The organism is Leisingera sp. S2M4 (assembly GCF_055398055.1).
The window spans coordinates 1727054-1783221 of the sequence record NZ_AP040861.1; the positions used below are offsets into that span (position 1 = coordinate 1727054).

A 56168-nucleotide genomic window follows, 5' to 3' on the forward strand; every position below is an offset into this window, starting at 1 on the left:
CTCTATATAGGATTTCGCCAGAAGATCAAAAGGGAATCCTGAAGCGATCTTGGTCGCTGCGCTGTCTTCAGCCCTGCACCCGGATGAAAAGCAAAACCCCGGCACGGGCCGGGGTTTCCTGTCAAAGCCGCAAATGGCTTATTTCGTGCAACGTTTTTCCGCTTCATCCATCGCCGCAGTGAAACCCAGCAGCGAGAACGTGTCCTTGGTCTGGGTGCCGCGGGCGGAGCGGGCGGTCAGCACTGCCGTGGCGCCTCGCTTCATCGCGGTGATGACCTTGGCGTCCTCACCCTCTACGGGCCAGGCCCATTCGCCATCGGTAATCATTTCGAATTCGGAATCGCCGATTTCCACGTTCACGGTGGACCCGGGCGCAAAGGGGTAGCCGCCGGTAAAGCTGACCGCGCCCTTGGGGTTTGCTTCGCCACGGAAGGTGACGAAAAGCTGAATCGCGCTGCGCCGTACCGCCACGACACGGCCGTCACGGGTGTTCACCGTCTCTTTGGGAGCAGACACGCCCCAGCATTCGCTCGGATTCTCGCCTTCAAAGACGCTCCAATCCACGTTCGCCGCCACCCGATTGGTCGAGGTCGCTTGCGCTGATGCGGTTGTTGCGAATGCTGCCAGACACAGGCCCGCAGCTACGCGGGCGAGTTTCGATGCCATTTGTCCCGACTCCAAGACTGTTCGTTTCACCTCAAGTTCAATCAAAGGGTCCGCAGCGTTTCAGTCGCTGTCTGTGCCGATCCCCTCGCTTGCGCTACACAATCACACTAACGTAACTAGCACCACGGGTGAAAGTGCGTTTTGGCAGGATTTCGCCCACAGAACACAAGGGGAGAGATCATGCCGAATCCTGTGCCGATGGCCGAAGTCTGGCGCGGTCCGCTGCTGGAAAGCCTGCATCTGGGGCACGCGGTTATTTGCGATGCCAGCGGCCAGATCCTGCGCAGTTGGGGCGATGCGGATGCGGTGATCTATCCACGCAGCTCGGCCAAGATGATCCAGGCGCTGCCGTTGATCACATCGGGCGCCGCGGCCCGGTACGGCCTCACGTCCGAACAGCTGGCGCTGGCCTGTGCTTCGCACAACGGCGCCCATATCCACACCGATCGGGTCAACAGCTGGCTGACGCAGCTCGGGCTTGGAGATGAGGATTTTCGCTGCGGGCCGCAGCTGCCCAACGACATCCCGGCCCGCACCGAGCTGATCAAGAGCGACAGCAGCCCCTGCCAGGTGCATAACAACTGTTCCGGCAAACACGCGGGTTTTCTGACCCTGAACCAGTACCTGGGCGGCAATGCGGAATACATCGAGGTCGACCACCCGGTGCAGCAGGCCTGCCTGGCCGCCTTCGAGGAGACCACTGGCCAGGACAGCCCCGGCTACGGCATCGATGGCTGCTCGGCGCCGAATTTTGCCACGACGGTTTCCGGTCTGGCGCGCGCGATGGCGTGGTTCGCCAGTGCCGCAGACCGGTCCGACCGCGCCTCGCAGGCGGCGCAGCAGCTGGTGGCGGCGATGACGGCTCATCCCGAGCTGGTGGCGGGAGAGACGCGCGCCTGCACCAACCTGATGCGCGCCATGGGCGGCAAGGTGGCGGTCAAGACGGGCGCTGAGGCGGTGTTCATCGCCATCCTGCCGGAGCAGAAACTGGGGGTGGCGCTGAAGATCACCGACGGGGCCACGCGCGCCAGCGAATGCGCCATTGCCGCGCTGCTGGTCAGCCTCGGCGTACTGGAGGCGGATCATCCCGAGACCCGCAAATACATGAACAAGACGCTGTACAGCCGCCGCGGTCTGGAATGCGGGGCCATTCGCCCTGCGGCCGAGCTGCTGTTCTGAGACAGAGTGCCCCGGCGCAAGACCGGGGCATTCGGGGGCTCACATCTCCATCTCGATCACTTCCGCGACTTCCACGGAGCCGCTGCCATCGGCCACCATCGGGCACCCTTTGGCGACCTCGCAGGCGGCTTCGATGCTGTCGGCGTTGATGACCGTGAAGCCGGACAGGGGGTTGGCACCACCATTGTCGGCCACGCCCTGCGCGCTGACCGTTTTGGACATGCCGACGGGGTTGCCGGGGATGTCCACGGCGTCTCCCATCTTCTCGAACCAGGCCATCCAGGCAGCCATGTCCTTTGCCCCTTCTTCTTCGGTCTCCGGCTTCTTGCCGCCGTGGTAGGCGAAAATGTACTGAGGCATTGGTGTTCTCCTTTGGTTGCTGCGGTTGGTCGTTCAGGAAAGATTTGCCAGCACCGCCTCCAGCTTGCGCAGGGTGGAGCTCCAGCCTTCCTCGTGGCGGCTGGCAATATCCTCTGTGCCCAGATCGCGGTGATCGATCATCAGCATCGACCCTTCCGTGGTGGCCGCAATGGTGAAGGTGACATGGCTCTCGTCGCCGCGCTGACCGTCTTCGCCGTGCCAGGCCCAGGTGAAACCGATGGATCTGGGTGCGTCCACATGCGTGACCTCGCCGGAGACGTGGAAGCGTTCACCTTGCTGGTTTTCCATGACCGAATGCCAAGGGCCGGTGTGGCGGAAGTCCAGCGCATGGTCCGGGATGTGCAGCCCCTCAGGCCCCCACCATTTCAGCAGATGCTCTGGGAGCGTGATCCAGGCAAACAGTTGCTCGGGGCTGATCGGAAAGATGCGCCGCAGGTGGAGATCGCTCATGCTGTCTTCTCCTTTTCTCGATGTCCGGCCGTCAGTCTTCCGCGGCCATCAGGGCAGTTTGCAACCGATCCAGGCTGCCCTGCCAGAAATCGCGTCGTGCATTGGTCCAGTCGGCAATAATGCGCAATCCCTCCGGTCGTGCAGAGTACAGGCGGCGCGTCCCCAAGGCGCGCTGTTGCACCAGCCCGGCTTCGCGCAGCACTTTCAGGTGACGCGAGATCGCGGGCGGGGAAATCCCCGCGCCCGGTGCCAGGTCACCCGCAGGCAATTCGCCTTCGGCAATCAGCTGTTCGACAATCGCCAGCCGGGTGTCGTCCGCCAGGGCGGCAAAGGACTTTTGCAGCGTGGTCATGCGCCATTATTAACATTTTTGTTAAATAATGGAAGGGAAAGATTGGGCCGGGAATTGGCGACCGCCAAAGGGGGGGCTCCCGCCCGTCATCGGCCTGTTTGGAAAACAGGTCTCTTTCCCGTTAAGCCCGGCGCAGCACCATGCGTGCTGCGCCGGTCACGCGTGCTGGTCACACGGGGGCGCTCAGGTCATGTCCCACAGCAGCTTTGCCGCTAGGGTGACCGAGGTCAGCACCAAAAGCGGCTTGATCAGCCGCGCGCCCTTGTTTTGCGCCAGTTTCGCCCCGGCCTGCGCCCCGGCGATCTGTGCCAGCCCCATCAGCAACCCGGTGATCCACCAGGGCGTCGCAACAAAGGCAAAGGCCAGCAGCGCGCCGGCGTTGGAGGCGAAGTTCAGCAGCTTGGTATGCGCGGTGGCTTTCAATATGCCGTAGCCCGCAAGGCTGACGAAGGCGAGCATGTAGAAACTGCCCGCGCCCGGCCCCAGCAGCCCGTCGTAGGCAGCACACAGCGGCACCATCGTGGCGGTGAACAGCGCGGGCGACAGCCGCCGCGCCCGGTCCAGATCGCCCAAGCCCTTCTTGGTGGCAAAGAAGATGGCGATACCCACCAGCAGAACCGGCAGCACCATGCGAATCCACTCGGTCGGCAGCACCGAGACCAGCAGCGCACCCGCGATTGAGGCGGCAAAGGCCAGCAGCGCCGGCCCCGCCTGCGCGCGCAGATCCACATGGCCGCCGCGGGCATAGCTGAGCGCCGCGGTACCCGCGCCGAACAGACCCTGAACCTTGTTGGTCGACAAGGCTTGCAAAGGCGAAGCGCCCGCCAGCAGCAGCACCGGCACGGTGATCAGCCCGCCGCCGCCCGCAACCGCGTCAATGAACCCCGCGACGAACCCGGCTGCCAACAGCAGCAGAAGGGTTTCGAAACCCACTTCCAGCATGTGATGTCAGCCTTTGGATGCGTCTTTGAACTCATCCCGGGCGTAACCCTGGATATAGAGCAGCGCGGTGAGGTCGCCGTGGTTGATGCGGATGTCGCATTCCGCGGCGACCGAAGGCTTGGCGTGCAGCGCCACCCCGGCGCCCGCCCGCTTCAGCATGCCCAGGTCATTGGCGCCGTCGCCCACGGCCATCACATCAGCTTCGCTGATGCCCAGCCGGGCGGTGATCTGCTCCAGCGCCTCCACCTTGGCCTCGCGACCAAGGATCGGCCGCGCGGCTTCGCCCGTCAGCTTGCCGTCCTGCACCAGAAGGGTGTTGGCGCGGTTCTCGTCAAAACCCAGCTCCGCCGCCACCTGCGCGGTGAAGGCGGTGAAGCCGCCCGAGACCAGCGCCGCGTAGGCGCCTGCGGATTTCATCGTTGCCAGCAGCTGCGCGCCGCCTGGCATCAGGGTGATGCGCTCTTTCAGGACCTTGGCGATCACGGTTTCCGGCAGATCCTTCAGCAGGCCGACCCGTTCGATCAGCGCGCCTTCGAAATCCAGCTCTCCGTTCATGGCGCGGGCGGTGATTTCCTTGACGCGACTGCCGACGTCGGCCTCCTCGGCCAGTTCGTCGATGCATTCCTGCTGGATCATCGTCGAATCCATATCGGCCAGCAGCATCTTCTTGCGCCGCCCTTCCTGCGGCTGGACCACCAGGTCGACACCGCTGTCCTGCAAGTCGGCCCAGACGTCCCAGCGGTTGCCGGGCATCTCCGCGAGCGGAAACTCGGCGGCGATGCCGGGAGCCAGCCAGGTGATCGCACCGCCGCCCCAGGCGTTGCGCAGCGAGTCGGGCAGGGCAGGGTCCAGCACCGGATTGGCAGGGTTGCAAAGCAGGGTGGCGATAAACATCGGCGGCTCCGTGGCATCGGTTGTTCCCCAGTGTCATAGCGGCCCGTCCGGCAAACAGCCAGAGCGCGAGACGCGGTAGAATGGCCGCAAGACCGCGGTCGGGCCCGGGGTGGCCCGCGGTGGCGTCGGATCGGTGCGGCTGTTTCCGATGGTGGAATTTCATGTCGCAAAAATTCGATGATTGGCCGCTTTGAGGGAATTTTCCGTATTGCGAGTCGCGATGCAGCGCTCTAGCTCTGACGGCGGGACACCCCTCCCCAACGAGGGGCGCTTATCTGGAAGGGTAGCATTGATGGCTATTGCACAACCGGCCGCGCGGCCGGCCAATCCGCGTTTTTCTTCTGGCCCCTGCGCCAAACCCCCCGTCTTTGATCTGGCCAAACTGTCCGGCGCGCCCCTGGGGCGTTCGCACCGCGCTGCGGTGGGCAAGGACAAGCTGCTGGCTGCGATCGAAGGCACCCGCGAGCTTCTGAACATCCCTGCAGACTACAAGATCGGCATCGTGCCCGCCTCCGACACCGGTGCGGTCGAGATGGCGATGTGGAACCTGCTGGGCGAGCGCAAGGTCGAGATGCTGGCCTGGGAAAGCTTTGGCGCGGGCTGGGTCACCGATGTGGTCAAGCAGCTGAAGATCGACGCCGAGGTGAAAACCGCCGACTACGGTCAGATCGTGGATCTTGCCAGCGTCGATTTCGCCAATGACGTGGTCTTCACCTGGAACGGCACCACCTCGGGTGTGCGTGTGCCCAATGGTGACTGGATCGCGGCTGACCGCGCCGGTCTGACCATCTGCGATGCCACCTCTGCCGCCTTCGCGCAGGACCTGCCCTGGGATAAGCTGGATGTGACCACCTTCTCCTGGCAGAAGGTGCTGGGCGGCGAAGCGGCGCACGGCATGATCATCCTGAGCCCCCGCGCTGTGGCCCGGCTGGAAAGCTACACCCCGGCGTGGCCGCTGCCCAAGATCTTCCGTCTGACCAAGGGCGGCAAGCTGATCGACGGCATCTTCAAGGGCGCCACCATCAACACGCCTTCGATGCTGGCGGTCGAGGATTACCTGCTGGCGCTGGACTGGGCGCGCTCGGTCGGCGGTCTGGAAGGGCTGATCGCCCGTGCCGACGCCAATGCCAAGGCGGTGTTCGACTTCTGCGACGCCAAGCCCTGGATTGCCAATCTGGCCGAAGATCCGGCGACCCGCTCGAACACCTCGGTGTGCCTCAAGTTCACCGATGCACGCATCCAGGACGGCGCCGCCTTTGCCAAGGCCGTGGCCAAGCGTCTGGAGGCCGAAGAGGTGGCGCTGGACGTCGGAGCCTATCGTGACGCGCCTGCGGGCCTGCGCATCTGGTGCGGTGGCACGGTTGAGACCGCCGACATCGAGGCAATGCTGCCCTGGCTCGAATGGGCCTTCGAGGCCGAGATCGCCGCACAAGGCTGATCCCTGATCCCCGCTGCCCGGCTCAGCTGCCGGGCGGCGCCAGACCCTCTCCATTTTCAGGCCGTACCCCCGGCCTCTGCACATGAAGGACCACACCCATGGCTCCCAAAGTTCTGATTTCCGACAAACTCTCCGAAGCTGCCGTCCAGATCTTCCGCGACCGCGGCATCGAGGTCGACTTTCAGCCCGACGTGGGCAAGGACAAGGAAAAGCTGGCAGAAATCATCGGCCAGTATGACGGTCTCGCGATCCGCTCCGCCACCAAGGTGACCGAGAAGATCCTCGAGAATGCCACCAACCTGAAGGTGATCGGCCGGGCCGGCATCGGCACCGACAACATCGACAAGGAAGCGGCGTCCAAGCGCGGTGTCATCGTGATGAACACGCCCTTCGGCAACATGATCACGACCGCCGAACACGCCATCGCGATGATGTTCGCTGTCGCGCGCCAATTGCCGGAGGCCTCCGCGTCGACCCACGCGGGCAAGTGGGAGAAGTCCAAGTTCATGGGTGTCGAGCTGACCGGCAAGACGCTGGGCGTGATCGGTGCCGGCAACATCGGCGGCATCGTCTGCGACCGCGCCCGCGGCCTGAAGATGAAAGTTGCCGCCTATGACCCCTATCTGAGCCAGGAAAAGGCCGACAAGATGGGTGTCGAGAAGGTCGAGCTGGAGGAGCTGCTGGCGCGGGCTGATTTCATCACCCTGCACGTGCCGCTGACCGAGCAGACCCGCAACATCCTGTCCAAGGAAAACCTGGAGAAGACCAAGAAGGGCGTGCGCATCATCAACTGCGCCCGTGGCGGCCTGGTGGACGAAGCCGCGCTGGCCGAACTGCTGACCTCCGGCCACGTGGCAGGCGCCGCCTTCGACGTCTTCTCGGAGGAGCCCGCGAAGGAAAACCCGCTGTTCGGCCTGCCCAACGTGGTCTGCACGCCGCACCTCGGCGCTGCCACCACCGAGGCGCAGGAGAACGTCGCCCTGCAGGTGGCCGAGCAGATGTCGAACTACCTGCTGACCGGCGCCGTCGAGAACGCGCTGAACATGCCCAGCGTTACCGCCGAGGAAGCCAAGGTCATGGGGCCGTGGATCAAGCTGGCCGATCACCTCGGCAGCTTTGTCGGCCAGATGAGCGATGAGCCGATCCAGGCGATCAACATCCTGTATGACGGGGTCGCCTCCGGCATGAACCTCGACGCGCTGAACTGCGCGGTGATCGCGGGGATCATGAAACGCTCCAACCCCGAGGTGAACCTGGTCTCTGCCCCGGTTGTCGCCAAGGAGCGCGGCATCCAGATCTCGACCACCAACCAGGACAAGTCGGGTGCCTTTGATGGCTACATCAAGGTGACCGCCGTCACCTCCAAGCGCGAGCGCTCGGTTGCGGGTACGGTGTTCTCGGATGGCAAGCCGCGCTTCATCCAGATCAAGGGCATCAACATCGAGGCGGATGTGGGCGCGCATATGCTCTACACCACCAACGAGGACGTGCCCGGCATCATCGGCACCCTGGGCAACACCCTGGGCGACAATGGTGTGAACATCGCCAACTTCACGCTGGGTCGGGCTGCTGCCGGTGGCGAGGCGATCGCGCTGTTGTACGTGGACGAACCTGTCCCCGCAGAAGCACGCGCCAAGCTGGCCGAGACAGGCATGTTCAACCAGATCAAACCGCTGCAGTTCGACGTCGCCTGACCTCGACCCGGCAACGATGCGAGCGCCCCCGCAGTCCGCTGCGGGGGCGTTTGCCGTCTTTAGCCCCCTTGCGGCACCGTTTCGCGTGATTGGGCCGGGGTGCCGCGCAACACGACAGCGGCGAAAATCGCCATCGACGCCAGTGCAACCAGCGATCCGATCTGCGCCAGCACTTCCGTGCGCTCAAGGATTGCCAGCGGAATGCCGGGCACCAGAAGCAGCAATGTCAGCACCGACCCTGCCAGATGCAGCCGGGGCAGCAGGCCGACGGACGCGCCGGGCAGCACGTGGTAGTAGAACGCGAAGATCGAGCAGCTGACCCAGCCGAGCAGGTTGAGGTGCCCATGGGCCGGCGACAACAGGTGATCCTTGCTTGCAGACATCTGTATTCCCCAAACCATGCCGGCCAGAACCGAAATCAGCGCAAGCAGCATGAACCAGCGTGCAATTCCCTTCATCACTCTTCCCTCCGGGTTTTGTGGATGCAAAATAAGCATTGTCTTGAAATGGGCCGATTTCCTGCGTCGGCCAGTCCGGTTGTGAACCAGCAAGGGTTGAGCCTTCTCCGTCAATCCGGCATCTACGCTGCAAACCCACGCCATAGGAGGTTTTGATGACCGCCCCAATCTACGCCATCGGTGACATTCATGGGCAGCGCGCCATGCTGGACGACGCGTTGCAGCGGATCGAAGCCGACGGCGGACCTGACGCGCGGGTTGTCTTCCTCGGTGACTATTGTGATCGTGGGCCGGACAGCCGCGGAGTAGTCGATTGCTTGGCGCAGGGAATGGCTGCCGGCCGCAATTGGGTCTGCATCAAGGGCAATCACGACCGGATGTTTTCCATGTTCATGGAGGATCATCCGCGCAACGATGACCGGCTGCTGGTCGGATACCACTGGCTGCATCCGCGTATTGGCGGGGTGGAAACCCTGCAATCCTACGGCGTCGACGTGGCTGAGCGGGAACGTATCCACGAGGTTCACGAACGCGCCCGCGCTGCGGTTCCATCGGATCACCGCATGTTTCTGGATGGTCTGAAGACGTTCCACCAGGAGGGCGAGCTGCTGTTCGTGCACGCTGGTATCCGCCCCGGGGTATCGCTCGATCAGCAGGTGGAAAACGATCTGGTCTGGATCCGGCAGGAGTTCCTGACGGACACCCGCGCCCACCCCTGGCTGGTGGTGCATGGCCATACCCATGTGAAGCGGGCCGAGCATCATGGCAACCGGGTCAACCTCGACACCGGGGCCGGCTACGGCCATCCGCTGACCGTGGCCGTTTTCGAAGGCCGCGATTGCTGGCTGCTGACGGAGGAGGGGCGCCAGCCGCTCACCCCGTAAGCCGGTTCCCTACTGGAAAGAGGGGCCCGTTGCAGACGGCGCGAGGGGGCAGCGCCCCCTCAACGCAGGTCAGGTCCAGTCCAGCACCACCTTGCCGCTGGCACCGGATTTCATCGCGGCGAATCCTTCGGCAAAATCATCAACGCCGAAGCGATGGGTGATGACCCGGCTGACATCCAGTCCGTTCTGCAGCATCGCGATCATCTTGTACCAGGTCTCGAACATCTCGCGACCATAGACGCCCTTGATGGTGATCGCCTTGAAAACGATGCGCGACCAGTCGACCGGCGATTTGCCCGGCGGAATGCCCAGGAGGGCAATCCGGCCGCCCATCACCAGCGCCTCGACCATCTGATCCAGCGCCGCCTGACTGCCGGACATTTCCAGCCCGACGTCGAACCCCTGTTTCATGCCCAACTCATGAATCACATCCGGCAGTTCTTCCTTGGATACATCCACCGTGCGCACGGCGGGCACCACATGGGCTGCGAGCTTCAGCCGGTCCGGGTTGATGTCGGTGATCACCACATGGCGCGCGCCGGCGTGTTTTACCACCGCGGCCGCCATGATGCCGATCGGACCCGCGCCGGTGATCAGCACATCCTCGCCCAACAGATCAAAGCTCAGCGCCGTATGCACCGCGTTGCCCAAGGGGTCGAGGATGGCGCCGATCTCGTCCGGCACGTCATCGGGCAGCGGCACCACGTTGAAGGCGGGCAGCTTCAGATACTCGGCAAAGGCGCCCTGCTCATTCACCCCGATACCGCGGGTGCCGGGGTCGAGGTGGAACTTGCCGGCCCGGCTTTGGCGCGAGTCGGTCCTGATCAGATGCCCCTCGCCGGAGCAGCGCTGGCCCACGACCAGATCGGTGACGTTGCGACCGATCTCGACGATCTCGCCTGCGAACTCATGGCCGGTGATCATCGGCACCGGCACGGTGTGTGACGCCCAATCGTCCCAGTTCCAGATGTGAATATCGGTGCCGCAGATGCCGGTCTTCTTCACCTTGATTAGCACCTCGTCGGGGCCGATTTCCGGCACCGGCGCCTGCACCATCCACAGGCCCTCCTGCGGATGGCTTTTCTCCAGCGCCTTCATCGTGTTCGGACGGCTCATCAGATCACCCCCAAATCCTTGCCGACCTTGCCAAAGGCGGCCAAGGCCCGGTCCAGCTCTTCGCGGGTCAGCGCCGCGTTCATCTGCGTGCGGATCCGCGCCTGTCCGCGCGGCACCACCGGGAAGAAGAAGCCGGAGACATAGACGCCCTCGTCGAACAGCCGCGCCGCCATGTCCTGCGCCAGCTGTGCCTCGCCCAGCATCACCGGGATGATCGGATGCTCACCCGGCAGCAGGTCAAAGCCCAGCTTTTCCAGACCCGCGCGCCAGTAGCGCGCATTCTCGAACAGCTGGGCGCGCAGCCCGTCGCCTTCCTCGACCAGTCGGATCGCCTCCAGCCCGGCTGCAACAATAGATGGCGGCAGCGAATTGGAGAACAGATAGGGCCGCGCCCGCTGCCGCAGCAGGTCGATCACTGGCTGCGGCCCGGCGATATAACCGCCGATGGCCCCCCCAAGTGCTTTGCCCAAAGTTCCGGTGACGATATCCACGTCCACCCCGAAATGTTCCGGCGTGCCCGCACCCGTGGCCCCCATGAAGCCGGTTGCGTGGCAGTCGTCCACCATCACCACGGCGTCATATTTATCGGCCAGAGCCCGGATCTCCGGCAGCTTGGCCAGGTAGCCGTCCATGGAGAACACGCCGTCGGTCGCGATCATGATATGGCGCGCGCCATCCTCGCGGGCCTGCTTCAGCCAGGCCTCCAGATCGTGCATGTCGCTGTTCATGTAGCGGTAGCGCTTGGCCTTGCACAGGCGGATGCCGTCGATGATCGAGGCGTGGTTCAGGCTGTCAGAGATGATCGCGTCTTCCGGCCCCAACAGCGGCTCGAACAGCCCGCCGTTGGCGTCGAAACAGGCGGCGAACAGGATCGAGTCATCCTTGCACAGGAATTTCGCCAGCCGCTGCTCCAGCTCGCGGTGAATGTCCTGGGTGCCGCAGATGAAGCGGACGGAGGCCATGCCGAATCCCTTCGGCTCCATCGCGTCGCGGGCTGCGCGGATCAGATCCGGGTGGTCGGCAAGGCCAAGGTAGTTGTTGGCGCACAGGTTGATCACCGACCGGCCCCCAACGGTGATCTCGCCCCCCTGCGGGGAGGTGATCATTCGCTCGCGCTTGTACAGCCCCTCGCCCTCGATCTGGGCCAGCGTGTTGGAGATGTCGGTCAGAAATGCAGTGGACATGCGCAAGCTCCCTCATGTGTTCCGAGTCGGGCTTCTAGCATAACGGATTGAGTTCCGAAATACGGGATTTCACTATCCCGGAAAAAATTCCGCAAAACTGGAGGTGGCGGTGACATCCGGCCCAGACGGGCTAAGTTCCGGCGCAGCAGCGGGGAGGGTGCAGCCATGGCGCGGGTCACGGGAATTGGCGGGGTGTTCATCAAGGCGCGCGGCGACAAACAGGCGCTGGCGGAGTGGTATCGCGATCATCTGGGGATGCGGCTGAGCGACTTCGGCGGCGCTGTGCTGAGTTGGCAGGAGGACCGGGCCGAGGACGGCGGCCTGACGGTCTGGGCCACGGCAGCGCCAGATGGCGACTGGTTCAGCCCCAGCACGGCGGGATTCATGATCAACTACCGGATTGATGACATGGCGGCGATGGTCGCGCAGCTGCAGGAAGCGGGTGTGCCAATCCTGCAGGGGCCGGAAAGCCATGAAAATGGCCAGTTCGCCTGGATCATGGATCCGGAGGGCAACAAGGTGGAGTTGTGGCAGCCGCAGCCCTGGACCGATCTGGCTGGCAGTTGAGGGTTTTGAGGCTGTCGCAACGAAAAACGCGGCCCCCTTTCGGGGACCGCGCCGCAATACTGCGAAAGGCGGCCTGGCTTATGCCAGTTCCAGGTTCACTGCCGACTCGCGGCCGTCACGGCCGGGCTCGATGTCGAAGTTTACTTTCTGGTTGTCTGCCAGGCCGGTCAGGCCCGAACGTTCCACAGCAGAGATGTGCACGAACACGTCTTTGCTGCCGCCTTCGGGTGCGATGAAGCCGTAGCCTTTGGTGGTGTTGAACCATTTTACGGTGCCAGTGGCCATATCCGTAGTCTCCTAGTTTGTGCTGCCCGCGTTGGTGCGGCAGCCTGGCGTAGTCGGTCTGGATCGAGAGACTGATAACGCCGTAGAAACGGGAGACAGTGGATCGACAAGAATAACGTAAGCCCCCCACATATGGAGCTTGGTCCCGAGTCGTTCAAGAGGAAATCTAAAACTGCCTGTCTGGGCGTCAGGCGTTCTTGACGATCAGGAACACCCGCGCGGGCCCGTCCGGTGCGGTGATTGCATGGGCAACATCGGCGGCATAGCGCGCCGTGTCGCCTGCTTGCAGCCGGTCCTGGGCCTTGCCGGAAACCACCGTGACCGTCCCTTCGAGCGCGGTCAGCTGCTCTACGGTGCCACGCGTGTGGGGCTGGCTGTTCAGCGCGCCCCCCTGGTCAAAACGGATGTCGTAAACCTCGTGCCCGCCGGCATCCTCGGGTGGAGACAAGATGCGGATGCGACAGCCCTGGCCCATGTTCTCGATCTTCGGCACATCGGCGGCGCGCAGCACCTCGATCCGGTCCTGCATGTCGCCGGCTTCCAGCAGGCCGGCGAAATCCACCTGCAACGCCCGCGTGAGGTTCCAGAGGGTCGCGATGGTCGGCGAGCTTTCGCCGCGTTCGATCTGGCTCACCATGGAGCGGCTGACGCCGGAGAGATTGGCCACGGCCTCAAGGCTCAGGCCTTGGGCACGCCGGGCCTCTTTCAGGCGCGCGGGCAGCAGGGTCAGGATATCGTCTGTGTTTTCCGTCATGACGGATTCTCTGCGCTGCCGGGCCGGGTTTGTCAATTGCCGCGACACACGGCGGGGCCACGGCGCGGGCGCGCGTGACGGTACGTCCCGGCAGACAGGTTGATGCTGCGGGTGCATAGTGTCGCCAAACCGGATGAGGAGAAAGACAATGCGTGACATCGTGATCCTGGATGGCGCCCGCACGGCCATTGGCACCTTTGGCGGCGCGCTGGCCAGCACTGCGCCGATTGACCTTGCCACCACCGTGTCCCGCGCGGCGCTGGAGCGATCCGGCGTCGAGGGCGGCCAGATCGGTCATGTGGTGTTCGGTCATATCATCAACACCGAACCGCGTGACATGTACCTGAGCCGCGTGGCGGCGATGCAGGCCGGGGTCCCGGATGCGGTGCCCGCGATGAATGTGAACCGGCTGTGCGGCTCTGGCGTGCAGGCCATAATCTCGGCCTATCAGTCGCTGGCAATGGGCGATGCGGAGTTCGCCCTGGCGGGCGGGGCAGAGAACATGTCGCGCAGCCCCTACATCCTTCAGCAGAGCCGTTGGGGCGCCAAGATGGGCGATGTGAAGGCGCTCGACATGATGTTGGGGGCGCTGAATTGCCCCTTTGGCACCGGCCACATGGGGGTGACTGCCGAAAACGTCGCTGATGAGCATGGTATCAGCCGCGAACAGATGGATGCCTTTGCCATCACCAGTCAGAACCGTGCCGCTGCGGCGATCGAGGCGGGGCATTTCAAAACCCAGATCACTCCGGTGGAGGTCAAGGTCAAGCGCGATCTCGTGCCCTTCGAGGTGGACGAGCATCCAAAGGCGACAAGCGCCGAAGCTCTCGCCGGGTTGCGCCCGGTGTTTCAGAAGGATGGGCGGGTCACGGCCGGAAACGCCAGCGGCATCAACGATGGTGCGGCGGCACTGGTCCTGGCGACGGCGCAAGCGGCGGAACAGGCCGGGTTGAAACCCAAGGCACGGGTTCTCGGCTATGCGCATGCTGGCGTGCGCCCGGAGGTTATGGGGATCGGTCCGGTTCCGGCGGTCCGCAACCTGTTGGACCGCACCGGTCTGGCCGTTTCGGATTTCGACGTCATCGAATCGAACGAGGCCTTTGCCGCGCAGGCGCTGGCGGTGAACCAGGAACTCGGGCTGGATCCTGCGCGGGTGAATCCGAACGGCGGGGCCATCGCCCTGGGGCATCCGGTCGGGGCAACCGGTGCCATCATAACCCTGAAAGCGCTGTATGAACTGGAGCGCATTGGCGGCCGCCGCGGGCTGATCACGATGTGCATCGGCGGCGGGCAGGGTATCGCGCTGGCTATCGAGCGCCTCTAACGCAGGCGGCATGCCTCGCGTACATCGACTGAGGGGGGGCGTTGGCAAAGGCCACGACCTCCCCGCGTCGCCCGCCGGGGGCGGCGAGCACAGCAACGACCTGTCGGCTGATCGTCGGCAGGCGGGTTTTCCGGCGCCATGACGCGGTTGCGAATCTTTATGAGGTTTTTATGTGCTGAAAGGACAATTTAAGGTAGAATACAATATCACAGTGGAAAACTAGCGATTCCCGCTCGTCGCTCCGTTGCGGCTGTTTTCGCCTATCTGTGTTGTGGCTGATGGGGTCACCGTAAAAAGTGCGATTGTCGCAGTAGAAGCACAGGGCAGCTGTGTGATTGGAGGGCAGTTTGGCATCCACAGTCCTGCTTTTGGAAGATGACGTCGGCGCACGCTTCACCTTTGAGATTGCGTTGCGAGACGCTGGGTACGAGGTCACGGCGGTTGCCAACTGTACTGAGGCGATTTCCGCGCTGTCGAAGATGTCGCCGACTGTTCTGGTACTGGATCTGAAAATCGGCGAGGAAACCTCGCTGCCCGTCGCCGACTACGCCGCGCTGAGCTGTCCCGACGCGCCGGTGGTCTACATCACTGGCAGCCGTCTTTTCACGGGGGGCGAATTGTTCGGCCTGAGCCAGAACATCCGATGGGTGCTGCGCAAGCCCGTGGCCCTGCCGGATTTGCTGAGCATGGTCGACCACGTTACCGGCCGATTGGGTGCGAGTGATGCCGCTCAGTCCACCACGACACCGCCAATTGCCGCGATCAGGTAGCCGGGCTGCCTTCAGTAGGCAGTGAAAATCTCCGGATCTGAGGGCTGACGGATCGCGCCCGCCGAAATCGTGAAGACGGCGCCGCGGCCAAGCTCGCCGTGCGCCTCAAAAGCCCATTTGTGACGGCGGCAGATCTCGGCACAGGTGGACAGGCCGATGCCGCTGCCCTCGATATCCGGGTTCACCCGATGAAACGGCTGGAATATCTTGTACCGGTCGGCCTCGGATAACCCGATGCCATTGTCGGAAATCGACAGCGACCATTGCTCCCTGCCGCGGCCCTGCATCGCGATCTCGATCTCCAGCGGCCGGGCCGGATCCCGATACTTGATGGCATTGGACAAGATGTTGGTCAGCACCAGGTGCAGCAGCGTCGGCTCGGCATAGACAAGGCAGCTTTTGCCCGTCACCGCCAGCTGCGCCCCGCATGTCTGCAACTGCTGTTCTAGACTGTCGCAGGCTTCCCTGATGGCGTCTTCAAGCCGCACATCCTGCAACTTCATCTCGGCGGCCGTCGACACGGAGTGGTCCAGAAGTTCCGTCGTCAATCGATCCATCTGCCGGGCGGCACGGCTCATGTGTTGCAGAAAGTCCAGGGCCTTGTCCGGAAGATTGTCGGCGTAGTTGTCGGAAAAGAATTGCAGCGATCCGATCAGCGTGCCGATCGGGGTGCGCAGATCGTGGGAGGCTGCCCGGGCAAAAGCCTGCATTGTCAGCAGGGTTTCCTGAAGGCTCAGAATATCTTCGCGGGCCTGCCGCAATTCACCGCGCAGTTTGCTGCGCAATTCGTTCATCTGGCGGAGCGATTCTGCATTCGCTCTTAGCTGATCCTGCGTCAGCAACATCAACCGTTCACCCTTGGCCGCCGCACGGAGCAGGGAGACCCGGAATTCGGTCTCCGGGGCGAGTATGGTCGCAGAATTGCCGATCATCGGAAAACCGGTGTTGCCCGAGGCAGCGCCCTTGCGCAGGCGCGACAGGACGGTGTCTGCGTCGCATCGGGTCAATTCGCTCAGGTGCAAGCCTGCCAGCTCCCGATCCGTGGCGGAAGCAGAGGGGTGGAAGCTGCGCTGCGCGCGCCTGTTGGCGACAAGGATCCGGCCACCCCAGTCGAGGATCATGGATGCGTAGGGCGACGCGAAAAAGGCGCTGCCCAACACATCGGAGGCGAGCTGTTCGTTCTCAATCGCCATTGACGGATACGGTTGCCATCGGGCCCGGCTGCGGCCCTGGATGACGTGCATCGCGAGGCGATGTGCAGAGGGCTGTTTTCATGCGGCGACTCCCGCTGTTGGCTGGCCCGGACGATTCATCCGGCTGCTGCCGGGAAAAGTTGCAGGCCGCCGAACACATGGGTCACCTTGCCGTGGTCGTCCTGGTTCGCTTCCACCACAAGGGTTGCCGCCCGTATCGATCCTTCGCCATTCAGCAGCCTGACTTGTGACTGAAACGGAGTTCCCTGCACCAGTGTCCCCTGCAACTGGTCTTTGATCCGGGCCTGGTCCTCGGGATAAATGCGCTGCAGCAGCAATTCGATCGACGAGATCTCGATGCTGCGGTCATAATCCAGGATGTCGTACATCCCGGGGTTCCAGATCGGAACATTGTTGATCACGTCATAGGAGAACACACCGATTCCCAGATGCTCCTGAACGGTTGCGCTGCAATCCAGCATCAACTTGTGCTCATCCTGCTTGGCCTGGTCCCAGCACACACCGATGAGCTGCACAGTGTCCCCGTATGAGTCGCGGAAGACCATCATGCTGCCATTGAGCTTGCGGGTACTGCCTGCGTCGTCAAAGAAGCGGGTCTCGAATTCGAAAGAGCCGCCTTGCTCGATCAGCTGTTGGATCGCCGCGCGCAAGGCTGGCTGGTCCTCGGGGTGCGCACGGGCGAGGATGTCTTCGAAGGTCATGTCCTTCGGCGCATTCTCGATGCCGAGTACCGAGTGTGTCTCCGGCGACAGGTAGCTTTCCTGGGTATCCAGATTGTGGGTCCAGAAGCCGACTCGGGCCACCTTGCTGACAAGTCGCAGGACGTTGTTGAAGGGCTCGTTGTCGTACCGGGTGATGGTGATCGATATGCCGATCAGCTTCTGGTGCTGATCCAGCACCGGTGACATGACGAGGGTGAAGTAGTCGCCATTGGACAGCACCGGTATGCGGCGGGTTTCCTGCAACCGCAGAACGGCATTGGCAATCGGGGCCAGCGCCGGGAAACCACGCGGCAGGTTGCATTGGCTGAGATGCAGGCCTGTCGGTGGCAGTTCCGAGATGCCAAAGACATCCAGCGCCACCCGCGACAGTCGCCTGATAATAAGTGCCTGGTCGGCCAGTGCCACCGCGTAGGGCGACGACGCGAGCGTCGCTTCCAGCTCGGAGGCCAGCGCCTGGCGTTCGGCTGAACTGATCTGCAACTCTTCGTTGACAGTCAGCAGCTCTTCATTGGTGGATTGCAATTCCTCGTTGGAGGTTTCCAACTCCTCATTGGTAGCCTGGAATTCCTCGTTCGTGGACTGCAGCTCCTCGTTTGCGGATTGCAGCTCCTCGTTGGCGGTCTGCAACTCCTCGATCGTCTGTTGCAATGCTTCCTGGGTGGAGCGGATTTCCAGCTCCATGCGCTGGACGTACTCCCGCTGGTCGCTATCGGAAATCTGATCGAGGCTGAGCGCCTTCTCCTCTTCGAACTTGGCGTTGATTGCCAACAGGCAGTGAACCTCGCCGCCGCGGTGGTGGTAGAAGGGAAACGCCTGCAATTGCACCCGGTTGCCGGTGGGCAGCGATACCTGGTGCCACCGACCGTCGCGGCGGGTCTCGCTGCGAATGGCGATGGCGATCAGGCTTGCCGCCTCACTGCGCAGGGGTTCGATCAGCATTTTCACACTCAAGGAGGTGGAAATGCCGGCCCTGATTTCACTGTAGGCGCTGATGTCGCCCAGCACCTCGATGATGTCACCGTGGCGGGTGCAGATCATCCCGTTGGGGGCGACGGCGCGTGCGAGCGAAAGATCCGCCTGGGTTGCCTGGTCATTCGCCGTTTGCTGCGGGGATTTACGCTGGTGCAGCGTCCGCAGATACCCGGTACCGGCATTGCTGGGAGTGACCGTAAGTTCCCCGGAGATGCCGCGCCGCTTTGCAAAGATCTTGTCCGCGCCTTGCCGGGCATCGAAGTAGAGGCCCATTTCCCCGACGGATTCGGAGGTTCCGAGAAACAGGAGCCCCCCCGCCGCCATCGAGTAGTGCAGCCGGGTCAGGACCCGTTCTTGCAGGGCCAGGTTGAAATAGATCAGGACGTTCCGGATGGTGACGAGGTTCACGTTGATGAACGGAGGATCCTGGAACACGTTGTGCCGCGAAAACAGGGTTACATTGCGCAGCTCCTGTCGCACGGTAATGTCGTTTTCGCCGACGATGAAATATTCCTTGAGGTAATTCGCCGGAATATCTTCTGCCGCGGCAAGCGGGTAGGTTCCCTTGCGGCCGACTTCGATGGCGTTCTGATCGATGTCGGTGGCAAAAATCTGCACATTGTTCTTGGTCAACTCCTGGATGCCGCCGAGGATTTCGGCAATCAGGATGCCAATGGAGTAGGCCTCTTCACCGGTGGCGCAGCCCGCCACCCAGACCCGGATCGGCCCAGGCGCGCGAATTGCCAGCTGCTTTTCCAATTGTTCGTACAGTTTGCGAAACTGGTCGGGGTCACGAAAGAAACGGGTGACCGAAATCAGCAGGTCCCGGTGCAGGGCGTCGACCTCTTCGACATTCGAGCGGCAGTAGTCGACGTAGCTTTCGTAGTCCTCGATGCCTAGGGCCGCCATCCGCCGCATGATGCGACGGTTCAGGGTGTTTTCCTTGTAGTTCGCGAAATCCACCTGTGTCCGCGCCAGCAGGATCCCGAAGAGTTCGCCCAGTTTCGTTGGCTCATGCGGTACCGTGCGCAGCCGCTCCAGATTGCGCGGCTGGGCCAGGATTTTCTCGAAGTGCTTGCCGATTTTCTCGGGCGTCAGGGTGAGGTCGACACAGCCGGTCTCGATAGCCGAGGTCGGCATGCCGTCGTATTTGGCCGAAGCGGGTTCCTGCGCGATGGTTATGCCGCCGCTTTCGCGGATGGCCTGGACACCGTAGCTGCCATCGCTGCCAGTGCCGGAAAGCACGATGCCCACGCAATCTTCGCCGCACGCTTCGGCCATGCTCTTGAACAGGCGGTCCGCCGAGGGCTTGGGCGTGGCGGGATGCCCCGCGGGATTGCGCAGGCGCAGCTTGCCATTGTCGAAGATGACATCGGTGTTGGGCGGGGTGACATAAATCGTGCCGACCTGCGGCGTGACCTCACCGGAGAGTTCGATCACCGGCAGCGTGGTCTCGCTCACGATGAGCGAGGTCAGAATGCTCTTGTGGGTCGGTGACATGTGCTGGGCGATGACGTAGATGGCCGCCGCAGAGCGGGGCAGGTTCTGCACCAGCGACGACACGGCCTCCAGCCCGCCTGCGGAAGCGGCGATGCCGACAACATGATACCCCAGCGTGTTGCGCGAACCACCCTCGGGACGCTCTGCCTGCTCGCCCGCGGCAGGATCTGCGCCTTCGTTCCGGTTATGGTCTTCCATGCTTAACCTGTCCTTACTCGTTCCCCGCTACTGCCCGAATGCAGTCAGCTGTCTGTCAAAGCCGAGGCCGGTTCCCGAAAATGCCGTTCCTGTCAGGCCGCCGGGCAGAACTTGTCGATCAAGTTCAACAATTGCCCCGGTGTAACGGGTTTGGAGGCGAACCCATTCATCCCCAGTTCCCGGACGATCGAATCGTCGTGGTAGGCGACATCTGCGGTCACGGCGATGATCGGGACGTTGCGGGGGGGATCCGAGCGGGTGCCCCGGATCTGTCGGGTGGCATCGATGCCGGAGACCCGCGGCATATGCAGATCCATCAACACCAGGCCAAACGCATCGGGAGCCTTGGTCAGAATATCAAGGCTTTCCTGGCCATCCACGGCGATCTCGACGTCGACGCCAAGGGCTAGGATGATTTCGCGCATCATGTAGCGCGTGAATTCGTCATTCTCGACGAGCAGGACTTTCCGCGGATTATTCATCGGCCGGTTCCGTTATTGCTTCGGTTGGAATCAGAAACAGGAATTCGGTCGCGAAACCGTCTCTGGGGACTTCGGTCAGCTCCAGGGACCCACCCATAAGTTCTGCGATTTCGGAGGAAATTGCCAACCCAAGCCCCGCTCCATCATGCTGGCGTTTCAACCCTTGGTCAACTTGCCTGAAGCGATCAAATATCATCTTCTGCGCGTTTTTTTCTATTCCGCCACCCGTGTCGCGAACCTTTACCTGCAGTTGCAGGGGGGAGGGGCCGTCGGGGGCTTCCACCAGCTCCACGGAGATGCGTATTTCGCCCTCGTTGGTGAACTTGGCGGCATTGTCGGTCAGGTTGCCCACCACCTGAGACAGGCGCGCGCCATCCAGCAGGTAATATTGTGCCAGATCATCCGCGACGTGCAACGTTGCCTCGACCTTGTCGCTCTTGCCGCGTCGATGCACCGCGGCGCGGGTTGTTTCCAACCAGTAGGCGGCGAGATCGCGGATGTTCGTTTTCACGGGATTGACCTTGACCTCCTTGGCCTCCAGCCGCGCGGCCTCCAGCGTGTTGTTCAGCATTTCCAGCAGGTTTTGCCCCGCGGCCAGGGCCGTGCGCGCGTGTTGTCGTGTCTTGGGCGGATTGTCGGGTGCCAGTTCAATCAGATGCATCAGGCCGAGAATGGCATTCAGCGGGGTGCGGATTTCATGACTCACCGTGGTCAGAAAGGCCGAGTGAATTGAAAGCGCATCGCGTTCTTTTTCCGCGCGGCGCCGATCGCGAATCTCGTTGTTCAGCGCATCCATCTGACGCGCGATGCGGGCTTCGTAGTCGTTGAAGGCGGCAACCAGAGTGTCCAGTTCGTCCGGCGTGGCAGGTGGCGTGCGGTCCAGCGTGAGTTTGCGGGACGTTTCGTCCGACTCGCTTGCATCAATATGCGCGGCAACCCGAACCAGATGACGGGACACCAGCGTGTAAAAGACCAGCAGCAGAGCCAGCGCAGCGAAATAGGCCTTGGCGATATTCGAGGCCAATGTGGTCCACAACTGGCTCCAGATTCGTTGTTGGATTCGGGAATAATCCAGGGACACCTTCAGCGTGCCGACCGGGAAGCTCTCGGCGGTGGAAAGCGTATAGGTCAGCGGAATGTCCTCGTCATATTGGTCCGGCTGCTTCCGGCCCAGTTCCCAAGAGTTTCCCGTCGGTGTGCTGAGAGCGACGCCGTCAATGAAATCGCTGGTCAGGACACCTTCCAGAATGGTTTGCACGATGTCCTGGTTGAATTCCCAAAGCCCGCGCGCCAGGGAGGTCGAGACGGTTTCCCGGATCAGCTGCAGCCCGGCAGCGGCGTCACGTTTCTGACTTTCGTAGCTCAGGTACAGCTGCACCCCGGTCGAAAAGACCGAGAGGATGGAGCTGATGATCAGCGACGCCACAATGAGCCGCAAACTCAGCTGACTTTGAAAAACCGCCTTGAGCATAACCATGCATAGCGCGATGGATGCGTTCGTGGCAAACCTCCAAGTGGCCAGCCTGAACATCTTTTGGTTGTGGCGATGATCGTCTCAGCGTTGCGACATTCATCGCCCCGTACGAGATCTGCGCGCCACCGGCGCTGCTGCCTGGAACAGGAAGGCCTTTGAGAGTCCTACAATATCTGTGCCAGTATGCTGATTGTCGCGGCTCCGCCGACGGCACCGAAGAGGGCGGGCAACACCCAGTGGCTGCTGCGTTTTGGCGGCTGCGGCTGTTGCGCCTGTGCAATCAGAGCCTGTTCCACAAGTGCAGGTAGCCGAGGGCCGAACCGGGCCATCACTTGGGCGGTTTCCAGCAGATCTTTGGCCACCGCACGGGGGCCGATGGATTTCTTGATGTAATCCTCGACCACGGGGCGGGCGGCTTCCCAGATGTTGATATGGGGATCCAGAGAGCGGGCGACGCCTTCGACCACGACCATGGTGCGTTGCAGCAGGATCAACTCGGTGCGGGTTTCCATGCCAAACCGTTCGGTGACCTCGAACAGGTAGTTCAGCAACCGCCCCATCGAGATCTGGCTGGCGTCCATGCCGAAGATCGGCTCGCCCACGGCGCGCAGGGCACGCGCGAATTCATCGACGTCCTGGTTCGCGGGCACATATCCGGCTTCGAAATGTACCTCGGCCACGCGCTTGTAGTCGCGTTTGATGAAACCGTAGAGGATCTCGGCATAGACCCGGCGGGTGTATTCGTCGATATGGCCCATGATCCCGAAGTCATAGGCGATGATGTCGCCATTGGCGGCCACCTTCAGGTTGCCCTGGTGCATGTCGGCATGGAAGTAGCCGTCGCGCAGAGCGTGGCGCAAGAACAGCGACAGCACCCTGTTGGCCAGCAGCTTGCGGTCATGGCCGGCGGCATCCAGCGCATCATTGTCGCCCAGGGGAATGCCATCGGCCCACCCCATCGTCATCACCCGACGGGCAGAGTAGGCCCAGCGGATCTCGGGCAGCTGAAAGCCTTCGTCCTGAGCGGTATTGGCCGCGAATTCCGAGGCGGCGGCGCTTTCCAGACGCAGGTCAAGCTCGCCCTGGACCACGCCGTCGAAATGTTCGATCACGTCCATCGGTTTCAGCCGCCGTGCGCCGGGGGCAAACAGATCGACAATGCGCGCGGCGAAATAGAAGGCGTCCACATCGCGGTTGAAAGCGCGCTCGACGCCCGGGCGCAGCACCTTGACGGCCACGTCCTCGCCGGTTTCGGCTAGGGTGGCGCGATGGACCTGCGCGATCGAGGCGGCGGCGATCGGATCGCTGAAATCCGAAAAAATCTCGGAGGCGGGGCGGCCAAGCTCGCGCTCCACCTCGGCGAGGGCTTGGGCGCGCGAGAACGGTGGCAGCTTGTCCTGCAACACGCGCAGCTGGTTGGCCAGATCCTTGCCCACCACGTCAGGGCGGGTGGAGAGCACCTGGCCGAACTTGATATAGGCCGGTCCCAATGCGTTCAGCGCGCGGGTTTCCGGAGGCATCGCAGGATCGCCCTTGTAGCCCAGCCATTTGAAGGGCCAGCCGAGCAACCGGGCCAGCACCCGGATCGGCTTTGGGGCCTCGAATGCTTCCAGCACCGATTGCATGGCGCCCGTCCGCTCGAAGGTCGCGCCGGTTCGGATCAGGCGCAGGATGTTGTGGGGGCCGCGCATGGATCAGATCTTCCAGCCGGAATGCAGGCAGGCGATGCCCATGGACAGGTTGCGGTACTTGGCGTTCTCGAACCCGGCCTGCTTCACCATGCCGAGGAAGGTTTCCTGGTCCGGGAAGTTGCGGATCGATTCCACCAGATATTGGTAGCTGTCGTAGTCGCCCGCGATCAGCTGGCCCATGCGTGGAATCACGTTGAAGGAATACAGGTCATACAGTTTCTGCAGCCCGTCGTTCGGCAGCTGCGAGAATTCGAGCACCATCAGGCGACCGCCGGGCTTCAACACCCGGTAGGCCTCGTTCAGCGCTTCTTGCGGACGGGTGACGTTCCGGATGCCAAAGGAGATCGTGTAGACATCAAAGGTGTTGTCCTTGAACGGCAGCTTCATCGCGTCGCCGGTCACCCAGTCGAGGCTGCCTGCCATCTGTTCCGCTTCGGCCCGCTTGCGGCCCTCTTCCAGCATCGGGCGGGTGAGGTCGAGTACGGTGGAATGCCCGTGGCCCGCGCGTTTGAGGAAGCGGAAGGAAATGTCGCCGGTGCCACCTGCCACATCCAGCAGCCGCTGGCCGGGGCGCGGCGCCAGCCAGTCCATCATCGCGTCTTTCCAGACCCGGTGGATGCCGACACTCATCACGTCGTTCATGATGTCGTATTTCGAGGCGACGGAGTTGAAGACCCCCTGCACCCGGCCGGCCTTTTCGCCCTCCGGCACTGTTTCAAAGCCGAAATGGGTGGTGTTTTCGCTGCTGTTGCTCATGCCACTTGCCGTTTGCTGAGTTTCGCCCTTGTTATAAGGCGCTGGAGGGCAGGCACAATGCGGCCCGTTGGTTCAGGAGGGGTGTAATGCCAGAATTGCCCGAGGTCGAGACTGTGAAACGCGGTTTGGCGCCCGCCATGGAGGGCGCGGTGATCGCCCGTGCTGCGGTGAACCGGCCGGACCTGCGCTGGCCGTTTCCCGAGCGCATGGCAGAGCGGCTGACCGGTGCGCGGGTCAACCAGTTGCGGCGGCGGTCGAAATACATCCTGGCGGACCTGGACAGCGGCGAGACGCTGCTGATCCATCTGGGCATGTCCGGTCGGATGACGGTGTCGGGTGACCCGCTGGGCCAGTTCGCGCATGATCACCCGCAGGCGGAAAAACACGATCACGTGGTGCTCGACATGGACAATGGCGCGCGCATCACCTTCAACGATCCGCGCCGTTTCGGGGCGATGGACCTGCTGGACACGGCAACCGCCGAGCAGCACAAGCTGCTGGCGGTGCTGGGGCCGGAGCCGCTTGGCAATGACTTCCATGAGGACCACCTGATCGCCGCCTTCAAGGGGCGCAACACGCCGGTGAAATCGGCATTACTGGATCAGGGAATCATCGCCGGCCTTGGTAACATTTACGTCTGCGAGGCGCTGTTTCGGGCCGGGATCTCGCCGCGGCGCAAGGCCGGGCAGATTTCGGCGACGCGGGTGGCGGCACTGGTGCCGATCATCCGTGCCGTGCTTGAGGACGCGATCCGCGCAGGCGGTTCCTCGCTCAAGGATTTCCGGCAAGCCTCTGGAGAGCTTGGCTATTTCCAGCATTCCTTTGATGTCTATGGCCGCGAAAATGCCCCCTGTCGGCGCGACGGATGTACCGGCACAGTGACGAGAATCACCCAATCCGGACGCTCCAGCTTCTACTGTGTAAAGTGCCAAAGATAGCTTGATCCACGGAACCCTTTTGGTAAGGACTCGGATCTGAACGGAACAACCGAAAGAGAAACCATGGCCTACGAGACGATCAACGTCGATGTGCAGGACCACGTTTGCCTTATTAAACTGAACCGCCCGGAAGCGTTGAACGCGCTCAATCAGGCTCTTCTCGGAGAGCTTTGCGAAGCCCTGGAAGAGGCCGACGCAAGCGACAAGGTGCGCTGCATCGTGATCACCGGCTCGGAAAAGGCCTTTGCCGCCGGTGCCGACATCAAGGAGATGTCGGAGATGACCTTTACCGAGGTCTACTCCACCAACCTCTTTGCCGAGGCCAACGACCGCATCAGCGCCATCCGCAAGCCGATCATCGCGGCGGTGGCAGGCTATGCGCTGGGCGGCGGCTGCGAGCTGGCGATGCTGTGCGATTTCATCATCGCTGCCGAGACCGCCAAGTTCGGCCAGCCGGAGATCAACCTGGGCGTTGTGGCCGGCATCGGTGGCACCCAGCGCCTGACCCGGTTCGTGGGCAAGTCCAAGTCGATGGACATGAACCTGACCGGCCGCTTCATGAACGCAGAGGAAGCCGAGCGCGCAGGCCTGGTGTCGCGCGTGGTACCGGCCAAGAAGCTGATCGAGGAAGCCACCGCGGCGGCCCAGAAGATCGCCGAAAAATCGCTGCTGACGGCGATGGCGGTGAAGGAATCGGTCAACCGCGCTTACGAAGTGCCGCTGAGCGAAGGCATGCTGTTCGAGCGCCGCGTGTTCCACTCGATGTTTGCCACTGAGGACCAGAAGGAAGGCATGGCTGCGTTCCTCGAAAAGCGCGAAGCGCAGTTCCGCGACAAGTAACGCCGGATCATTTGAAGTCGGGATAGCGGCGGGCCGCCTGGCCCGCCGTTTTCCTTTCCGGGGACGGCGCTCTTGCATTCAGGCCCCAAGTTGGATAAATGCCGCCGTCATACATGCGCGTGCAGCCCGCCAAGGCTAGAATCACACCGGTGGTCCGATCCGGGTTCGGCTGGCATTGCGTCCGATAGAAACAGAACTCGAAGATAAGGTCAGACACCATGGCAAATTCGCCCCAGGCCAAGAAGCGCGCACGTCAGAACGAAAAGCGCTTTGCCGTCAACAAAGCCCGTCGTTCGCGCATCCGCACCTTCCTGCGTAAAGTAGAAGAAGCCATCGCGTCCGGTGACAAGGAAGCTGCAACCGCAGCCCTGCGCGCAGCTCAGCCGGAACTGATGCGCGGTGTCACCAAGGGCGTGTACCACAAAAACACCGCTTCGCGGAAAATCTCCCGCCTGTCCGCTCGCGTCAAAGCGCTGGGCTGAGGATCGACCCTTCGGGAGCGACTCGAACAACCGAAAAACCTGTCAGGGCGTTGCAGTTTGCAGCGCCCTGATTTTTTGGGAAAAGCCTGTCAGGGCGCGCTATCGGCGGAGGGATTCTTTATCCCCAAAGGCAGAGTCAACATCATAGTTTCGTTGCTGCCCCCCCCTGCAAATTGCTACCACTGTATCAGCGATTCACTCGCTGGGGGGACAGGCTGCTAGGGCAACCTTGACGGGCATCAAGGTTGCCGAGTTGACTGGACAGACCGCATTTCGATGCAGGTTCTGGCCAGCTCCGACTGCTGTTAAGCGTTAACAGCAGCCATGTCCTGATTGTGTACGATAGGGTTCGTGACGGCAGGTGCGCCGCTTTGAGCGGTGTTTTTTCTGTTTCCAACCGAACGATCTGCCTTCGGGCAATGCGGCTGCCATGCGGTCCGCACACAATCTCCTGTTGAGTGGTCGTCCCCGCGGCGGCGGGGAAACGAGAGAATTGGCCTTGCAAATGGGCTGCTGCTTTTTTGGGGATGCGAGAGGCACTGCATGACGGAAGAAAAATGGGGACAGGTCAGAAACCGGCTGCTGAAAACGGTTGGCCAAAACAACTATACGACCTGGATCGAGCCACTGGAGTTTGATGCCGTGGACGGCGGTGTTGCCGTCTTCAAGGTGCCGACGAATTTCATGGGCAATTATGTCAGCCAGAACTTTGCAGATCTGATCCTGCATGAGCTGACGATGTCCGGCGAGGCGGTACAGCGCCTGGCGTTCCGGGTGGTTGCGAACGCTCCCGCGCGCCCGGCCGAGGCGACGGCGGCACACCCTGCCCATGCCGTGGCGGAGACGGCTGACTCGGCCGCTTCCGGCTCCGCGCCGGGCAAGGAAACGCTGGAGGCCTTTCAGGCGGCGCCTCTGGATCCGCGTTTCACCTTTGACAGCTTCGTGGTCGGCAAGCCGAACGAGCTGGCGCACGCCGCTGCACGTCGCGTCGGCGAGGGTGGCCCGGTCACCTTCAACCCGCTGGTCCTGTATGGCGGCGTGGGTCTGGGTAAAACCCACCTGATGCACGCCATCGCCTGGGAGCTGAAAGAGAAGAACCCGTCTCTGAATGTTCTGTACCTGTCGGCGGAACAGTTCATGTACCGTTTCGTCCAGGCCCTGCGTGAGCGTCGCATGATGGACTTCAAACACCTGTTCCGCTCGGTCGACGTGCTGATGGTGGATGACGTTCAGTTCATCGCCGGCAAGGATTCCACCCAAGAGGAATTCTTCCACACCTTCAACGCGCTGGTCGATCAGAACAAGCAGATCATCATCTCCGCCGACCGCGCGCCGGGCGAGATCAAGGATCTCGAGGATCGGGTGAAATCCCGCCTGCAGTGCGGCCTGGTCGTGGACCTGCATCCGACCGACTACGAACTGCGTCTGGGCATCCTACAGACCAAGGTTCAGCAGCAGCGCGAGACCTATCCGGACCTGCAGATCGCCGACGGCGTGCTGGAGTTCCTGGCACATCGGATCTCGACCAACGTGCGCGTGCTCGAAGGCGCGCTGACCCGGCTGTTTGCCTTTGCGTCCCTCGTGGGCCGCGAGATCGACATGGATCTGACCCAGGACTGCCTTGCCGACGTGCTGCGCGCTTCTGAGCGCAAGATCACGGTCGAGGAGATCCAGCGCAAGGTGTCGGAGTACTACAATATCCGCATGTCCGACATCATCGGCCCCAAGCGCCTGCGCTCCTATGCGCGTCCGCGGCAGGTGGCGATGTATCTCTGCAAGCAGCTCACCAGCCGCTCGCTGCCCGAGATTGGCCGCCGCTTTGGCGGGCGTGACCACACCACCGTCATGCACGGCGTCAAGCGCATCGAAGAGTTGAAGCTCACCGATGGGCAGATCGCCGAAGACGTTGAAATGCTGCGCCGCTCATTGGAAGCCTGAGGCGCAACCGCACCCCAATGCACTGCGGCCCCGGATTTCCGGGGCCGTTTTTTGTTGGGGGTTTTGGAAATGCTGCTGCCGCGCGGGGAAGTAACGGCTCAGTCGGAGGTTTCGGTCTTTTCGACCACGCCGACGATCGGTCCCATCATGAAACCGGCATCGCTGCGGTCCAGCTGAGGCGCATGCAGGCGCGAGATGTTTCCGTCGAAATAGAGTGCGTTGGGCAATTGCAGATGGTCGAGAAACAGGCTGCCGAACTGATGAAAGCTCACCGCGTTACGGGAAATCGCGAACACCACGCGGCGTCCGTCCGCCGAGGTGCCGACGCCGTTGCGGATGTAGCGACTGTCAGAATCCGGCAGGAAGCGCGGATGCAGCTCGCCGTCGATCACCAGCATCGGCCCGGACTGGCTCGCATGCCGACAGTCAGGCGCGGCCTTCTGAAACGCGAGGGTTTCCATCACGTCGGCACGATCTTCACGGATGCAGAAGACGCCGTTGGGCAGCAGGCCGAAATTGCCGGGGCCTGCATTCGTTACCAGCCGCATTTCTTCCGCGCCATCCTCGACATAGAGGCCGACCGGCGCGCGGCTGCTGTGGTACATGCCTGCATTGGTCGCAAAAGGCAGCGTCTTGCCTTGTTGCGCCAGCAGTTTCTCCAGGGTCGAGAAATGACCGATGACTTGCCCGTCGTCGTTGCGCAGGAACAGTTGCAGCTGTTCCTCGGAGGCGTCCACCTCGCAGATCGCGTAACGGTTGCCGTCATAGGAAACGTTATTGCATTCCACCGCCCCGGCGGACGAGGCCGCCAGCCAGGCGGCCATTGCAAGCGCCGCCCTTCGGATCACTCTTCCACGTCGCGGCGGACCGCGTCCTGGCTCAGCATCCGGCGGGTGTCGTCCATCTGGTCGAAGGTTTCGTCCAGGCGGAACCGCAGGTCGGGTGTGAATTTCAGTCCCAGCTTCTTGCCCACCGCCCGGCGCAGCTCACCCTTGTTGCGGGCCAGCAGCTTCAGCACGTCCTCCTGCCCCTTGCCGCCGAGCGGCAGCACAAAGGCGGTGGCGATCTTCAGGTCGGGCGAGGTGCGCACTTCGCCGACGGTGATCGACATGCGATTGAGGTCGGGGTCATGCACGTCGCCACGCGCCAGCACTTCGGAGAGGGTACGGCGGATCAGTTCGCCGACGCGAAGCTGCCGCTGCGAGGGGCCGGGGCCATCGTGGAATTTGTTCTTTGCCATGCTTCCGATCTAAGCCGGATCGCCGCCTTTGCCAAGCGCTGCCCGGCATTGTAGGACAAAACCAGCTTGAACAAGGGAATGGGTCAATGACTGACAAACCAGGGATCGTGATTACCGGCGCCTCGGGCCGCATGGGACAGATGCTGATCAAGACGGTGCTGGACAGCGACAGGGCGTCTCTGGTCGCCGCGGTGGAACGGGAGGGCCACGCCTGGGTCGGTCGCGACGTGGGCGAGGCGATGGGCGGCACTCCGGTGGGTGTGAAGGTCACGGCGGACGCCAAAGCTGCCTTTTCCGGCGCCCAGGCGGTGATCGATTTCACGGCACCTGCGGCGACACTGGCCTTTGCCAAGCTGGCCGCCGAGGCAGGCGTGGTACATGTGATCGGCACCACCGGCATGAGTGACGAGGAAATCGCGGACCTGGAGCCTGCGGCGCGCCAGACCGCCATTATCCGGGCCGGCAACATGAGCCTGGGGGTCAACCTGCTGGTTCAGCTGACCAAGAAGGTTGCGGCGGCATTGGATGAAGATTTCGACATCGAGGTGATCGAGGCGCATCACCATCACAAGGTCGATGCGCCCTCCGGGACTGCGCTGATGCTCGGTGAGGCCGCAGCCGAGGGGCGCGGGGTCAAGCTGGCGGATGTGCGCGACTCTGGACGTGACGGTATCACCGGCGCGCGCAAGCGCGGTGACATCGGCTTCACCGCAATTCGCGGTGGAGACATCGTCGGCGAGCATGACGTGTTGTTTGCGGCCGCGGGCGAGCGGATCGTTTTGCGCCACGTCGCCACGGACCGTGCAATCTTTGCCCGCGGCGCGCTGAAGGCGGCGCTGTGGGGGCAAGGCAAGGCCCCGGGGCAATACGACATGGTGGATGTTCTGGGGCTGTAAACCCGTCCATCGAGGGTTTGGCCGCGGCCGGGCTCGCTAGGCGCGCCCGGCCGCCCTTCACCTGGTCTTTGATACGCTGACGGCGCAAGGCGGGGGCGGCCCCCTCTGTCGGAGCGCTCAGAAGTCGATCGCGATGCCCTTTTTCTCCCAGTCGCCATAGCGCGCGGGGTCGGGTCCGTCGCGGCCACCCAATTCCTTGGGAGCGGGCGTTTCCTGGGCGGCGGCCTTCCGGCGTTCTTCGGCCTCTGCCAGGGCGCGTCGGGCGGCGGCGGGCAGGGCGGTATTGACTTTGGTGTCTTCGCTCATCGCGGGTTCCTTTATGCTGCCCGCATGATATACGCCCCTGTCCCGCGCAAACAACCTGTGCCGTGCAAACACCCCGCGCCCTGAGGAGCTGCCTGATGTCGAACGCCAACACCCCCCGTCGTACCGCGGTCTACCTGCTTGACCAGGTATTGGGAGAGGGGCGCCTGCTGGCTGAATGTTATGCCGCCGGCGCGCTGGAGAAGCTGGCGCCGGAGGAGCGCGCGCGGGCGCAGCGGCTGGCGGTCGAGACCCTGCGCAGCCTGGAGCGGGCGGACCGGGTTCTGAAGAAGTACCTCAAGAAGGCTCCGCCGCTGACGGTGATGAATGTCCTGCGACTGGGCACGGTGGAGCTTTGTGCCGGCGGTGCGGCGCATGGCGTGGTCAACGATCTGGTTGCACTGGTGTCCGGGCATCGCCGCCACGGGCAGCTGAAGGGCATGGTCAACGCCGTGCTGCGCAAAGTGGCGGCTGAGGGGGCGGCGGAATGGGCCAAGCTGCGGGTGCCGCGGCTGCCCAACTGGTTGCGAAAACCCCTGGCCCAAGCCTGGGGGGCGGAGACCATGCTGGCGATCGAGGCCGCGCATCTGGCCGGAGCGCCGCTGGACATTACGGGCAAGCCGCAAGCGGATCTGACTGCGCTGGGAGGCGAACATCTGCCCACCGGCTCGATCCGGCTGGCCACTGCCGGGCAGGTCTCGGCGTTGCCGGGCTATTCTGCGGGGGATTGGTGGGTCCAAGATGCCGCCGCGGCGCTGCCTGCGCGGATTCTTGACGCACAGCCGGGAGAGCGCGTGCTGGACCTCTGCGCCGCGCCGGGCGGCAAGACCATGCAGATGGCCGCGGCTGGCGCCAATGTCACGGCAGTGGACGCCTCGGCGTCCCGAGCGGCACGCTTGCAGGAGAACCTCGCGCGGACAGGATTGTCGGCAGACCTGATTGTCGGCGATGCGCTGCAGCAGACCGGCGAATATGATGCGGTGCTGCTGGACGCGCCGTGTTCCGCCACGGGGACCATTCGCCGACACCCGGATCTGCCGCACGCCAAGGATGGCAGCGAGTTCGGCGCGTTGATCGAACTGCAGGCGCAGATGTTGGCCCATGCCTGGAGCCTGGTGAAACCCGGCGGACGGCTGATGTTCTGCACCTGCTCGCTGCTGCCGGACGAGGGGGAGTGCCAGGTGGAAGACGCGTTGGAGATGTTCCCGGACATGACCGCCGACCGCGCCGCGCTGGTCGTGCCGGGGGTCGAGGCGGACTGGATCACCGAAGAGGGCGGCCTGCGGCTGCGCCCGGACTACTGGTCTGATCGCGGCGGCATGGACGGCTTCTACATGGCGCTTCTGCGCAAATCCGGCTGAGCCACCGGACAGCCTGACCATTCGCCGGTGACTTGCCGTTCGCTGCGCGCTATGCTTTCGCCAAAACGCCCCCGAAAGGCTTTGGCGTGAGGCAGATAGAGCATGTCCACATATGACAGATTGGCGGGGCGCGGCACCCGGCTGTTGAACCGGTATTATGCCTGGCGTGCGCGTAAGGAACCGGCGGCGACAGGCTTTGTGTCGCAACCCGAACCGCGCACGATCGGCAGTTTTGCGCGCGGTCGTCAGCTCGTGGCGGGCAACCTGCTCTTTGCCGGTTACCTGGTGGAATCGGCGGATACCGGCTTGTGGGAAGTCGCCGCCCCGGACGCCGCCTTCGACTGTGAACGACATGGGTTTGCCTGGTTGGACGACCTGGCGGCGGTCGGGGATTTCAAAGCCCGCGCCAAGGCGCAGAAATGGGTCTGGGGCTGGATAGAGCAGCATGGAACCGGCGGCGGTGTTGCTTGGCTGCCGGACCTCACCGGTCGGCGGGTGATCCGCTGGATCAACCACGCGCTCTTTCTGCTGAGCGGCAAGGACAGGGCGGAAACCGAAGCCTTCTATCGGTCCCTGTCACGGCAAACCTGGTACCTGGCCCAACGCTGGAAGGGGGCCGCGCCTGGGTTGCCCCGGTTCGAGGCGCTTTGCGGGTTGATCTATGCGGGCCTCGCTTTGCAGGGCCGCGAGGAGCTGGCGGACCCGGCGGTGCGGGCGCTGGCATCGGAATGCGATGCGCAGATTGATCTGCAGGGCGGGGTGCCGACCCGCAACCCCGAGGAATTGCTTGAGGTCTTTACCTTGCTGATCTGGGCGGCCGCCGCGTTGCGAGAAGCGGGCCGTACAGTCCCGGCCGCCCATCTTGCCGCGATCGAACGGATTGCGCCGACCCTGCGCACGCTGCGACACAGCGATGGTGGTCTGGCGCGTTTCCACGGTGGTGGGCGCGGTCTGGAAGGCCGACTGGATCACGCGCTGGCCGCCAGCCAGATCCCCGCCCGCAAGGCTGACGGTCTCGCGATGGGCTATGCCCGTCTGGCGGCGCGGCGTACCTCCGTCATTGTTGATGCCTCGGCGCCACCAAGCGGGCGGGCGTCCAATTCCGGTCATGCGTCGACGCTGGCGTTCGAACTGACCTCCGGACGGCGCCCGTTGATCGTCAACTGCGGCTCGGGGGAAACTTTCGGTGTCGAATGGCGTCGGGCCGGACGCGCGACGCCATCGCATACCACCCTGTGCATCGAGGGGCACTCCAGTGCCCGCCTGGCGCCCCCGCACAAGACCACCGGCCACGAGCAGCTGATCGAGGCCCCGGATGAAGTGCCGCTGGAGTTGAGCGACTTGGCGGACGGCAGCCGCTTTCAGGGCGGGCACAACGGCTATGTGCATCAGTTTGGCCTCACCCATGCGCGGACACTGGACCTGTCCTTCGATGGGCGGACCCTGAGCGGTGAAGACATGCTGGTGGCGCTGGAAGACGCCGCCAAGCGTCGTTTCGACAAGATCTGCAAAACCAGCCCAGAGGGCGGTGTTGCCTTTGATATTCGGTTGCATCTGCACCCGGATGTGGATGCAACCCTTGACTTGGGCGGCGCGGCGGTATCCATGGCGCTCAAGAGCGGGGAAATCTGGGTGTTCCGCCATGATGGTGCCTGTCAGCTGCGGCTGGAGCCAAGCGTTTACCTGGAAAAGACCCGCTTGAAGCCGCGTGCGGCAATGCAGATCGTTTTATCCGGGCGGGCGATGCAGTATGCCACCCGCGTCCGGTGGACGCTCAGCAAGGCGCAGGAGACTGCGATTGCCGTGCGAGACCTGAACCGGGACGAACCCGAGACGTTTGACTGAGCCTTTGAAAAGGACCGCCCTGCCATGACCGACCTTCACCCCGTACGCCGTGCGCTGCTTTCCGTATCCGACAAGACCGGCCTGATCGAGCTGGGCAAGGCGCTGGCCGCGCGCGGTGTCGAGCTGCTGTCCACCGGCGGTTCCGCCAAGGCGCTGCGCGATGCCGGGCTGACCGTGAAAGACGTCGCCGAGGTCACCGGTTTTCCCGAAATGATGGACGGCCGGGTGAAAACCCTGCATCCGATGGTGCATGGCGGCCTGCTGGCGTTGCGCGACAATGACACCCACGTTGCGGCCATGAACGAGCACGGCATCGGCGCCATCGACCTGCTGGTGGTGAACCTCTACCCGTTCGAGGCGGCGCTGGCCCGCGGGGCCGACTATGACGAGATGATCGAGAACATCGACATCGGCGGTCCGGCGATGATCCGCGCCGCAGCCAAGAACCACGCCTTCGTGAACGTGGTGACCGACGTGCAGGACTACGAGGCGCTGCTGGGTGAACTGGACGCCAACGACGGTCAGACCAGCTACCGCTTCCGCCAGCGGCTGGCGCAGAACGCCTATGCCCGCACCGCGGCTTACGACTCCGCGGTCTCGAACTGGATGGCCTCGGCGCTGGAGGAGAAGACCCCGCGCCGCCGCGCCTTTGCCGGTGAGCTGAAGCAGACGCTGCGATATGGCGAGAACAGCCACCAGGAAGCGGCGTTCTACACCGATGGCTCGGGCCGCCCCGGCGTCGCCACTGCCCAGCAGTTGCAGGGCAAGGAGCTGTCCTACAACAACATCAACGACACGGATGCGGCCTATGAGCTCGTCGCCGAGTTCGACCCGGCGGAAAGCGCTGCGGTGGCAATCATCAAGCACGCCAACCCTTGCGGCGTCGCCAAGGGGGCCACTCTGGCGGAAGCCTACCAGAAGGCCTTCGACTGCGATCGCACCTCGGCCTTTGGCGGCATCGTGGCGCTGAACCAGCCACTCGACGCGGACACCGCCAGGAAGATCACCGAGATCTTCACCGAAGTGGTGATCGCCCCCGGCGCATCTGAGGAAGCCAAGGAAATCTTCGCCGCCAAGAAGAATCTGCGCCTGCTGCTGACGGACGGTCTGCCGGATCCGCGTCAGCCCATCGTCGCCTACAAACAGGTGGCCGGCGGCATGCTGGTTCAGGACAAGGACGTGGGCTACGTCAGCATGGATGACCTGAAAGTGGTCACCGACAAGGCGCCGACCGACGCGCAGATGCAGGATCTTCTGTTTGCCTGGAAAGTTGCCAAGCACGTGAAATCCAACGCCATCGTCTATGTGAAGGACAACGCCACCGTGGGCGTCGGGGCGGGGCAGATGAGCCGTCTTGACAGCGCCAATGTTGCCGCTGCGAAGGCAGGCCGCATGGCTGCAGAGCTGGGTCTGAAGGAAAGCCTTGCCAAGGGCTGTGCGGTTGCGTCCGACGCCTTCTTCCCCTTTGCGGACGGCCTGCTCGAGGCTGCGGCGGCAGGTGGGGCCTGCGTGATCCAGCCGGGTGGTTCGATGCGCGACGATGAGGTCATCAAGGCGGCGAATGACGCTGGCCTTGCGATGGTCTTCACCGGCATGCGTCACTTCCGCCACTGAGCAGGGCATCACAAGACATGGCAGCACGTTTGATGATCTGGGGCGCGGTCCTGTCCCTGCTGGCCGATCAGGTCAGCAAGTATCTGGTCGTACATTGGATGGCGCTGGACCAGCGCCTGCGGATCGACGTGCTGCCACCCATTCTGAATTTTCGCTACGGCGAAAATACCGGAATCAATTTCGGCCTGTTCGGCGGCGGTGATGATGCCGCGCGCTGGATGCTGATCGGGCTGTCGCTGGTGATCTGCGTGGCATTGGTGGTCTGGATCCGCCGCGGCAAGCACGGTCACTGGATGATGCCGCTGTCCGCCGGTCTTGTGATCGGCGGAGCGCTTGGCAACGTGGTTGACCGTTTGCTTTATGGCTATGTGCTGGATTTCCTGAACATGTCCTGTTGCGGCATTCGTAATCCCTTCGTCTTCAATGTCGCCGACATCTTCATTTTTGCTGGGGCCGCCGGCCTGATCCTGTTCGAGGGTCGATCGAAAAACCCTGCGTAGACCTTGGATTGCAAATACGTTAAAAGCGCCGGGAAACAGGCAGGAGTTTGGGGCATGAAGATCCCGTTTGGTGTGATCGTTCTGGCAGGTATCGTGGCGCTGGCCGGCTGCTCCAAGGGTGGTCTGCGCGAGCTTCAGAAGCCCGGCACCGGGCCGGATGAATTCCTGGTGCTGCCCGCCAAACCGCTGAGCCAGCCCGAAAGCTATGCGCAGTTGCCGGTACCGACGCCGGGTGGCGCCAATATCACCGACCCCAATCCCAATGCCGATGCCGTGGCAGCGCTGGGCGGCTCGCCAGCATTGCTGGCCGCCGGAGATGCCGTGCCGGAACGTGATCTGGCGCTGGTGCGCAGTTCTGGCCGCTATGGCGTGCAGCCGGACATCCGCGAGTCGCTGGCGGCCGAGGATGCCGCGTTCCGCAAGCGGGAGAACCGGACCGCGCGCTTCAAGCTGTTCAACGTGGACCGCTACAGCGACGCCTACAAGCGTCAGACGCTGGATCCGCACGCGGTCAACCAGCAGTTCCGCCGCGCCGGGGTTCCTACGCCCTCCGCGCCGCCCGCTGATGGTTCCTGAGTCTCACATTTCTGCCAGCCGGTCTTGCAAGACGCCAGCAGCAGCGTAGTTTTACGTCATTCATCGCGCCCGCGGCCTCAAAAGCCACGCCGTGGCCGCGATGGGCATGAGCAGAAGAAAAGCGCACCGCGCTGGGCAGGCGGAAGGTGCAGAGATTGGAGGATGCCGGATGATCCAAAGGATCACTTTGGCCATGGCGGCGCTTGTCGCCGTCCTGACCGGCCCGTTGCGGGCCGAGGATGAGGCTGTAACGGCGTTTACGCTGGACAATGGCATGGAGGTAGTGGTGATCGAGGATCACCGCGCGCCGGTGGTGCAGCAGATGGTCTGGTACCGGGCTGGCTCGGCGGATGAACCTCCGGGACAGTCGGGGGTGGCTCATTTCCTGGAACATCTTCTGTTCAAGGGCACGGACAAGCTGGCCCCTGGGGAACTCTCGGCGACCGTGCGCGCCAATGGCGGTCAGGACAACGCCTTCACCAGCTATGATTACACCGCCTACTACCAGCGCGTCGCGGCTGACCGGCTGGAGTTGATGATGCAGATGGAAAGCGATCGCATGACCAATCTGCGCCTCAATCCCGAGGACATCGAGACAGAGCGCGAAGTTATCCTTGAGGAACGCAGCCAGCGCACGGACAATGACCCGGTGGCCCTATTTCGCGAGCAGCTGCAGGCTGTGCAATATCTCAACCATCGCTATGGTCAGCCGGTGATCGGCTGGCGCCATGAGATGGAAAGCCTGGACATGGAGGACGCCCTGTCCTTCTACCGGACCTATTACGCGCCCAACAACGCCATTTTGATCGTCTCGGGGGATGTCGACCCCGAAGAGGTGCGGCAGCTGGCAGAGAAATACTATAGCGTCATTCCCCCAAACCCGGACCTGCCGCCACGGTTCCGCAGTCAGGAGCCGCCCCAGACCGCGGCACGGCGATTGAATTTTACCGATCCCAGGGTTGCTCAGCCCTATGTGCAGCGTTCGTATCTGGCCCCGGAACGCGACAGTGGCGCACAGGAAAAGGCGGCCGCTCTCTATTTGCTGGCCGAGCTGCTAGGGGGAGGCAACACGTCCTATCTGGCTGATGCCCTGCAATTCGATCAGCAGGTCGCGGTTTACACTGGTGCGTTCTACTCCGGCAGCACGCTGGATGACACGACCTTTACCTTCCTGATCGTTCCCGCCGAGGGGGTCAGCATGCAGGAGGCCGAGGCGGCGCTGGATGCCAGCATTGCCCGTTTCCTGAGCGAAGGCGTGGACCCGCAACAATTGGAGCGGATCAAGTTGCAGCTGCGCGCGGCCGAGATTTATGACCGGGACAACGTCAATGGCATCGCCAACCGCTACGGGCGGGCGCTGAGCATTGGTCTCACGGTGCAGGATGTGCAGGTGTGGCCCAAGATCCTGCAATCGATTACCGCAGATGAAATCATCGCAGCGGCGCAAGAAGTGCTGCGCCCGGAAACCTCGGTTACCGGCTGGATGTCCCGCGATGTGGAGGTCACGCAATGAAGGCGTTGAAACAGGTCGCTGCCGCGCTGATTGCTATTTGGATCGCATTGCCCGCCTTGGCCGGGGTGAAGATCAAGGAGGTGACCTCTCCGGGCGGCTTCACCGCCTGGCTGGTCGAAGATCACACGATTCCCTTCACCGCCCTCGAATTGCGGTTCCGCGGTGGCACGTCGCTTGATGCGCCGGGCAAGCGAGGGTCCGTCTATCTGATGACCGGCCTGCTGGAGGAAGGGGCAGGCGATTTGCGGGCACAGGAATATGCGCGCGCGCTGGAGTCCCTGGCGGCTGACATCGGGTATGACGCGGACAAGGATGCCGTGTCGATTTCCGCGCGCTTCCTGACGGAGAACCGCGATGCGGCCATGGCCCTGTTGCGCCAGACCCTGTTCGAGCCGCGCTTTGATCAGGATGCGCTGGACCGGGTGCGGGCGCAGATCCTGGCCGGGCTGCGCGCCGATGCGAAGAACCCCAATCAGATCGCCAACCGTGCCTTTGCCCGCATGGCGTTTGGCGATCATCCATACGGCAGCGATGGCAAGGGGACGATCGAAAGCGTCTCTGCGCTCAGCCGGCAGGACATATTCGACGCCCACGAGGCTGTCTTTGCCCGGGATCGCGTGTTCATCAGCGCAGTCGGTGACATCTCCGCCGCGGAGTTGGAGGTCTTGCTGGATGAGCTGCTGGGACAGCTGCCCGAGACTGGCGCGCCGATCCCCGGTCCGGCAGAGGTTCAGATCAAGGGCGGCGTGACCGTGGTGGATTTCGACACGCCGCAGTCGGTTGCCATTTTCGGCCAGAAAGGCATCGAGCGGCATGATCCAGATTTCTTCACCGCCTATGTCATGAACCAGATTCTCGGCGGCGGCTCCTTTGAATCGCGCTTGATGACCGAGGTGCGGGAAAAACGCGGGCTGACGTATGGAATTTACTCGTACCTCGTGCCGCGCGATCTGGCTGCGGTCTACATGGGGTCGGTTGCGTCTGATAATGCCAAGATGGCAGAGGCCGTGCAGGTGGTCCGTGACGAATGGCGACGGATGGCCGAGGAGGGGGTGAGCGAACAGGAATTGCGCGATGCGCAGACCTACCTGACCGGAGCCTACCCGCTGCGCTTTGATGGCAATGGTCGCATAGCCTCGATTCTGACGGGGATGCAGATGGATGATCTTCCGATCAGCTATGTTGAAACCCGGAACGATCGCATCAACGCGGTGACGCTGGAGCAGCTGAACAGCTTTGCGGCGCGTTTCATGGATCCCGATGGGCTGCATTTCACCATTGTCGGTCGGCCTGCTGGGCTGGAAACCACCAATTGAATGATACGGGGCCGTTGGCCCCGTATCGCTCGGCGCAGGGCTGCTGAAAGCGGTCAGCCCCTGCGCGCACCCTTTCATTTTTCCCCAAACTCATGTAAGGGCGGCCTATCTGAGACGATGTGCCCGGGCCCTGGCACGCGAAAGCAAGATAGATGGGGCCGGCGGCAATGGGGCCGCCACGCAAACGGGAGACCCGGAGGGCCGGGAGCGCTCCCATACAGGATACGCTAGATGTTTAACGTTTCGAAAAAATCGATGCAGTGGGGCGAGGAAACGCTCACACTGGAAACCGGCAAGGTTGCCCGCCAGGCGGATGGCTCCGTGATTGCCACCCTGGGTGAAACCAGCGTCATGGCCAACGTGACCTTTGCCCGTCAGCAGAAGCCCGGCCAGGACTTCTTCCCGCTGACCGTCCACTACCAGGAAAAATACTACGCTGCGGGCAAGGTGCCCGGCGGCTTCTTCAAGCGCGAAGCGCGCCCGACCGAAAAAGAAACCCTGACCGCGCGTCTGATCGACCGTCCGATCCGCCCGCTGTTCGCACCCGGCTTCAAGAACGAAGTGCTGGTGATGTGCACCGTGCTGAGCCACGACCTGGTCAATGACCCCGATATCGTGGCGATGATCGCAGCCTCCGCTGCACTGACCCTGTCCGGCGCTCCCTTCATGGGGCCGATTGCTGGCGCACGTGTCGGCTTCGAGGACGGTGAATACGTTCTGAACCCGACCGTCGATGACATGCAGGACCTGCGCCTGAACCCCGAGCAGCGCCTGGACCTGGTTGTTGCCGGTACCAAGGACGCGGTGATGATGGTGGAATCGGAAGCCTACGAGCTGTCCGAAGCCGAGATGCTGGGTGCGGTGAAATTCGCCCACGAGCAGATCCAGCCGGTGATCGACCTGATCATCTCGCTGGCCGAAGAAGCCGCGAACGAGCCCTTCGACTTCACCCCGCCGGACTACTCCGAACTCTACGAGGCCGTGAAGGCCGCGGGCGAAGCCGAGATGCGCGCCGCCTTTGCGATCACCGACAAGCAGGAGCGCACCGCCGCTGTTGCCGCCGCACGTGAGAGCATCAAGGAAAAGCTGACCGAAGAGCAGCTGGAAGACGCGAACCTCGGCTCCGCGCTGAAGAAGCTCGAAGCGGGCATCCTGCGCGGTGACGTGGTCAAGACCGGCAAGCGTATCGACGGCCGCAAGACCGACGAGATTCGCGATATCGTGGCTGAAACCGGTATTTTGCCGCGGACCCATGGCTCGGCCCTGTTCACCCGCGGTGAAACCCAGGCGCTGGCGGTGACCACGCTGGGCACCGGCGATGACGAGCAGTTCATCGACGCGCTGCACGGCAACTTCAAATCCAACTTCCTGCTGCACTACAACTTCCCGCCCTACTCGGTTGGTGAAGTGGGCCGCGTTGGCTCGCCCGGTCGCCGTGAAATCGGCCACGGCAAGCTGGCCTGGCGCGCGCTGCAGGCGGTTTTGCCGGCCCCGACCGACTTCCCCTACACCATCCGCGTGGTGTCCGAGATCACCGAATCCAACGGCTCCTCCTCGATGGCTTCCGTCTGCGGCGGTTCGCTGTCGATGATGGATGCAGGCGTGCCGCTGAAGGCGCCGGTTGCCGGTGTGGCCATGGGTCTGATCCTGGAAGATGACGGCTCCTACGCGATCCTGTCGGACATCCTGGGCGACGAAGATCACCTGGGCGACATGGACTTCAAGGTGGCAGGTACCGAGAACGGCATCACCTCGCTGCAGATGGACATCAAGGTTGCGGGCATTACGCCCGAGATCATGGAGAAAGCCCTGGCCCAGGCCAAGGACGGCCGTCTGCACATCCTGAACGAGATGGGCAAGGCGCTGTCCGAGACCAACGAGTTCTCGGTCCACGCTCCGCGCATCGAAACCATGCAGATCCCGACCGACAAGATCCGTGAAGTGATCGGCTCGGGCGGCAAGGTGATCCGCGAGATCGTGGAAACCTCCGGTGCCAAGGTCGATATCAACGACGACGGCATCATCAAGATCGCCAGCCCGAACGGTGACGCCATCCAGAAGGCCTATGACATGATCCATTCGATCGTGGCAGAGCCGGAAGAAGGTGCGATCTACACCGGCAAGGTCGTGAAGATCGTCGACTTCGGCGCCTTCGTGAACTTCTTCGGCAAGCGCGACGGCCTGGTGCATGTCTCCCAGATCGAAAACCGCCGCCTGAACCATCCTTCGGACGTTCTGAAGGAAGGCCAGGAAGTGAAGGTCAAACTGCTGGGCTTCGACGACCGCGGCAAGGTCCGCCTGTCGATGAAGGTTGTCGACCAGAAAACCGGCGAGGAAATCCAGCCGGAGAAGAAAGAAAGCGCGGAATAAGCGGGTCTTTCCTGAACATTACGCATCCCCTCATTGGGGGTGCGTCCCTTTGTTTTTAAGTTGGTAGTCGTTCCGCCTGTGTGGATGGGCGATTTGCCGCCGGACGACGCCCAGCCTTGGTGCCGGGCGATCCGAGGAACTAGCATGAGCTCCCCACATACTCTTTCAGACGTCACCGTTATAACCGTCAGCTACAATAGCGCGCCTGTTCTGAAGCAGATGCTCTCTTCGCTGCCTAACGGCGTCAAGACTATCATTGTGGACAATGCAGGCTCTGACGGTGCTGCCCTGAATGAACTGGCTCAGTCTCCGGCAGTGAAGATTTTGCGGAACGAAAAGAACCTCGGATTTGGCCGCGCCTGCAATTTTGGCGCTAGTCACGCTGACACCGAGTTCCTGTTTTTCCTTAATCCCGATAGCGTGGTGCAGCCCGGTACGGTGGAAGCTTTCCTGGCCGCCGCGGGACGCCATCCGCCGCAGACGGCCTTCACACCGCGCATCGCTAACAGCAATGGCAGTCCCAATTTTCGGCGGCGTTCAGTGCTTCTGCCACGGCGAGAGTGGCTCCCGCGCGGCTGGCCTGAGGTCGAGTCTGAGGTGCCGGTGGTTTCAGGTGCGGCCATCTTTGTGCGACGTGCCTATTTCGCCGACCTGCAGTTTGACCCCAATATCTTCATGTATCACGAAGACGATGATTGGTCCCTCCGGGTGCGGGCGGCTGGCGGCAAACTGGTTTTTGTGCCGGATGCCCATGTTGTCCACATGGCTGGTCACTCGTCGGGCCGTGACCCCGAAATCACCCGCTTCAAGGCCTATCATCTGGGCGTCTCACGCGTTTACGCCATGCAAAAACATGGTCGGCCTCTCGCTCGCATTAGATGCCTGGCCCACGCTGCCGGTGGATTGTTGTCTCCGTTGATTCTGTTTTCTTCACGCAAGAGAGCTAAACAGGCCGGGCTGGTCACAGGTGTTTGGAACGGGCTGAACAAGAAAAGAGAGATAGAATGAAAACGGTGAAGCAGCGAATTAAGGGCCTGGCTTTTCATTCAAATCACAAACCGCGCGGCTGGGTTCGGGCTTTGCTATTTGACAAAGAGCGCCGCCCGAAGGGGCCGTTGCGTTTCTTGGTCACAGACAAAGAGGGCAACCCAAAATCAGCCTTCGCTCCTTGGATGGCGCGGGCCTATAAGAAAAGAAGCTCCCAGCAATTGGAGGCCTGGTTCACGCAGCGAGATGCACTGATCGAGAGCGGCGAACTCGGGCAGGTGAAAACGCTGGCCATTCTTGCTTCTCCGCACACTCTGTTCATTGCCCGCTTGTTGAAGTCGTGCTTGAGCGAGACAAGGCTCACGGTGAACGTGGTGAAGCAGTATTGCGAAGATTCTGCTGATCTGTACGTGGTTATTGCGCCTCAATACCATAATACTCTGCCGCCGAGAGAGAAGACGGTAGCGTTTCAAGTGGAACAGTCTACCACTGATCGCTGGTTCACCGATGAGTATCTCGATGAATTGCAGGAGACCCTTGCAGTCATCGATTATTCGATTCGCAACCTTTCCATATTGCGGCAGCGTAGCTTGGAGTTGAAGACACTCTATTTCGTTCCTCTCGCGCCGATACCGACGCCTGAGGCTTCCGCCCTTGGCGACCGTGACATTGATGTCTTGTTTTACGGCGATGCGTCCTTTGGTCGACGTCAGAAGTACATAGAAAGACTGCGCCAGTCCTTTAAGGTCGAAGTGGTGACGAATGCGTTCGGTGACGAGGTCTTGAAAAAGATCCGCCGGGCCAAGGTCGTCGTCAACATTCATGCCTATGAAACTGCGTTACTGGAGACAACGCGCATTTGTGAATGTCTTAGCGAAGGCACGCGCGTGGTTTCGGAGACAGCAGTGGATCAAGAACACCATGGCGCCCTTGCGTCGATGGTATCGTTTGTCCCTCAGGGCGATGTAGAGGGAATGGTTCAAGCCGTTGAGGCCGCACTCACTGATGACCGGTCTTTGACTGTAGACCCGGCGATTTACAGGCAAACCAAATTCATGGTTTTGCGGATGCTTCTTGGGATTGGAGTGCTGAGCCCGGAAGAATTCGAACGTCTGACCGCATGGTACGAGCTACCTTCGGATAAGTTGGTGCTCTCGATGCCGGAAGAAACCGATCGCTATGCCTGGTGCCAGGAGAGCAAACTTGACGGATACGAACTGTTCCCGGGGCTTCGGCGCAATCCCAGCTGGAAAGGCTGTGGCCTGAGTTACTGGTATATGGCTCGCAAAGCGTTGGCGGCCTCCGTTGAGCAATTGCAGATCTATGAAGACGATTGCTATTTCCCGGAAGATTTTTCTGCGAAGAAGTTGAAGGTTGACCGCTACCTTGAAGAGAACGCCGGAACATGGGACGTATTTTCTGGCCTGATTAGCGATCTGGCACCCGCAGCAAAGATCCAAAAAGTCGAAACGCGTGATGGTGTGACGTATGTTCAATTGGATCAGTTGGTTGGGCTGGTTTTCGGCTACTACCGCGAAGCGGCGTTGAAAGCCATGGCGGAGTGGGATTGGGCAGTTCTGGATAAACGCACTGGAGCGATAGACCGATACCTGGAACAGAAACGCGATTTGCGAACTCTGACCACCTCGCCTTATCTCTGCGGTCACAGTCCGAATTTCTCGTCTTCGATCTGGAACGCGCATAATGCGGACGTTGAAAGCAAAATCGCCAACAGCGTCCGCAGGCTTGATAGGATGGTTGAGGCACACCAGAAAAAGGAAGTGGCGGCCTCCTGAACCTTACTCCGGCGCTTTTGTCTTGCGCAGGTAGGGGAAGATCGCCTCGAATTCGCCGAACTTCGCCTTGGCATCGTCGTCGGAGACCGAGGGCGGGATGATGACGTCCTCGCCGGGCACCCAGTTGGCCGGCGTCGCGACGCCCTTGGCGCTCATCTGGAGCCCGTCCAGAGCGCGCAGGATCTCGGCGAAATTGCGCCCCACGGTCATCGGATATGTCATCGACAGCTTCAGCTGCTTGTCGGGGCCGATAATGAAGACCGACCGTACGGTGGCGCTGTCGGCAGGGGTGCGGCCGTCGGGCAGGTAGGCCTCGGCGGGCAGCATGTCATAAAGCTTGGAGACTTTCAGATCGCCATCCGCAATGATCGGAAATCCCGCGGAAGCATTGCCGTAGCTTTCGATGTCCTTTTTCCAGCCCTTGTGCTCTTCAACCCCGTCGACCGAGACGCCGATGACCTTCGTGTTGCGTTTTACCCATTCCTCGGACAGCTGCGCCACGGCGGAAAACTCGGTGGTGCAGACCGGAGTGAAATCCTTGGGGTGGGAAAACAGAATTGCCCAGCTGTCCCCGATCCAGTCATGGAACGAGATGCTGCCTTGGTCGGTTTCGGCGGTGAAATCGGGTACCACGTCGTTGATGCGCAAACTCATGGCAGTGTCCTCCTAAGTCAGGTTGTCGTGTCAGGGTGTTCGCCGCCCGGCGGCGGACTGAGTCGCCTCGAATGCTACCTAGGTGCTCTGCTGCCACGTTACAGCCCCCGCGTGTCGATGCCACGGGAAAACTGCAAATTCCTTGCCGGGCAAGGATTTGCACAGGGGCGGCGGCTCGGGTTGACAGTGGGCCTCATAATTTGATCAAATTTACACACCAATGCCCCTTGCCCCGCGTCCGGCCCGGTGACACAGTGGCGCAAAACCGGCCAGACAGTCGGTAAAACACGTCTGAAATGGGAGATCCCCGATATGATCGAGAAACGCGATTTTTATATCAACGGCCAGTGGGTCGCCCCTGCAGCTGCGAACGACTTTGAGGTCATCAACCCCTCGACCGAGGAGCCCTGCGCGGTGATCTCGCTGGGCGGCGAGGCCGACACCAACGCGGCCGTTGCGGCGGCCAAGGCGGCGCTGCCGGGCTGGATGGCCACCCCGGTGGAAGAGCGCATCGCGCTGGTGGAAAAGCTGGTCGACGTTTACGAGGCGCGCGCCGAGGATCTGGCCCAGGCGATGTCGATGGAAATGGGCGCGCCGATCAGCCTGTCGCGGACCTCTCAGGTCGGGGCGGGCAGCTGGCATTTGCGCGGTTTCATCAAGGCGGCCAAGGAGTTCAAGTTCGACGCGCCGCTGAATGACGAATCTCCGAATGATCGCATCATCCACGAGGCGGTTGGCGTCTGCGCGCTGATCACGCCGTGGAACTGGCCGATGAACCAAGTCACGCTCAAGGTGGGCGCGGCGGCCATTGCCGGCTGCACCATGGTGCTGAAGCCGTCTGAGCAGAGCCCGCTGAACGCGATGATTTTTGCCGAACTTATGGACGAGGCCGGCTTCCCGCCCGGCGTCTTCAACCTGGTGAACGGGGATGGTCCGGGCGTCGGCTCGCAGCTGACCGGCCACAAGGATGTGGACATGGTGTCCTTTACCGGCTCCACCCGCGCAGGCATCGCGATCAGCCAGAATGCCGCGCTGACCCTGAAGAAGGTCCACCTGGAGCTGGGGGGCAAAGGCGCCAACGTGATTTTCGAGGACGCGGATGAAAATGCCGTCAAACGTGGCGTTCTCCACATGATGCAGAACACCGGCCAGAGCTGCAACGCTCCGAGCCGTATGCTGGTGCAGAAGAGCATCTATGACCGGGTGGTGACTGAGGCTGCGGAAGTGGCCTCCAAGGTCGAGGTCGGCCCGGCGGATCGCGAAGGCCGCCACATCGGACCGGTGGTCAATGAATTGCAGTGGAACAAGATCCAGGATCTGATCCAGAAAGGCATCGACGAAGGGGCACGGCTGGTGGCCGGCGGCACGGGCCGCCCGGATGGTCTGAACAAGGGCTATTATGTGAAGCCCACCGTCTTTGCCGATGTGAACAACCAGATGACCATCGCACGCGAAGAGATCTTTGGCCCGGTGCTGGCGATCCTGCCTTTCGAGACCGAAGAGGAAGCCATCGAGATCGCCAACGACACGCCTTACGGGCTCACCAACTACGTGCAGACCCAGGACGGCGCTCGTGCCAACCGTATGGCCCGCGCACTGCGCTCCGGCATGGTTGAGATGAATGGCAAGTCGCGGTCAGCCGGCTCCCCCTTTGGCGGCATGAAAATGTCCGGGAAGGGCCGCGAAGGCGGCAAGTGGGGGATTGAGGACTTCCTCGAGGTGAAGGCCGTCGGCGGCTGGGCTGCCGAATAAACCCGGCAGGCAGCGATGTGTGCTGATTGGAAAGCCGTCCTTCGGGGCGGCTTTCGCGCGTTCAGGGCCCGTTAGTTTGTCTCTGGCAAGCGCCATGGTGGCCCGCCCTTTTGCGGCAGATGCGCTAGAAGTCGGCTTTTACCCGAAATTTCAGGGATTCAGCACTGTCGGGGTGTTTGATGCGCAGTTCTTCTGAGTGCAGCATCATACGCGGATGATCGAGTGCAGCACCGGTTGCGTATAGTGGATCGCCCAATATGGGATGCCCAAGCGACAGCATGTGAACCCGCAACTGATGCGAGCGGCCGGTTTTGGGAGTGAGGCGCACCCGCGTGGCGCTGTCCTCGTACTTCATGACCCGCCAATCCGTCACCGCCGGTTTCCCGGTATCATGACAGACCATCTGTCGTGGCCGATTGGGCCAGTCGACGATCAGCGGCAGGTCGACGGTACCGGTGCGCGGCTCCAGCCGACCGGCCACACGGGCCACATAGGCTTTCTTGGCGGTGCGCTTCTCGAATTGCATGGACAGGTGGCGCTGCGCATGCGGGCTGAGACCAAACACCATCACGCCGGAGGTGTCGCGGTCGAGGCGATGCACCAGCAGCGCTTCCGGAAAGATGGCCTGCACGCGGCTGATCAGGCAGTCGGACAGGTGCTCGCCACGGCCCGGAACGGACAGCAGTCCTGCCGGCTTGTTCACGGCGAGAATCTGGGCGTCGTGGTGCAGGATGTCCAACGGATCCTGCGGCGGGGTGTATTCGCTCGATGGGGCCATATGCGTGTGCCTAGCGCCAGTGACGCGCGGGGGCAAGCCGGGGCGGTTGCCGACCGCGCAGCCAGTGGTATTCCGCGCGGGCCTTGGATTTGCTAAATTGACACGGTCCCGGCGATCCGGTAACCGGCCCGCCTCACTTACACATGGGGACAGGGCATGGCACGCAAACGCAAAGGGCGCGATATTTCCGGCTGGCTTGTGGTGGACAAGCCTGCGGGGCTGACATCGACCGCGGTCGTGAACAAGGTGCGTTGGGCGCTGGATGCCAAGAAGGCTGGTCATGCAGGTACGCTCGACCCCGAGGCGACAGGTGTCCTGGCAGTGGCGCTGGGCGAAGCCACCAAAACCGTGCCCTATATCACCGACGCACTGAAGGCCTACACCTTTACCGTTCGCCTTGGTCAGGCCACCAACACGGATGACGCCGAAGGCGAGGTGATCGCCGAGAGCGACGCCCGCCCCAGCGACGAACAGATCAAGGACGCACTGCTGCCGTTCCTTGGGGAAATCATGCAGGTGCCGCCCAAGTTCTCGGCGGTCAAAATCGATGGCCAGCGGGCCTACAAGCTCGCACGGGACGGTGAAGACGTACAGCTGGACGCGCGGCCGTTGTGGGTCGAGGAACTGATCTTGCTGGATCGTCCGGATGCGGATCATGTCGTGCTGGAAATGACCTGCGGCAAGGGCGGTTATGTGCGCTCTATCGCGCGCGATCTGGGGGCTGCGCTGGGTTGCCACGGGCATGTGAAAGAGCTGCGTCGCATCTGGTCCGGCCCATTCGATGCAGAGGACGGCATCTCGCTGGAGAAAATCGACGAGTTGGCAAAGACTCCGGAACTGGACCAGTATCTGCGCCCTCTCGAGGAAGGCCTGGCTGACCTGCCGGAGTTGAAGTGCACCCCGCAAGGGGCGGTGCGTCTGCGCAATGGCAATCCCGGCATGGTGATGGCCTCCGACGTGGAATACGGCGAGGAAGCCTGGGCGTCCATGGACGGCAAGGCGGTGGCCGTTGGGGTCTACAAGGCCGGTGAGCTGCACCCCAGCCGGGTGTTCAATCACGCCGCGGCCACGCAGGCGGACTAGGCGCGGCCAACGCGCTCCACATCATGCTTTCGCGGCAACGGGACTGACCAGAAGTTACGGGTGCGATCCACTTGGTCAGTGGCGCTGATCCATTCAGCTGTGCAGTATACTGCCGTTGGAACTCCTGCCGTGTGTTCCACGGCGGGGGCCGTCGGCTTGGAAACGCTGTCTCGGCGGGGTAGAGAGCCTGCATGATTACCCGCAGCCATACCAAGGGCGATGCGCCCTCGACCGCCGTCTATTCGGATTGCGAGACCTATCGCTACAGCCTGACACGGGTCTGGGACCCGGCTGGACGGCGGGTGATGTTTGTCATGCTCAACCCCTCGACGGCCACCGAGGTTCAGAACGACCCGACGATTGAGCGCTGTGAGCGGCGGGCCCGGGCGCTGGGATTCGGCAGTTTTCGGGCCACCAACATCTTTGCCTGCCGGGTGACGGACCCGCGCGAGATGCGGCGGCTGGAGCATCCGGAAGGGCCGGACAATTTGAGCGTAGTGCTGGAAGGGGCGCGATGGGCGGACATGGTCGTCTGCGCCTGGGGCACGCATGGGGTCCATCGCGGTCAGGGCGCGCGCGTGGCGGCGGCATTGCGGGCGACCGGGCAGCCCCTGTATCACCTCGGTCTCAGCAAGGCCGGGCACCCGAAGCATCCCCTGTATATTCCGTATAGTCAGCAGCCCATCGTCTGGGAGCCGGAAGAACAGGTTTACAGCTGTTAACCCATGTTCCCGTTTTGTTTTGGCGTGGCAAACATCATGTGCCATGCTTGCGATATGATCGGTGATTTGTATCGAGGGTTTGGTGGTCATGTTGTGGTTGGCGAGTGTCCTGGGGCTGATGGCGATTGGCAGTGCGGTTCTGGTCGAAGAGGTTCCCCCCGAAGACGATGAGGATGACGTCACCTCGGGCGGGGACATAGCGGAGGGGAGCCGCGGCCGCGAAGATCTCGGCGAAGGATTCTTTGAGCTCGCCGATCCGCCTGACACAGACGACAGCGATGAGGAGGAGACGGCCAGTCCCTCAGGCGATGATGCCACCCCAGAGTACGGTTTCGACACGGCGGGCGCGTCCCAGGAGGCGGAACAGGTTGGCACCGATGCGAACGATATCCTCGTTGGCTCCGACGCGGCGGACCTCCTTCGTGGTGGGGGCGGTGACGACCAGATCGGCGGGTACGAAGGCGAGGATAGCCTGTTTGGCGACGGCGGCGATGACGTGCTGCATGGCAATGGCGGTGACGATCAGCTCTCCGGGGGGGAGGGTGATGACCTGTTGCACGGTCACGACGGTGAGGACACTCTTCTTGCCGGGGCGGGGGTAGACAGCCTGTATGGGCACTTCGGTAACGACAGCTTGCACGGCGGTGACGGCGCCGATGTCCTGTATGGCGGCCAGGACCACGACAGCCTGTCTGGTGGAGACGGCGATGACCTGATCCTTGGCAACGATGGGGATGATCGCCTGAACGGCGGGCTGGGGCAGGACGCGCTGTTTGGCGGAACAGGGGATGACGTTGTTGACGGCGCTGGTGATGGCAGTGCGACGGACCACCTGAATGGCGGCGATGGGCAGGACACCCTGATTGCCCGTGGCGGTGACGTCCTGACCGGCGGTGCCGGTGAGGATAGTTTCACCGTCGGTGATTGGACCGGGGCTGACACAACCCTGCGGCTGATGGATTTCGATGCCGCGGAGGATCAGTTGGTTCTCGTCTGGGACTTCGACCCTGGCGCTGAGCCCGAGGTGGAGATACAGCCCAACCCGGACGCCGAAGGTGAGCAGCTGATACTCGTTGATGGCGTGGCCGCCGTGCGTCTCACGGGGGCCGCTGGGTTGACGGCGGCGGATCTTGTCGTGACAGACAGCGCCTCCGCCGCACAGGCAGGGCTGTTGCCCGGTTAGAACCGCCTGACTAGAACCGCCTGACCGCGCAGCCGCTCTGGCAATGCTGCGATTTGGGCTCCTACAACCAAGCTTCTCAAGCTCGCGAGGTGGGGCGGATGAGTTAGGCTTTGCTTTTGCGGCTGAAACATCCTATACGCCCGCATCCGCCGCGATTCCGTGGCAGATCTCTCCATGGGCCTGTGCTGGACGACATCCCGGCCTGCGCCATCCACTCTAACCTATGAAGGAGACCCCGATGTCGATCACTGCTGAAGAAAAAGCACGCCTGATGAAAGAATTCGCAACCAAGGACGGCGACACCGGTTCGCCGGAAGTCCAGGTTGCAATCCTGACCTCGCGCATCAACACCCTGACTGAGCACTTCAAAACCCACAAGAAGGACAACCACGGCCGCCGTGGCCTTCTGAAAATGGTTGCTCAGCGCCGCAAGCTGCTGGACTACACCAAAGGCAAGGATGAGGCCCGCTACCAGGACCTGATCAAGCGCCTGGGTATCCGCCGCTAATCCGCGCTTATTCGGATTTTCAGCGCCCGTTCCGAAAGGAGCGGGCGTTTTTTGTTGTCTTGCACAGAGGGCGCCGAGGTGGCGGTCATCGAGGCAGCGCTCCCGCGTCCGCAAGCCCCCCGGCTGCGCCGGACGGTTCGCGGTCTTGGGCGTGGCCCGTGCTGCGCACGGGTGGTTCTCCTGCTGAGGGGAGGCGTTAAAGGCGTTTGCGGCTTAAAAATGCCCGGCCCGATTGCCTCGAGAGGGGCGACCAAGCCTCCAAGTCGATCTACGTCGGTTCCACTGGCGCGCCGCGCCAGCGGCACCCGGCCCAACGGGATGAGATCGCAAGATCGAAGACGGGCGGGAGCACGCCCCGCCTGTCTGTCGTGTGGGCCGGTGGCGGTTATTCGCCGTAGGGCACCCAGATGTTCTTCACCTCTGTCGCCTCCTGCAGGAAGCGCTTGGTCTGGTCCTGCGTCCAGTCCGGCGCGGTGCCATTGTTGACCCAAGTCCGTTTCAGGTTTCCGGCTGAAGCGGCCTCGATCTCGGCGGAGACATCGCTGGAGGAGAAGCTCCAGACCGCATCCACGTTCAGATGCGATGCCAGCGGTTTCGCCAGTTCGGAATGGTTTCCGGTCAGGATGTTGACCACGCCCGCAGGCACATCCGAGGTTTCCAGCACCTGGTAGAAATCGGTCGCCGCCAGCGGGAAGGGCTCCGAGGCGGCCAGCACCACCCGGTTGCCCATGGCGATCGCCGGTGCCATGGCCGAGACCAGCCCCAGCAGCGGGGATTCGTCGGCGCAAAGCACCCCGATCACTCCCACCGGTTCTTTCATCGCCAGGGCAACGCCGCGGATCGGCACGCCATGCACCTGCCCGTCGTATTTGTCGGCCCAGGCCGCCGCGCTGAACAGGCGCTGGATTGCGGCCTCCACCTCTGCTTTGCCGGACTTGCGGCCGGTCATCGCATCGATGCGGGCGGAGAATTCATCGGCACGGGCCGAAAGGTTTTCGGCGATATAGTACAGGATCTGCGCGCGCAGGTGGCCGGTGGTCCTGGACCAGTTCTTGGCACCCGCCGCGGCCTCGACCGCATTGCGGACGTCCTTGCGGTTGGCGAGGCCGACATGTCCCAGCAGCGCGCCGGATTTTCCATGGATCCCTCGGCTGTAGCCGCCATCCGGGCGCGCCTGCTTGCCGCCGATATACAGTTTTGCAGTGCGGTCCAACCCGTCCACCGGAGCACCATCGCCGCCGAAGGCTTCGACCTTGGCGAGTGGTTTGGCCTTGGTTTTGGGGCGGGTATAGGCCGCCAGACCTTCCCAGCCGCCCTCGCGGCCAAAGCCGCTTTCGCGTACGCCGCCAAAGCCTGCGGCAGCGTCGAACATGTTGGTGCCGTTGACCCAGACCACGCCCGCGGCCAGCTTCGGCGCCATGTCCAGCGCCAGGTTCACGTTTTCGGTCCACAGGGTGGCGGCCAGCCCGTAGCGGGTATTGTTGGCCAGCTCCACCGCCTCAGCCGGGGTGCGGAAGGTGCAGGAAACCAGCACTGGCCCAAAGATCTCTTCCTGCATCAGCGGATCGGCCGGGGTCAGCCCCTCGATCAGGGTCGGCGGGAAGAAGCAGCCTTCTGTCGGCATCTCCACCTGGGCCTGGTGCATCGTGCCGGCTCGGTTGGCGGCGACCATCTCGCGGATGGTGTTCAGCTGCACCGGGTCCACCACGGCCCCCACGTCGATACATTTGTCCAGCGGATTGCCGACGCGCAGCTTGTCCATGCGGGCCTTCAGCTTGGCGTGGAAGCGGTCGGAAACGCCTTCCTGCACCAGCAGGCGCGAGCCCGCGCAGCAGACCTGGCCCTGGTTGAACCAGATCGCATCCACCAGGCCCTCGATGGCGCTGTCGATGTCGGCATCGTCAAAGACGATGTAGGGCGACTTGCCGCCCAGCTCCAGCGTCAGCGCCTTGCCGCTGCCCGCGGTGGCCTCGCGGATGCGGCGGCCGACCGAGGTGGAGCCGGTGAAGGCGATCTTGTCGACGTCTGCCGCAGTGATCATCTCACCCACGGCGCCATCACCGGTGACGATGTTGACCACGCCCTTGGGCAGGCCCGCCTGGCGGCAGATGTCGGCAAACAAAAGTGCGGTCAGCGAGGTGTACTCTGCCGGCTTCAGCACTACCGTGTTGCCCATGGCGATGGCGGGAGCAATTTTCCACGCCAGCATCAGCAGTGGGAAGTTCCACGGGATGATCTGGCCACAGACGCCCAGCGGCTCGGCCTCCGGCAGCTCGGCCTCCATCAGCTGGGCCATGCCCGCGTGGTAGTAGAAATGGCGCTGCGCCAGCGGAATGTCGATGTCGCGGCTTTCGCGGATCGGCTTGCCGTTGTCCAGCGTCTCCAGCACGGCAAAGAGGCGCGCGTGTTTCTGCAGCAGCCGTGCAATGGCATAGAGGTATGTCGCCCGGCCCGGACCGCCAAGCGCGGCCCATTTGCCTTGCGCCTTGCGGGCGGCCTGCACGGCGGCGTCGACGTCGGCCTGGCTGGCCTGTGTCAAACTTGCCAGCACTTCGCCGGTGGCAGGGTTTTTGCTGTCGAAGCCGGCGCCGGGGGCGGTGAATTCACCGTTGATGAAATGGCCGAAGCGGCTGCCTTGATCGACCAGCCAGGCCAGCGCCTCGGCAGCGCTTTCGGGGGCGGGGCCATATTCCATGGTGGTGAAGATCTCTTTGATGGTCATGTTCTTGGTCCTGCCTTATGCCATGGCGTGGCGGTGGCCGGCGGAATACGCTCCGGTCACATGGTGTTCCAGCTGACGCTCGATATCGCCCAGCAGAGAGGACGCGCCAAAGCGGAATAGGTCGGGCTGCAGCCAGCGGTGGCCCAGCTCATCCTTGATCAGGCTGAGGTAGACCAGCGCGTCCTTGGACTTCGAAATGCCGCCCGCGGGCTTGTAGCCGACGCGGTAGCCGGTGCGGTCGAAGTAGTCGCGGATGGCGCGGATCATCACCAGCGACACCGGCAGGGTGGCGTTGACGCTTTCCTTGCCGGTCGAGGTCTTGATGAAGTCCGCCCCTGCCATCATGCAGACCAGCGAGGCGCGCGCGACATTGCGCAGGCTGCCCAGCTCGCCGGTGGCGAGGATCGCCTTGACGTGGGCCTCACCGCAGGCCTCGCGGAAGGTCTTCATCTCGTCATAGAGCGCCTGCCAGTTGCCGGTCAGCACATGGCGGCGGGAGATCACGATGTCGATCTCCTCGGCTCCCGCGCGCACGCTTTCCTCGATCTCGGCCACCCGCAGATGGAACGGCGACAGCCCGGCCGGGAAGCCGGTGGAGACCGCCGCCACCGGGATGCCGCTGCCGGCCAGCGCCTGCACCGCGGCAGGGATCATGTCGTGGTAGACGCAGACGGCGCCGGTGGTCAGCCCCTCCATGTCCAGGGTGCGCAACAGGCCGGGGCTGACCGGCTGGAGCGCCTTGGCGCACAGGCGGCGGACGCGGCCTTCGGTGTCGTCGCCGGCCAGCGTGGTGAGGTCGATCAGGCTGATCGCCTTCAGCAGCCAGGCGGCCTGGTGGTCCTTCTTGACGCTGCGGCGGCCCGGCAGCGTGGCGCAGCGCCGCTCGATGGCCGACGTATTGGCCTGCACCGAGGCGACCCAGTCCAGGTCCAGCGCCATGCCGGGATTGCGCGGCTCGGTCAGCTGCGGCAGTTGCGCGCTTCGTTCAGCGATTTGGCGTTCCATATGGGAGATCCTCAGCAGAATTCCGGGTGAAGGTTGCATGGGTGCGGCATTTTGGCAAGAAACGGTCCCGGCCTGCAGGCGGTTTTTTGACTGAATGGACAAAAAAATACGAGCGCGGGCGGGGTTCCTTTGCGGCAACTTGCCGGAACATGGTTGCACGGATCGGGCGGGTTCCTGTTTTACGAATGTCCAAGCGCAAGCGGTGCGCATTCCGGTGGCAGAATCGGGCTCACATGCTAAATTTAGCGGTATGAGCAGTGCAGAACCCCATATCAGCGAAAATACGCCCTCTGAGACCCGCCCGGACCGTGGTCCGGACAGCCGTCCGGTGATCCGCCAGCTGGACGACAGCGCCATCAACCGGATTGCCGCGGGCGAGGTGGTGGAACGTCCCGCCTCGGCGGTCAAGGAACTGGTGGAAAACGCCATCGACGCCGGCGCCACCCGCATCACGATCGAGATCGCGGACGGCGGCAAGACGCTGATCCGGGTCACCGATGACGGCTGCGGCATGACGCCGGAGGACCTGCCGCTGGCGCTGAGCCGCCATGCCACCTCCAAGATCGACGGCTCGGATCTTTTGAACATCCACACTTTCGGCTTCCGCGGCGAGGCGCTGCCGAGCCTCGGCGCGGTGGGGCGGCTGACCATCACCAGCCGCGCCGCCGGGTATGAGGCGATGCAGATCCGGGTCTCCGGCGGCCGTCAGGAACCGGTGAAGCCCGCAGCGCTGCGGGGGGGCACCATTGTCGAGCTGCGCGATCTGTTTTTTGCCACCCCGGCGCGGCTGAAATTCATGCGTAGCGACCGCGCCGAATCGCAGGCGATTGCCGACACCGTGAAGCGGTTGGCGATGGCGGAGCCCTCTGTCGGCTTCACCTTGCGTGATGTGTCTGGCG

The 56168-nt window shown here is 62.8% G+C and carries 52 protein-coding genes (1 of these 52 cut by a window edge); 28 read left to right on the forward strand and 24 right to left on the reverse strand.

Annotated features, from left to right (window positions below; genetic code table 11):
- Positions 1 to 138: 138 nt before the first annotated feature.
- Entirely contained in the window at positions 139 to 666 is a 528-nt protein-coding gene (locus ACZ52D_RS08435) for an invasion associated locus B family protein (protein ID WP_222454279.1), read from the reverse strand.
- 180 nt (positions 667 to 846) lie between these two features.
- On the opposite strand from ACZ52D_RS08435, the gene ACZ52D_RS08440 reads away from it, so the two are divergent.
- Positions 847 to 1845, forward strand: coding sequence for an asparaginase (locus tag ACZ52D_RS08440; RefSeq protein WP_464441028.1), 999 nt, complete (start codon positions 847 to 849; stop codon positions 1843 to 1845).
- Positions 1846 to 1884: 39 nt separating this feature from the next.
- Here the strand turns inward: ACZ52D_RS08440 and ACZ52D_RS08445 are convergent, their stop codons facing one another.
- The 5 genes from ACZ52D_RS08445 to serB all read right to left on the reverse strand — a co-directional run bounded on the left by ACZ52D_RS08445 (position 1885) and on the right by serB (position 4864).
- Positions 1885 to 2205 carry a YciI family protein gene (locus tag ACZ52D_RS08445; RefSeq protein ID WP_464441029.1) on the reverse strand — a complete coding sequence of 107 codons (321 nt, stop codon included), beginning with the start codon at positions 2203 to 2205 and terminating at the stop codon, positions 1885 to 1887.
- Between the two features lie 33 nt (positions 2206 to 2238).
- Positions 2239 to 2676 carry an SRPBCC family protein gene (locus tag ACZ52D_RS08450; RefSeq protein ID WP_464441030.1) on the reverse strand — a complete coding sequence of 146 codons (438 nt, stop codon included), beginning with the start codon at positions 2674 to 2676 and terminating at the stop codon, positions 2239 to 2241.
- A 31-nt stretch (positions 2677 to 2707) separates the two neighbouring features.
- Complete coding sequence (locus ACZ52D_RS08455; RefSeq protein WP_464441031.1) at positions 2708 to 3028, reverse strand: ArsR/SmtB family transcription factor; 321 nt, start codon at positions 3026 to 3028, stop codon at positions 2708 to 2710.
- A 183-nt stretch (positions 3029 to 3211) separates the two neighbouring features.
- The gene (locus tag ACZ52D_RS08460) at positions 3212 to 3970 is read right to left on the reverse strand and encodes a TSUP family transporter (RefSeq protein WP_222454274.1); all 759 of its coding nucleotides are present in this window, start codon (positions 3968 to 3970) and stop codon (positions 3212 to 3214) included.
- A gap of 6 nt (positions 3971 to 3976) precedes the next feature.
- The gene (serB, locus tag ACZ52D_RS08465; RefSeq protein WP_464441032.1) at positions 3977 to 4864 is read right to left on the reverse strand and encodes a phosphoserine phosphatase SerB; all 888 of its coding nucleotides are present in this window, start codon (positions 4862 to 4864) and stop codon (positions 3977 to 3979) included.
- A gap of 292 nt (positions 4865 to 5156) precedes the next feature.
- Here serB and ACZ52D_RS08470 point away from each other — a divergent pair, with 292 nt between their 5' ends.
- Together ACZ52D_RS08470 and serA are read left to right on the forward strand one after the other, a co-directional pair.
- Positions 5157 to 6302, forward strand: coding sequence for a phosphoserine transaminase (locus tag ACZ52D_RS08470; protein WP_222454272.1), 1146 nt, complete (start codon positions 5157 to 5159; stop codon positions 6300 to 6302).
- A gap of 98 nt (positions 6303 to 6400) precedes the next feature.
- Positions 6401 to 7996, forward strand: a complete 1596-nt coding sequence (gene serA, locus ACZ52D_RS08475) for a phosphoglycerate dehydrogenase (RefSeq protein ID WP_222454271.1) — start codon at positions 6401 to 6403, stop codon at positions 7994 to 7996.
- A gap of 59 nt (positions 7997 to 8055) precedes the next feature.
- Here the strand turns inward: serA and ACZ52D_RS08480 are convergent, their stop codons facing one another.
- Complete coding sequence (locus tag ACZ52D_RS08480; protein ID WP_464441033.1) at positions 8056 to 8493, reverse strand: hypothetical protein; 438 nt, start codon at positions 8491 to 8493, stop codon at positions 8056 to 8058.
- A 116-nt stretch (positions 8494 to 8609) separates the two neighbouring features.
- On the opposite strand from ACZ52D_RS08480, the gene ACZ52D_RS08485 reads away from it, so the two are divergent.
- On the forward strand, positions 8610 to 9338 hold the full coding sequence (locus ACZ52D_RS08485; RefSeq protein ID WP_464441034.1) for a metallophosphoesterase family protein: 729 nt from the start codon (positions 8610 to 8612) through the stop codon (positions 9336 to 9338).
- 69 nt (positions 9339 to 9407) lie between these two features.
- Here the strand turns inward: ACZ52D_RS08485 and tdh are convergent, their stop codons facing one another.
- Positions 9408 to 10436, reverse strand: a complete 1029-nt coding sequence (gene tdh / locus ACZ52D_RS08490) for an L-threonine 3-dehydrogenase (RefSeq protein WP_464443125.1) — start codon at positions 10434 to 10436, stop codon at positions 9408 to 9410.
- Between the two features lie 17 nt (positions 10437 to 10453).
- Entirely contained in the window at positions 10454 to 11638 is a 1185-nt protein-coding gene (locus tag ACZ52D_RS08495; RefSeq protein ID WP_464441035.1) for a glycine C-acetyltransferase, read from the reverse strand.
- 165 nt (positions 11639 to 11803) lie between these two features.
- Here ACZ52D_RS08495 and ACZ52D_RS08500 point away from each other — a divergent pair, with 165 nt between their 5' ends.
- On the forward strand, positions 11804 to 12205 hold the full coding sequence (locus tag ACZ52D_RS08500) for a VOC family protein (RefSeq protein WP_464441036.1): 402 nt from the start codon (positions 11804 to 11806) through the stop codon (positions 12203 to 12205).
- 78 nt (positions 12206 to 12283) lie between these two features.
- Here the strand turns inward: ACZ52D_RS08500 and ACZ52D_RS08505 are convergent, their stop codons facing one another.
- The gene (locus ACZ52D_RS08505) at positions 12284 to 12490 is read right to left on the reverse strand and encodes a cold-shock protein (RefSeq protein ID WP_222454266.1); all 207 of its coding nucleotides are present in this window, start codon (positions 12488 to 12490) and stop codon (positions 12284 to 12286) included.
- Between the two features lie 187 nt (positions 12491 to 12677).
- A complete protein-coding gene (locus ACZ52D_RS08510; RefSeq protein ID WP_222454265.1) occupies positions 12678 to 13244 on the reverse strand; it encodes a helix-turn-helix domain-containing protein in 567 nt (188 codons plus the stop codon).
- A 148-nt stretch (positions 13245 to 13392) separates the two neighbouring features.
- On the opposite strand from ACZ52D_RS08510, the gene ACZ52D_RS08515 reads away from it, so the two are divergent.
- Positions 13393 to 14568, forward strand: a complete 1176-nt coding sequence (locus ACZ52D_RS08515) for an acetyl-CoA C-acyltransferase family protein (protein ID WP_464441037.1) — start codon at positions 13393 to 13395, stop codon at positions 14566 to 14568.
- Between the two features lie 347 nt (positions 14569 to 14915).
- Positions 14916 to 15338, forward strand: a complete 423-nt coding sequence (locus tag ACZ52D_RS08520) for a response regulator (RefSeq protein WP_464441038.1) — start codon at positions 14916 to 14918, stop codon at positions 15336 to 15338.
- Positions 15339 to 15349: 11 nt separating this feature from the next.
- Here the strand turns inward: ACZ52D_RS08520 and ACZ52D_RS08525 are convergent, their stop codons facing one another.
- The 6 genes from ACZ52D_RS08525 to ubiE form a co-directional block, all read right to left on the reverse strand.
- Positions 15350 to 16531, reverse strand: coding sequence for a sensor histidine kinase (locus ACZ52D_RS08525; RefSeq protein ID WP_464441039.1), 1182 nt, complete (start codon positions 16529 to 16531; stop codon positions 15350 to 15352).
- A gap of 116 nt (positions 16532 to 16647) precedes the next feature.
- A complete protein-coding gene (locus tag ACZ52D_RS08530) occupies positions 16648 to 19944 on the reverse strand; it encodes a chemotaxis protein CheB (protein ID WP_464441040.1) in 3297 nt (1098 codons plus the stop codon).
- Between the two features lie 92 nt (positions 19945 to 20036).
- Entirely contained in the window at positions 20037 to 20426 is a 390-nt protein-coding gene (locus ACZ52D_RS08535; protein WP_222454260.1) for a response regulator, read from the reverse strand.
- Positions 20419 to 21957: an ATP-binding protein gene (locus ACZ52D_RS08540; RefSeq protein WP_464441041.1), complete on the reverse strand. Its 1539-nt coding sequence runs from the start codon at positions 21955 to 21957 to the stop codon at positions 20419 to 20421. Before ACZ52D_RS08540 ends, ACZ52D_RS08535 begins: the two co-directional genes overlap by 8 nt.
- Before the next feature lie 107 nt (positions 21958 to 22064).
- A complete protein-coding gene (gene ubiB / locus ACZ52D_RS08545) occupies positions 22065 to 23591 on the reverse strand; it encodes a 2-polyprenylphenol 6-hydroxylase (protein ID WP_222454258.1) in 1527 nt (508 codons plus the stop codon).
- A 3-nt stretch (positions 23592 to 23594) separates the two neighbouring features.
- Positions 23595 to 24347 carry a bifunctional demethylmenaquinone methyltransferase/2-methoxy-6-polyprenyl-1,4-benzoquinol methylase UbiE gene (gene ubiE / locus ACZ52D_RS08550; RefSeq protein WP_369929580.1) on the reverse strand — a complete coding sequence of 251 codons (753 nt, stop codon included), beginning with the start codon at positions 24345 to 24347 and terminating at the stop codon, positions 23595 to 23597.
- Between the two features lie 86 nt (positions 24348 to 24433).
- Between ubiE and mutM the strand changes: the two genes are divergently transcribed.
- The 4 genes from mutM (at position 24434) to dnaA (ending at position 28545) form a co-directional block, all read left to right on the forward strand.
- Entirely contained in the window at positions 24434 to 25285 is an 852-nt protein-coding gene (gene mutM, locus ACZ52D_RS08555) for a bifunctional DNA-formamidopyrimidine glycosylase/DNA-(apurinic or apyrimidinic site) lyase (protein ID WP_464441042.1), read from the forward strand.
- A 63-nt stretch (positions 25286 to 25348) separates the two neighbouring features.
- Complete coding sequence (locus ACZ52D_RS08560) at positions 25349 to 26125, forward strand: enoyl-CoA hydratase (protein ID WP_222454255.1); 777 nt, start codon at positions 25349 to 25351, stop codon at positions 26123 to 26125.
- Between the two features lie 218 nt (positions 26126 to 26343).
- Positions 26344 to 26607, forward strand: a complete 264-nt coding sequence (gene rpsT / locus ACZ52D_RS08565; protein WP_008556347.1) for a 30S ribosomal protein S20 — start codon at positions 26344 to 26346, stop codon at positions 26605 to 26607.
- Positions 26608 to 27150: 543 nt separating this feature from the next.
- Entirely contained in the window at positions 27151 to 28545 is a 1395-nt protein-coding gene (dnaA, locus tag ACZ52D_RS08570; protein ID WP_369929575.1) for a chromosomal replication initiator protein DnaA, read from the forward strand.
- 98 nt (positions 28546 to 28643) lie between these two features.
- On the opposite strand, the gene ACZ52D_RS08575 is transcribed toward dnaA, so the two are convergent.
- A complete protein-coding gene (locus ACZ52D_RS08575; protein ID WP_464441043.1) occupies positions 28644 to 29369 on the reverse strand; it encodes a phosphodiester glycosidase family protein in 726 nt (241 codons plus the stop codon).
- 20 nt (positions 29370 to 29389) lie between these two features.
- Entirely contained in the window at positions 29390 to 29785 is a 396-nt protein-coding gene (gene rbfA, locus ACZ52D_RS08580) for a 30S ribosome-binding factor RbfA (protein ID WP_222454252.1), read from the reverse strand.
- Between the two features lie 86 nt (positions 29786 to 29871).
- Here rbfA and dapB point away from each other — a divergent pair, with 86 nt between their 5' ends.
- Positions 29872 to 30681, forward strand: a complete 810-nt coding sequence (gene dapB / locus ACZ52D_RS08585; protein ID WP_222454251.1) for a 4-hydroxy-tetrahydrodipicolinate reductase — start codon at positions 29872 to 29874, stop codon at positions 30679 to 30681.
- A 117-nt stretch (positions 30682 to 30798) separates the two neighbouring features.
- Here dapB and ACZ52D_RS08590 read toward each other — a convergent pair whose 3' ends face one another.
- Positions 30799 to 30987 carry a DUF1674 domain-containing protein gene (locus ACZ52D_RS08590; protein WP_464441044.1) on the reverse strand — a complete coding sequence of 63 codons (189 nt, stop codon included), beginning with the start codon at positions 30985 to 30987 and terminating at the stop codon, positions 30799 to 30801.
- Positions 30988 to 31082: 95 nt separating this feature from the next.
- Here ACZ52D_RS08590 and ACZ52D_RS08595 point away from each other — a divergent pair, with 95 nt between their 5' ends.
- The 10 genes from ACZ52D_RS08595 (at position 31083) to ACZ52D_RS08640 (ending at position 44862) form a co-directional block, all read left to right on the forward strand.
- The gene (locus ACZ52D_RS08595; protein WP_464441045.1) at positions 31083 to 32345 is read left to right on the forward strand and encodes an RsmB/NOP family class I SAM-dependent RNA methyltransferase; all 1263 of its coding nucleotides are present in this window, start codon (positions 31083 to 31085) and stop codon (positions 32343 to 32345) included.
- A gap of 102 nt (positions 32346 to 32447) precedes the next feature.
- Positions 32448 to 34190, forward strand: a complete 1743-nt coding sequence (locus ACZ52D_RS08600) for a heparinase II/III family protein (RefSeq protein ID WP_464441046.1) — start codon at positions 32448 to 32450, stop codon at positions 34188 to 34190.
- 24 nt (positions 34191 to 34214) lie between these two features.
- Positions 34215 to 35804 (forward strand): bifunctional phosphoribosylaminoimidazolecarboxamide formyltransferase/IMP cyclohydrolase, encoded by a 1590-nt coding sequence (gene purH, locus ACZ52D_RS08605; RefSeq protein WP_464441047.1) that lies wholly within the window; start codon positions 34215 to 34217, stop codon positions 35802 to 35804.
- Between the two features lie 17 nt (positions 35805 to 35821).
- On the forward strand, positions 35822 to 36304 hold the full coding sequence (gene lspA, locus ACZ52D_RS08610) for a signal peptidase II (RefSeq protein WP_464441048.1): 483 nt from the start codon (positions 35822 to 35824) through the stop codon (positions 36302 to 36304).
- A gap of 54 nt (positions 36305 to 36358) precedes the next feature.
- Positions 36359 to 36880: a DUF3035 domain-containing protein gene (locus tag ACZ52D_RS08615; RefSeq protein ID WP_369929562.1), complete on the forward strand. Its 522-nt coding sequence runs from the start codon at positions 36359 to 36361 to the stop codon at positions 36878 to 36880.
- Positions 36881 to 37049: 169 nt separating this feature from the next.
- Positions 37050 to 38393, forward strand: a complete 1344-nt coding sequence (locus ACZ52D_RS08620; RefSeq protein ID WP_464441049.1) for a M16 family metallopeptidase — start codon at positions 37050 to 37052, stop codon at positions 38391 to 38393.
- Positions 38390 to 39709 carry a M16 family metallopeptidase gene (locus ACZ52D_RS08625; protein ID WP_464441050.1) on the forward strand — a complete coding sequence of 440 codons (1320 nt, stop codon included), beginning with the start codon at positions 38390 to 38392 and terminating at the stop codon, positions 39707 to 39709. The genes ACZ52D_RS08620 and ACZ52D_RS08625 overlap by 4 nt, the downstream gene beginning before the upstream one ends.
- A 231-nt stretch (positions 39710 to 39940) precedes the next feature.
- Positions 39941 to 42079, forward strand: coding sequence for a polyribonucleotide nucleotidyltransferase (gene pnp, locus ACZ52D_RS08630; RefSeq protein WP_464441051.1), 2139 nt, complete (start codon positions 39941 to 39943; stop codon positions 42077 to 42079).
- 144 nt (positions 42080 to 42223) lie between these two features.
- On the forward strand, positions 42224 to 43087 hold the full coding sequence (locus tag ACZ52D_RS08635) for a glycosyltransferase family 2 protein (protein WP_464441052.1): 864 nt from the start codon (positions 42224 to 42226) through the stop codon (positions 43085 to 43087).
- Complete coding sequence (locus tag ACZ52D_RS08640; protein WP_464441053.1) at positions 43084 to 44862, forward strand: hypothetical protein; 1779 nt, start codon at positions 43084 to 43086, stop codon at positions 44860 to 44862. Before ACZ52D_RS08635 ends, ACZ52D_RS08640 begins: the two co-directional genes overlap by 4 nt.
- Positions 44863 to 44865: 3 nt before the next feature.
- On the opposite strand, the gene ACZ52D_RS08645 is transcribed toward ACZ52D_RS08640, so the two are convergent.
- Entirely contained in the window at positions 44866 to 45516 is a 651-nt protein-coding gene (locus ACZ52D_RS08645; protein WP_464441054.1) for a peroxiredoxin, read from the reverse strand.
- A 312-nt stretch (positions 45517 to 45828) separates the two neighbouring features.
- On the opposite strand from ACZ52D_RS08645, the gene ACZ52D_RS08650 reads away from it, so the two are divergent.
- Complete coding sequence (locus tag ACZ52D_RS08650) at positions 45829 to 47268, forward strand: aldehyde dehydrogenase family protein (RefSeq protein WP_464441055.1); 1440 nt, start codon at positions 45829 to 45831, stop codon at positions 47266 to 47268.
- A 124-nt stretch (positions 47269 to 47392) separates the two neighbouring features.
- Here ACZ52D_RS08650 and ACZ52D_RS08655 read toward each other — a convergent pair whose 3' ends face one another.
- On the reverse strand, positions 47393 to 48046 hold the full coding sequence (locus tag ACZ52D_RS08655; protein ID WP_464441056.1) for an RluA family pseudouridine synthase: 654 nt from the start codon (positions 48044 to 48046) through the stop codon (positions 47393 to 47395).
- A gap of 156 nt (positions 48047 to 48202) precedes the next feature.
- Here ACZ52D_RS08655 and truB point away from each other — a divergent pair, with 156 nt between their 5' ends.
- The 4 genes from truB (at position 48203) to rpsO (ending at position 51542) form a co-directional block, all read left to right on the forward strand.
- Positions 48203 to 49129 carry a tRNA pseudouridine(55) synthase TruB gene (gene truB, locus ACZ52D_RS08660; protein ID WP_222454236.1) on the forward strand — a complete coding sequence of 309 codons (927 nt, stop codon included), beginning with the start codon at positions 48203 to 48205 and terminating at the stop codon, positions 49127 to 49129.
- A 191-nt stretch (positions 49130 to 49320) separates the two neighbouring features.
- A complete protein-coding gene (locus tag ACZ52D_RS08665; protein ID WP_464441057.1) occupies positions 49321 to 49851 on the forward strand; it encodes a DUF1643 domain-containing protein in 531 nt (176 codons plus the stop codon).
- A 61-nt stretch (positions 49852 to 49912) separates the two neighbouring features.
- Positions 49913 to 51034, forward strand: coding sequence for a calcium-binding protein (locus ACZ52D_RS08670; protein ID WP_464441058.1), 1122 nt, complete (start codon positions 49913 to 49915; stop codon positions 51032 to 51034).
- A gap of 238 nt (positions 51035 to 51272) precedes the next feature.
- Positions 51273 to 51542: a 30S ribosomal protein S15 gene (gene rpsO / locus ACZ52D_RS08675; protein WP_008555454.1), complete on the forward strand. Its 270-nt coding sequence runs from the start codon at positions 51273 to 51275 to the stop codon at positions 51540 to 51542.
- Positions 51543 to 51927: 385 nt separating this feature from the next.
- Here the strand turns inward: rpsO and ACZ52D_RS08680 are convergent, their stop codons facing one another.
- Positions 51928 to 54264: an aldehyde dehydrogenase family protein gene (locus ACZ52D_RS08680; RefSeq protein ID WP_464441059.1), complete on the reverse strand. Its 2337-nt coding sequence runs from the start codon at positions 54262 to 54264 to the stop codon at positions 51928 to 51930.
- Between the two features lie 15 nt (positions 54265 to 54279).
- Positions 54280 to 55269, reverse strand: coding sequence for a deoxyribose-phosphate aldolase (gene deoC / locus ACZ52D_RS08685; RefSeq protein ID WP_464441060.1), 990 nt, complete (start codon positions 55267 to 55269; stop codon positions 54280 to 54282).
- 250 nt (positions 55270 to 55519) lie between these two features.
- Between deoC and mutL the strand changes: the two genes are divergently transcribed.
- A protein-coding gene (gene mutL, locus ACZ52D_RS08690) for a DNA mismatch repair endonuclease MutL (RefSeq protein WP_464441061.1) crosses the window boundary here: on the forward strand, positions 55520 to 56168 show its 5' portion. It continues 1331 nt past the right edge of the window; the window shows 649 of its 1980 coding nt (coding positions 1-649); the start codon lies at positions 55520 to 55522; its stop codon lies off the right edge, out of view.

Bases quoted from the DNA above. Each gene is read 5' to 3' on its own strand.
- ACZ52D_RS08435 (WP_222454279.1), bottom strand. From the start codon at position 666: ATGGCATCGAAACTCGCCCGCGTAGCTGCGGGCCTGTGTCTGGCAGCA.
- ACZ52D_RS08440 (WP_464441028.1), top strand. From the start codon at position 847: ATGCCGAATCCTGTGCCGATGGCCGAAGTCTGGCGCGGTCCGCTGCTG.
- ACZ52D_RS08445 (WP_464441029.1), bottom strand. From the start codon at position 2,205: ATGCCTCAGTACATTTTCGCCTACCACGGCGGCAAGAAGCCGGAGACC.
- ACZ52D_RS08450 (WP_464441030.1), bottom strand. From the start codon at position 2,676: ATGAGCGATCTCCACCTGCGGCGCATCTTTCCGATCAGCCCCGAGCAA.
- ACZ52D_RS08455 (WP_464441031.1), bottom strand. From the start codon at position 3,028: ATGACCACGCTGCAAAAGTCCTTTGCCGCCCTGGCGGACGACACCCGG.
- ACZ52D_RS08460 (WP_222454274.1), bottom strand. From the start codon at position 3,970: ATGCTGGAAGTGGGTTTCGAAACCCTTCTGCTGCTGTTGGCAGCCGGG.
- serB (WP_464441032.1), bottom strand. From the start codon at position 4,864: ATGTTTATCGCCACCCTGCTTTGCAACCCTGCCAATCCGGTGCTGGAC.
- ACZ52D_RS08470 (WP_222454272.1), top strand. From the start codon at position 5,157: ATGGCTATTGCACAACCGGCCGCGCGGCCGGCCAATCCGCGTTTTTCT.
- serA (WP_222454271.1), top strand. From the start codon at position 6,401: ATGGCTCCCAAAGTTCTGATTTCCGACAAACTCTCCGAAGCTGCCGTC.
- ACZ52D_RS08480 (WP_464441033.1), bottom strand. From the start codon at position 8,493: ATGCTTATTTTGCATCCACAAAACCCGGAGGGAAGAGTGATGAAGGGA.
- ACZ52D_RS08485 (WP_464441034.1), top strand. From the start codon at position 8,610: ATGACCGCCCCAATCTACGCCATCGGTGACATTCATGGGCAGCGCGCC.
- tdh (WP_464443125.1), bottom strand. From the start codon at position 10,436: ATGAAGGCGCTGGAGAAAAGCCATCCGCAGGAGGGCCTGTGGATGGTG.
- ACZ52D_RS08495 (WP_464441035.1), bottom strand. From the start codon at position 11,638: ATGTCCACTGCATTTCTGACCGACATCTCCAACACGCTGGCCCAGATC.
- ACZ52D_RS08500 (WP_464441036.1), top strand. From the start codon at position 11,804: ATGGCGCGGGTCACGGGAATTGGCGGGGTGTTCATCAAGGCGCGCGGC.
- ACZ52D_RS08505 (WP_222454266.1), bottom strand. From the start codon at position 12,490: ATGGCCACTGGCACCGTAAAATGGTTCAACACCACCAAAGGCTACGGC.
- ACZ52D_RS08510 (WP_222454265.1), bottom strand. From the start codon at position 13,244: ATGACGGAAAACACAGACGATATCCTGACCCTGCTGCCCGCGCGCCTG.
- ACZ52D_RS08515 (WP_464441037.1), top strand. From the start codon at position 13,393: ATGCGTGACATCGTGATCCTGGATGGCGCCCGCACGGCCATTGGCACC.
- ACZ52D_RS08525 (WP_464441039.1), bottom strand. From the start codon at position 16,531: ATGGCGATTGAGAACGAACAGCTCGCCTCCGATGTGTTGGGCAGCGCC.
- ACZ52D_RS08530 (WP_464441040.1), bottom strand. From the start codon at position 19,944: ATGGAAGACCATAACCGGAACGAAGGCGCAGATCCTGCCGCGGGCGAG.
- ACZ52D_RS08535 (WP_222454260.1), bottom strand. From the start codon at position 20,426: ATGAATAATCCGCGGAAAGTCCTGCTCGTCGAGAATGACGAATTCACG.
- ACZ52D_RS08540 (WP_464441041.1), bottom strand. From the start codon at position 21,957: ATGTTCAGGCTGGCCACTTGGAGGTTTGCCACGAACGCATCCATCGCG.
- ubiB (WP_222454258.1), bottom strand. From the start codon at position 23,591: ATGCGCGGCCCCCACAACATCCTGCGCCTGATCCGAACCGGCGCGACC.
- ubiE (WP_369929580.1), bottom strand. From the start codon at position 24,347: ATGAGCAACAGCAGCGAAAACACCACCCATTTCGGCTTTGAAACAGTG.
- mutM (WP_464441042.1), top strand. From the start codon at position 24,434: ATGCCAGAATTGCCCGAGGTCGAGACTGTGAAACGCGGTTTGGCGCCC.
- ACZ52D_RS08560 (WP_222454255.1), top strand. From the start codon at position 25,349: ATGGCCTACGAGACGATCAACGTCGATGTGCAGGACCACGTTTGCCTT.
- rpsT (WP_008556347.1), top strand. From the start codon at position 26,344: ATGGCAAATTCGCCCCAGGCCAAGAAGCGCGCACGTCAGAACGAAAAG.
- dnaA (WP_369929575.1), top strand. From the start codon at position 27,151: ATGACGGAAGAAAAATGGGGACAGGTCAGAAACCGGCTGCTGAAAACG.
- ACZ52D_RS08575 (WP_464441043.1), bottom strand. From the start codon at position 29,369: ATGGCCGCCTGGCTGGCGGCCTCGTCCGCCGGGGCGGTGGAATGCAAT.
- rbfA (WP_222454252.1), bottom strand. From the start codon at position 29,785: ATGGCAAAGAACAAATTCCACGATGGCCCCGGCCCCTCGCAGCGGCAG.
- dapB (WP_222454251.1), top strand. From the start codon at position 29,872: ATGACTGACAAACCAGGGATCGTGATTACCGGCGCCTCGGGCCGCATG.
- ACZ52D_RS08590 (WP_464441044.1), bottom strand. From the start codon at position 30,987: ATGAGCGAAGACACCAAAGTCAATACCGCCCTGCCCGCCGCCGCCCGA.
- ACZ52D_RS08595 (WP_464441045.1), top strand. From the start codon at position 31,083: ATGTCGAACGCCAACACCCCCCGTCGTACCGCGGTCTACCTGCTTGAC.
- ACZ52D_RS08600 (WP_464441046.1), top strand. From the start codon at position 32,448: ATGTCCACATATGACAGATTGGCGGGGCGCGGCACCCGGCTGTTGAAC.
- purH (WP_464441047.1), top strand. From the start codon at position 34,215: ATGACCGACCTTCACCCCGTACGCCGTGCGCTGCTTTCCGTATCCGAC.
- lspA (WP_464441048.1), top strand. From the start codon at position 35,822: ATGGCAGCACGTTTGATGATCTGGGGCGCGGTCCTGTCCCTGCTGGCC.
- ACZ52D_RS08615 (WP_369929562.1), top strand. From the start codon at position 36,359: ATGAAGATCCCGTTTGGTGTGATCGTTCTGGCAGGTATCGTGGCGCTG.
- ACZ52D_RS08620 (WP_464441049.1), top strand. From the start codon at position 37,050: ATGATCCAAAGGATCACTTTGGCCATGGCGGCGCTTGTCGCCGTCCTG.
- ACZ52D_RS08625 (WP_464441050.1), top strand. From the start codon at position 38,390: ATGAAGGCGTTGAAACAGGTCGCTGCCGCGCTGATTGCTATTTGGATC.
- pnp (WP_464441051.1), top strand. From the start codon at position 39,941: ATGTTTAACGTTTCGAAAAAATCGATGCAGTGGGGCGAGGAAACGCTC.
- ACZ52D_RS08635 (WP_464441052.1), top strand. From the start codon at position 42,224: ATGAGCTCCCCACATACTCTTTCAGACGTCACCGTTATAACCGTCAGC.
- ACZ52D_RS08640 (WP_464441053.1), top strand. From the start codon at position 43,084: ATGAAAACGGTGAAGCAGCGAATTAAGGGCCTGGCTTTTCATTCAAAT.
- ACZ52D_RS08645 (WP_464441054.1), bottom strand. From the start codon at position 45,516: ATGAGTTTGCGCATCAACGACGTGGTACCCGATTTCACCGCCGAAACC.
- ACZ52D_RS08650 (WP_464441055.1), top strand. From the start codon at position 45,829: ATGATCGAGAAACGCGATTTTTATATCAACGGCCAGTGGGTCGCCCCT.
- ACZ52D_RS08655 (WP_464441056.1), bottom strand. From the start codon at position 48,046: ATGGCCCCATCGAGCGAATACACCCCGCCGCAGGATCCGTTGGACATC.
- truB (WP_222454236.1), top strand. From the start codon at position 48,203: ATGGCACGCAAACGCAAAGGGCGCGATATTTCCGGCTGGCTTGTGGTG.
- ACZ52D_RS08665 (WP_464441057.1), top strand. From the start codon at position 49,321: ATGATTACCCGCAGCCATACCAAGGGCGATGCGCCCTCGACCGCCGTC.
- rpsO (WP_008555454.1), top strand. From the start codon at position 51,273: ATGTCGATCACTGCTGAAGAAAAAGCACGCCTGATGAAAGAATTCGCA.
- ACZ52D_RS08680 (WP_464441059.1), bottom strand. From the start codon at position 54,264: ATGACCATCAAAGAGATCTTCACCACCATGGAATATGGCCCCGCCCCC.
- deoC (WP_464441060.1), bottom strand. From the start codon at position 55,269: ATGGAACGCCAAATCGCTGAACGAAGCGCGCAACTGCCGCAGCTGACC.